56 protein-coding genes (1 of these 56 only partly in view) are annotated in these 56,811 nt (G+C 57.8%); 19 read left to right on the top strand and 37 right to left on the bottom strand.

The window, feature by feature from the left end:
* Positions 1 to 167: 167 nt before the first annotated feature.
* From ACAM27_RS06900 to ACAM27_RS06890, 3 genes are all read right to left on the bottom strand, one after another.
* Positions 168 to 470: a hypothetical protein gene (locus tag ACAM27_RS06900; protein WP_114435478.1), complete on the bottom strand. Its 303-nt coding sequence runs from the start codon at positions 468 to 470 to the stop codon at positions 168 to 170.
* 27 nt (positions 471 to 497) lie between these two features.
* The gene (gene trxC / locus ACAM27_RS06895) at positions 498 to 938 is read right to left on the bottom strand and encodes a thioredoxin TrxC (RefSeq protein ID WP_369612738.1); all 441 of its coding nucleotides are present in this window, start codon (positions 936 to 938) and stop codon (positions 498 to 500) included.
* Positions 939 to 1,192: 254 nt separating this feature from the next.
* Positions 1,193 to 2,245, bottom strand: coding sequence for an NAD(P)-dependent alcohol dehydrogenase (locus tag ACAM27_RS06890; protein WP_369612737.1), 1,053 nt, complete (start codon positions 2,243 to 2,245; stop codon positions 1,193 to 1,195).
* Positions 2,246 to 2,759: 514 nt separating this feature from the next.
* Between ACAM27_RS06890 and ACAM27_RS06885 the strand changes: the two genes are divergently transcribed.
* Positions 2,760 to 3,668 (top strand): bestrophin family protein, encoded by a 909-nt coding sequence (locus ACAM27_RS06885; RefSeq protein ID WP_369612736.1) that lies wholly within the window; start codon positions 2,760 to 2,762, stop codon positions 3,666 to 3,668.
* 11 nt (positions 3,669 to 3,679) lie between these two features.
* Here ACAM27_RS06885 and ACAM27_RS06880 read toward each other — a convergent pair whose 3' ends face one another.
* Positions 3,680 to 4,057, bottom strand: coding sequence for a thiol-disulfide oxidoreductase DCC family protein (locus ACAM27_RS06880; protein ID WP_369612735.1), 378 nt, complete (start codon positions 4,055 to 4,057; stop codon positions 3,680 to 3,682).
* A gap of 206 nt (positions 4,058 to 4,263) precedes the next feature.
* Positions 4,264 to 4,911, bottom strand: coding sequence for a hypothetical protein (locus ACAM27_RS06875; protein WP_369612734.1), 648 nt, complete (start codon positions 4,909 to 4,911; stop codon positions 4,264 to 4,266).
* Positions 4,912 to 5,076: 165 nt separating this feature from the next.
* On the opposite strand from ACAM27_RS06875, the gene ACAM27_RS06870 reads away from it, so the two are divergent.
* Both ACAM27_RS06870 and ACAM27_RS06865 read left to right on the top strand, forming a co-directional pair.
* Positions 5,077 to 5,337, top strand: a complete 261-nt coding sequence (locus tag ACAM27_RS06870; protein WP_369612733.1) for a hypothetical protein — start codon at positions 5,077 to 5,079, stop codon at positions 5,335 to 5,337.
* 83 nt (positions 5,338 to 5,420) lie between these two features.
* Entirely contained in the window at positions 5,421 to 6,167 is a 747-nt protein-coding gene (locus tag ACAM27_RS06865) for an NYN domain-containing protein (RefSeq protein WP_369612732.1), read from the top strand.
* Positions 6,168 to 6,241: 74 nt separating this feature from the next.
* Here ACAM27_RS06865 and ACAM27_RS06860 read toward each other — a convergent pair whose 3' ends face one another.
* The 17 genes from ACAM27_RS06860 to ACAM27_RS06780 form a co-directional block, all read right to left on the bottom strand.
* Complete coding sequence (locus tag ACAM27_RS06860) at positions 6,242 to 7,759, bottom strand: ATP-binding protein (protein ID WP_369612731.1); 1,518 nt, start codon at positions 7,757 to 7,759, stop codon at positions 6,242 to 6,244.
* 134 nt (positions 7,760 to 7,893) lie between these two features.
* Positions 7,894 to 10,617, bottom strand: a complete 2,724-nt coding sequence (locus ACAM27_RS06855) for a DEAD/DEAH box helicase (RefSeq protein ID WP_369612730.1) — start codon at positions 10,615 to 10,617, stop codon at positions 7,894 to 7,896.
* A gap of 197 nt (positions 10,618 to 10,814) precedes the next feature.
* Positions 10,815 to 11,612, bottom strand: coding sequence for an NERD domain-containing protein (locus ACAM27_RS06850; RefSeq protein WP_369612729.1), 798 nt, complete (start codon positions 11,610 to 11,612; stop codon positions 10,815 to 10,817).
* Positions 11,613 to 11,772: 160 nt separating this feature from the next.
* Entirely contained in the window at positions 11,773 to 12,348 is a 576-nt protein-coding gene (locus ACAM27_RS06845; RefSeq protein ID WP_011786431.1) for a HupE/UreJ family protein, read from the bottom strand.
* A 43-nt stretch (positions 12,349 to 12,391) separates the two neighbouring features.
* The gene (ureG, locus tag ACAM27_RS06840) at positions 12,392 to 13,030 is read right to left on the bottom strand and encodes an urease accessory protein UreG (protein ID WP_011786432.1); all 639 of its coding nucleotides are present in this window, start codon (positions 13,028 to 13,030) and stop codon (positions 12,392 to 12,394) included.
* Between the two features lie 25 nt (positions 13,031 to 13,055).
* Entirely contained in the window at positions 13,056 to 13,784 is a 729-nt protein-coding gene (locus ACAM27_RS06835) for an urease accessory protein UreF (protein WP_374730305.1), read from the bottom strand.
* Positions 13,756 to 14,319: an urease accessory protein UreE gene (ureE, locus tag ACAM27_RS06830; protein ID WP_369612728.1), complete on the bottom strand. Its 564-nt coding sequence runs from the start codon at positions 14,317 to 14,319 to the stop codon at positions 13,756 to 13,758. The genes ACAM27_RS06835 and ureE overlap by 29 nt, the downstream gene beginning before the upstream one ends.
* 62 nt (positions 14,320 to 14,381) lie before the next feature.
* Entirely contained in the window at positions 14,382 to 16,085 is a 1,704-nt protein-coding gene (gene ureC / locus ACAM27_RS06825) for an urease subunit alpha (protein ID WP_369612727.1), read from the bottom strand.
* Positions 16,082 to 16,399: an urease subunit beta gene (locus tag ACAM27_RS06820; RefSeq protein WP_014422375.1), complete on the bottom strand. Its 318-nt coding sequence runs from the start codon at positions 16,397 to 16,399 to the stop codon at positions 16,082 to 16,084. Before ACAM27_RS06820 ends, ureC begins: the two co-directional genes overlap by 4 nt.
* An 11-nt stretch (positions 16,400 to 16,410) precedes the next feature.
* Positions 16,411 to 16,713 (bottom strand): urease subunit gamma, encoded by a 303-nt coding sequence (ureA, locus tag ACAM27_RS06815; protein ID WP_369612726.1) that lies wholly within the window; start codon positions 16,711 to 16,713, stop codon positions 16,411 to 16,413.
* 25 nt (positions 16,714 to 16,738) lie between these two features.
* A complete protein-coding gene (locus ACAM27_RS06810; RefSeq protein WP_369612725.1) occupies positions 16,739 to 17,635 on the bottom strand; it encodes an urease accessory protein UreD in 897 nt (298 codons plus the stop codon).
* A complete protein-coding gene (gene urtE / locus ACAM27_RS06805; protein WP_011786439.1) occupies positions 17,632 to 18,330 on the bottom strand; it encodes an urea ABC transporter ATP-binding subunit UrtE in 699 nt (232 codons plus the stop codon). The genes ACAM27_RS06810 and urtE overlap by 4 nt, the downstream gene beginning before the upstream one ends.
* Positions 18,330 to 19,154, bottom strand: a complete 825-nt coding sequence (urtD, locus tag ACAM27_RS06800; protein WP_014422380.1) for an urea ABC transporter ATP-binding protein UrtD — start codon at positions 19,152 to 19,154, stop codon at positions 18,330 to 18,332. The genes urtE and urtD overlap by 1 nt, the downstream gene beginning before the upstream one ends.
* Positions 19,151 to 20,284 carry an urea ABC transporter permease subunit UrtC gene (urtC, locus tag ACAM27_RS06795; protein ID WP_369612724.1) on the bottom strand — a complete coding sequence of 378 codons (1,134 nt, stop codon included), beginning with the start codon at positions 20,282 to 20,284 and terminating at the stop codon, positions 19,151 to 19,153. Before urtC ends, urtD begins: the two co-directional genes overlap by 4 nt.
* A gap of 3 nt (positions 20,285 to 20,287) precedes the next feature.
* Complete coding sequence (gene urtB / locus ACAM27_RS06790; RefSeq protein ID WP_369612723.1) at positions 20,288 to 21,892, bottom strand: urea ABC transporter permease subunit UrtB; 1,605 nt, start codon at positions 21,890 to 21,892, stop codon at positions 20,288 to 20,290.
* Between the two features lie 78 nt (positions 21,893 to 21,970).
* Positions 21,971 to 23,284: an urea ABC transporter substrate-binding protein gene (urtA, locus tag ACAM27_RS06785; protein WP_023008526.1), complete on the bottom strand. Its 1,314-nt coding sequence runs from the start codon at positions 23,282 to 23,284 to the stop codon at positions 21,971 to 21,973.
* A gap of 158 nt (positions 23,285 to 23,442) precedes the next feature.
* Complete coding sequence (locus ACAM27_RS06780) at positions 23,443 to 23,709, bottom strand: hypothetical protein (protein WP_147232550.1); 267 nt, start codon at positions 23,707 to 23,709, stop codon at positions 23,443 to 23,445.
* 279 nt (positions 23,710 to 23,988) lie between these two features.
* On the opposite strand from ACAM27_RS06780, the gene ACAM27_RS06775 reads away from it, so the two are divergent.
* A complete protein-coding gene (locus tag ACAM27_RS06775; protein ID WP_022992774.1) occupies positions 23,989 to 24,264 on the top strand; it encodes a ComEA family DNA-binding protein in 276 nt (91 codons plus the stop codon).
* A 99-nt stretch (positions 24,265 to 24,363) separates the two neighbouring features.
* Entirely contained in the window at positions 24,364 to 25,308 is a 945-nt protein-coding gene (locus ACAM27_RS06770; RefSeq protein WP_011786446.1) for a DMT family transporter, read from the top strand.
* A 27-nt stretch (positions 25,309 to 25,335) separates the two neighbouring features.
* Here ACAM27_RS06770 and gloA read toward each other — a convergent pair whose 3' ends face one another.
* Both gloA and ACAM27_RS06760 read right to left on the bottom strand, forming a co-directional pair.
* Positions 25,336 to 25,884 (bottom strand): lactoylglutathione lyase, encoded by a 549-nt coding sequence (gloA, locus tag ACAM27_RS06765; RefSeq protein ID WP_011786447.1) that lies wholly within the window; start codon positions 25,882 to 25,884, stop codon positions 25,336 to 25,338.
* A gap of 198 nt (positions 25,885 to 26,082) precedes the next feature.
* Positions 26,083 to 27,222, bottom strand: coding sequence for an alkane 1-monooxygenase (locus tag ACAM27_RS06760; protein ID WP_022992772.1), 1,140 nt, complete (start codon positions 27,220 to 27,222; stop codon positions 26,083 to 26,085).
* Between the two features lie 253 nt (positions 27,223 to 27,475).
* Between ACAM27_RS06760 and ACAM27_RS06755 the strand changes: the two genes are divergently transcribed.
* From ACAM27_RS06755 to ACAM27_RS06735, 5 genes are all read left to right on the top strand, one after another.
* Complete coding sequence (locus tag ACAM27_RS06755; protein ID WP_022992771.1) at positions 27,476 to 28,132, top strand: GntR family transcriptional regulator; 657 nt, start codon at positions 27,476 to 27,478, stop codon at positions 28,130 to 28,132.
* Positions 28,133 to 28,319: 187 nt separating this feature from the next.
* Positions 28,320 to 29,336 carry a DUF6160 family protein gene (locus ACAM27_RS06750; protein ID WP_222196817.1) on the top strand — a complete coding sequence of 339 codons (1,017 nt, stop codon included), beginning with the start codon at positions 28,320 to 28,322 and terminating at the stop codon, positions 29,334 to 29,336.
* Positions 29,337 to 29,400: 64 nt separating this feature from the next.
* Positions 29,401 to 30,459, top strand: a complete 1,059-nt coding sequence (locus ACAM27_RS06745) for a lysylphosphatidylglycerol synthase transmembrane domain-containing protein (protein WP_022992415.1) — start codon at positions 29,401 to 29,403, stop codon at positions 30,457 to 30,459.
* Positions 30,456 to 32,687, top strand: a complete 2,232-nt coding sequence (locus ACAM27_RS06740) for a glycosyltransferase (RefSeq protein WP_014422390.1) — start codon at positions 30,456 to 30,458, stop codon at positions 32,685 to 32,687. Before ACAM27_RS06745 ends, ACAM27_RS06740 begins: the two co-directional genes overlap by 4 nt.
* Positions 32,688 to 32,774: 87 nt before the next feature.
* Positions 32,775 to 33,722 (top strand): DUF523 and DUF1722 domain-containing protein, encoded by a 948-nt coding sequence (locus ACAM27_RS06735; RefSeq protein WP_011786452.1) that lies wholly within the window; start codon positions 32,775 to 32,777, stop codon positions 33,720 to 33,722.
* Positions 33,723 to 33,788: 66 nt separating this feature from the next.
* Here the strand turns inward: ACAM27_RS06735 and ACAM27_RS06730 are convergent, their stop codons facing one another.
* The 3 genes from ACAM27_RS06730 to ACAM27_RS06720 all read right to left on the bottom strand — a co-directional run bounded on the left by ACAM27_RS06730 (position 33,789) and on the right by ACAM27_RS06720 (position 36,414).
* A complete protein-coding gene (locus ACAM27_RS06730) occupies positions 33,789 to 34,520 on the bottom strand; it encodes a YdiY family protein (RefSeq protein ID WP_022992418.1) in 732 nt (243 codons plus the stop codon).
* Between the two features lie 23 nt (positions 34,521 to 34,543).
* Positions 34,544 to 35,563: a rhodanese-related sulfurtransferase gene (locus ACAM27_RS06725; protein WP_011786454.1), complete on the bottom strand. Its 1,020-nt coding sequence runs from the start codon at positions 35,561 to 35,563 to the stop codon at positions 34,544 to 34,546.
* Between the two features lie 122 nt (positions 35,564 to 35,685).
* On the bottom strand, positions 35,686 to 36,414 hold the full coding sequence (locus tag ACAM27_RS06720) for a DsbA family protein (protein ID WP_222448830.1): 729 nt from the start codon (positions 36,412 to 36,414) through the stop codon (positions 35,686 to 35,688).
* Positions 36,415 to 36,537: 123 nt separating this feature from the next.
* Between ACAM27_RS06720 and ACAM27_RS06715 the strand changes: the two genes are divergently transcribed.
* Entirely contained in the window at positions 36,538 to 37,503 is a 966-nt protein-coding gene (locus tag ACAM27_RS06715) for a nitronate monooxygenase family protein (RefSeq protein ID WP_023012204.1), read from the top strand.
* On the opposite strand, the gene ACAM27_RS06710 is transcribed toward ACAM27_RS06715, so the two are convergent.
* The 6 genes from ACAM27_RS06710 to ACAM27_RS06685 form a co-directional block, all read right to left on the bottom strand.
* Positions 37,486 to 38,079, bottom strand: coding sequence for an ACP phosphodiesterase (locus ACAM27_RS06710; RefSeq protein ID WP_031211900.1), 594 nt, complete (start codon positions 38,077 to 38,079; stop codon positions 37,486 to 37,488). The two genes, ACAM27_RS06715 and ACAM27_RS06710, sit on opposite strands and share 18 nt — an antisense overlap.
* Positions 38,080 to 38,082: 3 nt before the next feature.
* Positions 38,083 to 39,588, bottom strand: a complete 1,506-nt coding sequence (locus ACAM27_RS06705) for a DUF5666 domain-containing protein (protein ID WP_222533876.1) — start codon at positions 39,586 to 39,588, stop codon at positions 38,083 to 38,085.
* A gap of 39 nt (positions 39,589 to 39,627) precedes the next feature.
* Entirely contained in the window at positions 39,628 to 40,029 is a 402-nt protein-coding gene (locus ACAM27_RS06700; RefSeq protein WP_022992423.1) for a hypothetical protein, read from the bottom strand.
* Positions 40,026 to 40,871: a DUF6502 family protein gene (locus ACAM27_RS06695; protein WP_022992424.1), complete on the bottom strand. Its 846-nt coding sequence runs from the start codon at positions 40,869 to 40,871 to the stop codon at positions 40,026 to 40,028. Before ACAM27_RS06695 ends, ACAM27_RS06700 begins: the two co-directional genes overlap by 4 nt.
* Before the next feature lie 79 nt (positions 40,872 to 40,950).
* Positions 40,951 to 42,381, bottom strand: a complete 1,431-nt coding sequence (locus tag ACAM27_RS06690) for a DUF5666 domain-containing protein (RefSeq protein WP_222448828.1) — start codon at positions 42,379 to 42,381, stop codon at positions 40,951 to 40,953.
* A 169-nt stretch (positions 42,382 to 42,550) separates the two neighbouring features.
* A complete protein-coding gene (locus tag ACAM27_RS06685) occupies positions 42,551 to 44,491 on the bottom strand; it encodes a methyl-accepting chemotaxis protein (protein WP_222448827.1) in 1,941 nt (646 codons plus the stop codon).
* A gap of 183 nt (positions 44,492 to 44,674) precedes the next feature.
* On the opposite strand from ACAM27_RS06685, the gene ACAM27_RS06680 reads away from it, so the two are divergent.
* Complete coding sequence (locus tag ACAM27_RS06680) at positions 44,675 to 44,851, top strand: DUF6435 family protein (RefSeq protein ID WP_011786463.1); 177 nt, start codon at positions 44,675 to 44,677, stop codon at positions 44,849 to 44,851.
* Between the two features lie 33 nt (positions 44,852 to 44,884).
* On the opposite strand, the gene ACAM27_RS06675 is transcribed toward ACAM27_RS06680, so the two are convergent.
* A complete protein-coding gene (locus ACAM27_RS06675) occupies positions 44,885 to 45,229 on the bottom strand; it encodes a chaperone modulator CbpM (RefSeq protein ID WP_222448826.1) in 345 nt (114 codons plus the stop codon).
* Between the two features lie 11 nt (positions 45,230 to 45,240).
* Positions 45,241 to 46,200 carry a DnaJ C-terminal domain-containing protein gene (locus ACAM27_RS06670; RefSeq protein WP_011786465.1) on the bottom strand — a complete coding sequence of 320 codons (960 nt, stop codon included), beginning with the start codon at positions 46,198 to 46,200 and terminating at the stop codon, positions 45,241 to 45,243.
* A gap of 255 nt (positions 46,201 to 46,455) precedes the next feature.
* Between ACAM27_RS06670 and ACAM27_RS06665 the strand changes: the two genes are divergently transcribed.
* The 7 genes from ACAM27_RS06665 to ACAM27_RS06635 all read left to right on the top strand — a co-directional run bounded on the left by ACAM27_RS06665 (position 46,456) and on the right by ACAM27_RS06635 (position 53,744).
* Positions 46,456 to 47,229, top strand: coding sequence for an SGNH/GDSL hydrolase family protein (locus ACAM27_RS06665; protein WP_011786466.1), 774 nt, complete (start codon positions 46,456 to 46,458; stop codon positions 47,227 to 47,229).
* A 68-nt stretch (positions 47,230 to 47,297) separates the two neighbouring features.
* On the top strand, positions 47,298 to 48,320 hold the full coding sequence (locus tag ACAM27_RS06660; protein WP_011786467.1) for a hypothetical protein: 1,023 nt from the start codon (positions 47,298 to 47,300) through the stop codon (positions 48,318 to 48,320).
* Between the two features lie 57 nt (positions 48,321 to 48,377).
* Entirely contained in the window at positions 48,378 to 49,613 is a 1,236-nt protein-coding gene (locus ACAM27_RS06655) for an MFS transporter (RefSeq protein WP_011786468.1), read from the top strand.
* 90 nt (positions 49,614 to 49,703) lie between these two features.
* Positions 49,704 to 50,405, top strand: coding sequence for a DUF3348 family protein (locus tag ACAM27_RS06650; protein WP_328798355.1), 702 nt, complete (start codon positions 49,704 to 49,706; stop codon positions 50,403 to 50,405).
* A complete protein-coding gene (locus ACAM27_RS06645; protein ID WP_222196797.1) occupies positions 50,402 to 52,474 on the top strand; it encodes a DUF802 domain-containing protein in 2,073 nt (690 codons plus the stop codon). The genes ACAM27_RS06650 and ACAM27_RS06645 overlap by 4 nt, the downstream gene beginning before the upstream one ends.
* The gene (locus tag ACAM27_RS06640) at positions 52,474 to 53,127 is read left to right on the top strand and encodes an OmpA family protein (RefSeq protein ID WP_011786471.1); all 654 of its coding nucleotides are present in this window, start codon (positions 52,474 to 52,476) and stop codon (positions 53,125 to 53,127) included. The genes ACAM27_RS06645 and ACAM27_RS06640 overlap by 1 nt, the downstream gene beginning before the upstream one ends.
* A 2-nt stretch (positions 53,128 to 53,129) precedes the next feature.
* Positions 53,130 to 53,744 (top strand): DUF2894 domain-containing protein, encoded by a 615-nt coding sequence (locus ACAM27_RS06635; protein WP_222448824.1) that lies wholly within the window; start codon positions 53,130 to 53,132, stop codon positions 53,742 to 53,744.
* Between the two features lie 43 nt (positions 53,745 to 53,787).
* Here the strand turns inward: ACAM27_RS06635 and ACAM27_RS06630 are convergent, their stop codons facing one another.
* Both ACAM27_RS06630 and ACAM27_RS06625 read right to left on the bottom strand, forming a co-directional pair.
* Complete coding sequence (locus ACAM27_RS06630; protein ID WP_011786473.1) at positions 53,788 to 54,741, bottom strand: transglutaminase family protein; 954 nt, start codon at positions 54,739 to 54,741, stop codon at positions 53,788 to 53,790.
* A gap of 10 nt (positions 54,742 to 54,751) precedes the next feature.
* Positions 54,752 to 56,811: the 3' portion of a circularly permuted type 2 ATP-grasp protein gene (locus ACAM27_RS06625; protein WP_369612722.1), read on the bottom strand. The gene runs 445 nt beyond the window's last position; only the last 2,060 of its 2,505 coding nucleotides appear in the window; its start codon lies off the right edge, out of view — the gene reads right to left on this strand; its stop codon occupies positions 54,752 to 54,754.

Raw genomic sequence — 56,811 nt, 5'->3', positions numbered from 1 at the left:
CACGAACTTTACTCACAAAACCTGTGGATAACTGTGTTGGAAACCTCGGATTAAGCGCCCGGAAGCCCCGCAGCAAAAGGGCTCGGGAAAATTGATGCTAAAACGGGCAATCTCGTGACGATCCACCTGCCATAGCGTTCTCCGATCATCAATTCAATTGATTCAGCCTAGGGCACAAGAGGGTAGGCCGCCCTCACCTGCCTCATCACAATCCTGGCATCCTCCGGCTTCAAACCCTGCTTTCGCAACTGCGGCATCACCATCGCGCCCACCTTCTGGCAACGGGAGCTATCAATTCCGTGCTTTTGAAACACATCGGCAATGGCCTGTGGTTGGACATCCGGATTGGCTTTCAGCAGGTTGCCGATGTCGATGGCACAGGCCTGCTCTTCAGGGGCAGTGTTCTGTTTACTACGCCAGATCAGGACAGCCACGATGGCGACGAAAACACCGATGATCAGAAACTTCATACTAAGGCACCTTTGTCCCGATTTTTCCTAGCGAATACCCTGCGCTTGCAGCCACTGACTGATCTGGGCCTGATTCATGGCGCCACTCTGGCGCGCCACCTCCCGGCCGTTCTGGAACAGAATCAGGGTCGGTATGCTACGAATCGCAAACTGACCGGCCGGCCCGGGGGCTTGTTCCGTATTCAGCTTGGCAAAGCGCACTTTTCCGCGCCAGGCCTTCGCGGCCTGCTCGAACTGGGGCGCCATCATTTTGCACGGGCCACACCAGCTGGCCCAGAAATCCAATAACACGGGCAGATCGCTACGCCCGGTATGGGTAGCAAAGGTCTGCTCCGTTAGCTCCAGAACCTGATCCGGCCAAAGCGGTTGTTTGCAGGCGCCACAATTGCCGCCGGAGGACAACTTGTCGGCCGGTACGCGATTCACTTTGTGGCAATGGGGACATACCAGGTGTCGAACGTCAGTCATGATGAACAGGCCTCTGATTGGCTGATGGTAGAAATAATCAGGGCAGGAGAAGAGAAATCAAGCGGCACGAAAAATCGCATCTCAAGAACACGCATCAACCGCTTTCCGCCACTATCAAAGTAAGTCGGTGTCAGAGGCTCAAGCGCCATGGGACTGTCGATAAAACAATCGGAATTTACAGCGGAAGAATTTGATCGCTTTTCGGGAGGGGTGGTGATGCGCTGAACGAGGCGTTCAGCGCATGCAGAGGAGAATCAGCCTTCGACGGACAGCGCCGACATATCCATCACATAACGGTGCGCAATATCACCCCTGCTCATCACCTCGAAGGCATCGTTGATCTGATCAGGGCGAATCACTTCACAGATAGGGTGGATGTTGTGCTCACCGCAGAAATCCAGCACTTCCTGGGTTTCCTTGATGCCACCAATCAGGGAGCCGGCAACCCGGCGACGCCCCATGATCATGGGCACCGACATGAACCCCTTCATGGGGCCCACCTGCCCCACGATCACCAGCGTGCCGTCGATATCCAGAAGCGGGGTATAGGGTGTTACATCGTGCTCCACCGGGACGGTATCGATGATCAGATCCATGGACGCCGCCGCAGCTTCCATGGCGGCTTCATCGGTTGAGGCCAGAATGCCGGTCGCGCCGATAGAGCGGGCTTCTTCCTCTTTTTTCTTCGAGCGGCTCAACACGGTAACTTCCGCACCCATAGCTACTGCCAGCTTGACCGCCATGTGGCCGAGACCACCCAGGCCGATCACACCAACCCGACTGCCTTCCCCGATGTTCCAGGTGCGCAACGGCGAGAAAGTGGTGATACCGGCGCACAGAATGGGTGCAGCGCGGGACAGATCCAGAGTTTCCGGAATACGCAGCACAAACTCCTCACGCACCACGATGTGCTTCGAGTAGCCGCCCTGGGTGATTTCACCGGAGATTCGATCCGGCGCGCCGTAGGTGGGCGTCATACCGTGACGGCAATACTGCTCTTCACTGTGAGCACATTGGTCACACTCCTGACAGCTATCCACCATGCAGCCAACGCCCACCTGGTCGCCCACTTTGTAATGGGTAACCTCCGGACCGACTTCCAGCACCCGACCGACAATTTCGTGGCCCGGCACCAACGGATAGGGCTGGGGGCCCCAGTCGCCGTTCACCGTGTGAAGATCCGAGTGACACACACCGCTATAAAGAATCTCGATCGCCACATCGTTTGCCCGCAAGGCACGGCGCTCAAAGTGGTAAGGCACCATTTCCGCATCAGAAGAATACGCCGCATAACCGACCGTTTTCATGGGATCTCCTTGCATAATTTCTGGAATGAACAGGAAAATGGGCAACGCGAAGTGCATTGTCCAAGGTATGGGAACATTTTACGGTTCTGGCACTGAAAGGTGCTGTCCGATCCTGTCTGATATTTGCCTGATTCTCTCCAGCCTCGGCGCCAGACGGTCTCAATGTGTTTCGGTTTTCCGAAGTTTTTTTATAGGAATGCGCCCCAACCTATTAGGTTGCCATTCAAATAAACCATCAGAGGGAATCTTGATGACACAGATTATCGAACAGTTTCTCGAAGTTTCGAGCACTTACCTGCTATCACCCTGCGACAGTGACTGCTGCCACAAATCCGCCGCCTGATCTGGTTGCCCCTGAAACCACAGGGTAATGCCAGGCAACGGCCAGAGTGCCGCCCCCTCGTTTAAAAAAGCTTACCCCCTTGTGTAACGAGTGGGTTCTCCGTAAAAAGGCATAGGAATCACAGCGGCCAACCCTCAGGCAAGGCCACCATCAACCCCAGGAGTGTTAACCGTGATTGTTCGCGAACGCCCCGGGCCGCTCCGGCTGATGCTGGCCTGGAAAGGGTCTGTTGTCCCCCACATTCTGCCGCACATTCTGCTTACGGGAATGTTTGCAGCCGCGGTTACCTGGGTTTCGCGCCACCACTACCTCGACGGCATGGTCGACTACACACTTCTGCCGTTCACGATCATGGGCATCGCCCTGTCCATCTTTTTAAGCGTGCGCAACACCGCCACCTACGACCGCTGGTGGGAAGCCAGAAAACACTGGGGGCATATGGTGTACGAATTTCGCAGCCTGGCGCGGACTGGCACCATTTACCTGAGCCCGGAGCGACGCCGGGAGCTTCTGACTCGATGCCTTGCTCACGCTCACCTGCTGCGCGGCCAGTTGCGGGGAGAAGATGTACGGTCTGATCTGCCCGGGTCACTGGCGCCCGAACTCATTGACCAGGCCCTGAGCACCCGCAACCCCGCCGCCTTCATGCTGCACCGGGCCGGAGACGTACTCGCCGAAGCCCACAAGGCGGGCGATCTGGATTCTGTAGCAACCGCGGCCTTAGACCAGCACCTTCATGGCCTCGCGGGCATTCAGGCGGCCTCGGAACGCATTGCCCTCACGCCGTTGCCCTTTGCCTACACCCTGCTGGCTCACCGCACGGCGTATGTGTTCTGCTACCTGCTCCCGTTCGGGCTGGTAGGCGTCGCAGGCTGGTTTACGCCGGTGTTCACCGCCATCGTGGCCTACACGTTTTTCGGGCTGGATCGCCTGTCTGAACAGCTTGAGTTTCCCTTTGGCCGACACACCAACGACCTGCCGCTGGATGCCATCTGCCGCATTCATGAAATCAGTGTTGCCGAAGCCCTGGGCGACCCGGCACCCGAACCGCTGCAGCCGGTCAAATACCAGTTGCAGTAAGGGCCCGGCGGTTACAACGGCATGCGCCCGGTTCGCTCCAGCCGCTCGCTCACCCATTTGTGATACAGCTTTGCCAGCGCTGGCCGAATTACCGGCAAGCCAATCAGCCAGGCAAGCGGTTTCAGCAGCCAGACCCGCGACATCAACAGGATATAGGCATCCAGTTCCCGGTGGATGTTGCCCTGGCCATCTTCCACATGGAGCTCCTGAAGCGCGGCTTTCGGGTCTATACCACGTTCCTCCAACTCCTCGTCACGGCCGGTGATATCCACCCACTCCACCGATTCGCCGGTCCTGCCCGAGAGTCGCTCATAAAGCCTGCGATCCTTGACACAGCTTGGGCAGGCGCCATCGTAGTACACGCGAAGCTGATCGCCTGGTGCCTTCATCGCTATCCCCCCTGTTTGCATCGCATTCATCTGACTACACGATAAAGCACTGCGTGGCTCCCGTTAACCCTTCGGATCTCAGACATAACCCGCCAGAGGCTGTACCATCGCCCTGAAATGCCAGGCGCGTTTCGATCATTGTTTGGCTCGCATGCTTTTAGTTCGTGAGTCTCAGAGACCTCATTGCTCATGGATGGCGCTGCTATTCAGCCAGCAAAAATCAGCACCACACCAAGCCCGTAGAGCACCAGGAATTCGGTCCAGAGACGGCTCAATGATGGCAAGCTGCTCTCGCTCTCCGGCTCGTCCTGCCGGGTATCGCTAGTAACGGAGGGGTACCACATAGGGTTGTCGCCGGCACCCTGTATGAGCCGGGTGCCATAGAAATAGAAGCCCAGCAGTATCGGGGTAACTGGATGGATGTTCCAGACGGTCACATCCGGCAAGGTCGGTGCCAGAAGGAGCAATGCTAGAAGCGCGATCAGCAGTCCGTTCTGCATCATGTTCGGCGCCGAGGCCGCCGCGTGTTCCAGGTTTGCGCGCCGGTAGACCATATCGGCAATAGCCAGGAAAAAGGTCTGTACCGCGATGCCCCCGAGAGCGTTACTCACAGCCAACTCCGGGTGCCCGCGGTAGGCCGCTGTTACCGAGAGCACCGAACCACTGAGGGAGGTCGCGGCCCCCAGAAGCACGGCTCCAGCGGTTGCCTCACCCAGCCCGGTCCGGTCGGCGAGCTGGTCGACCACCCGTGTGATGCGTGTGCCCGCAATTGCAATGACCAGTGCACAGACGCTGAAAACCACGATGCTCTGTAACAGCGTCCAGCTCTCCAGATCCATGATCGGCAATGTCATCCTCCTGTTGCCTTTGAAGCCTACCGCGCAGTCAACGCGAAACGCGCGACAGCAGCCCGTGCGCGTAGCGGGGCAGATAAGAGTCGCTATTGTGAAACATGCCCGCTTCGCGCCCATAGTGGCGACATCCGGTGCAAACGTACAACCCCATGGCTTGGGTATCCCATGCCCATTAGCACTGTCACGGTCGCGGATCCGGCTCTCTCGCCCCAGCAGAGATCACAAATCGCCGAGGCAACCACAGCGTTCCACAGCGCCCAAATGGTGGACATCACAGCTGATTATGTCCGGATCTATCTGCAGTGCATTCCGGCCACCCGGATGATCGAGTTTGGACGGTTTTTGCCAGCACCGGGCGATGAGGCTGAGTGGGAAGAGGTAATGTCTCCAGAAAAGCGGGGCAGCTTGCCCAAACAACAGCAATAATAGATCTGTCCCGGTTTTCCGCGGTTCCGGCTTTACTGCTAGTATTCAGGACCACCATCTGAGACAAGGACAGCTCAAGCACGATGAACAGCAACTACAAAATCGCTCTACTCATCGACTGTGACAACGTCAGTCACCAATCCATCGAAGGAGTACTCCAGGAGCTTGCCAAATACGGTGCCGTGAACGTTCGCCATGCCCACGGAAACTGGAACGGCCCTCAATTGGGGGGCTGGATCGAAAAACTACATGCTAACGCCATCCGGCCGGTTCAGCAGTTTGCCTATACCACCGGCAAGAACGCGACCGATGCATCAATGATCATTGACGCCATGGACCTGCTCTACAGCGGGAACGTCGATGCCTTCGCGCTCATGACCAGCGATTCCGACTTCACGCCTTTGGTAATGCGAATTCTTGAAGCCGGGCTGCGAGTCTTTGGCTTCGGCGAGCGCAAAACCCCCATGCCTTTCGTCAACGCCTGCTCGCAATTCATCTACACAGAGAACCTGCGCGAAGACACGGAGGAACCCGATAACGTCATCAGCGGTGGAACGCCAAAACCAACCGTGGAAACCAAATGGGGCCGTAATCAACTGAGGGGCGACACTGTCCTGGTACGAACTCTACGAACTGCGGTGGAACAGACTGCTGACGATGATGGCTGGGCCCACCTCGGCAAGGTCGGCCAGTACATTTCCAATAACAGCTCTTTTTCCCCCGTAAACTACGGGTACAAGAAACTAAGCGATCTTATCCGGGCCAGTGAGCTCTTCGACATGACGATACGAGATAAGAACGTTCTCTATATCAAAAGCCCGGAAAAATAGATCTGTCCCGGTTTTCTCCACCGGATATTTTTTCCGAGTGCAGTTCCCTGTTAGATGCTACCTCTCCCTGCGACTCAAACTTGGAGAAATAACCGCATAGCTTCGATCGACTCTGTGAGCTCTTCTGCGGTAAACGATACATTCTGGTCGTTCTCAGGATGATGAATTTGATGGCGAATGTACTCCGTAAGAACGATCTGCTGCGATACTGTAGAACCATCCTGGCGGAGACGAATGTACTGACGCTGCGGTTTGCCAGCCTTGTACTCCATCAACCGTCCTTCCGCCTCAATGAACCCATATAGTTCGTTGTGATATTCATAGGAAGCCTCTCCAAAAGCCGAAAAATTCACTTCATTAAGGCTTGGATAAGGTAACTCATGCTCCAGAACAGGTGAGACTCGCTCTTGAGTCTGATCTGAAATCAGGATGATGTTCTCAAACTTCAAACGTTTTACGATCTCGGGGCTGTGTGTTGTGAGCAACACCTGGGTGTTGGGCGATACCGACAGGGCGATCAGAGCATCAGTCAATGCGCGCTGATGTTCTGGGTGTTGAGATGTTTCCGGTTCTTCAATGGCATACACAATATCGGGCAAGTTAGCCTCATTTTGTCTCCTCTCTGCTTCTGCACGGAAGAAACTGATCAACACGAGGCGCTTTACTCCACTCCCTCTTTTATTGATGGGGATATCGTCATCGCCGGTAATAGATACGTTCTTGAAGACATCCGGCCACTTAAGGCTGGCAAAATCAGGAAGGCGAGGATCAAGGGAATTGGCTATGGCTGGGTTCATTTCACCAAGCTTCTGCAGGGTCCTCTGAGCCACCTCTTCCAAACGTGCCTTCACCGTGTCCGAGACCTGCGCCAAGTCTGCCTGAATTTGTGGATCACCGAGGATTTCTCTAACAGCGATTCGCATTGGATCCTGAACTTCATCGTCAGAATCGCTATTCTTTCGATCAGACTGGAACAGCGTGTACAGCGGCATATATGCCTTGAGCTGCTCCCATATGCTCTTGGCGTCAATCTTGGCAACTTCAATTTCGCATTCACTTAGCTGCAAGTTTGCCTGCCCACGCCAGATAGCCCTGCGTAGCTCAGAATTTTTTGTTTTATCCGGGCAATCAAAGCCGCCAGCTTCCAATATCTTCTTGAGGTCAGCGTTCCTCTTCAGAAGTAAGTCAGCACATTCTGGGTTTGCGGGGTGACTGGCCTTAATAAATACCTTTTCCTTCCCCGCATTTGGGTATCTCTTTATGACATGCAGGGTTCCCGCTGACGTTAGTAAGTATTCCTCCTGCATTGTCGTTTGGTTCGTGGCGTCAATAACGATATTTGGAGGAAGATCAGTGAATTCGACTCCAATTTCAATGCAATCCTGCCCTTGAGCAAGGCAATCTTTGTTTATATCGTCCTTGTCAATCTTGACGCATCCCTTACCTTCATTGAAAAAGATGTCCAATGCTTCGAGAATCGTTGATTTCCCAATGTCATTTCGGCCAACAAGAACGAGAAGGTCTTCAACCTGAACCGTCACCGGGCTTGAGTAGCTTCGAAACCGGTTCACGGTTACGGCTTTTATTTTCATCTTGTCCTCCGTTCCATGCAGCCAAGTGGCATCTAAAAGCCGCGCTCTGCGGCAAATTTGGAGCGCAGCGCTAAATCTGTCCGGCAGCAGCGCTTTGTTGCGTCACCTTTCATTATCACATGCCCAGAATGCGCTTATTCTTGATAGGTAGGCTTACCATCTAGTCGGCTCAAGTCACTAAGCCCAGGTTGCTGCAGCCATTCAATAAAATCCTCTGCAGAAACTGAACCCAGTAGCACACGCAAAACGCCCTCAATAAAAACGGTGTGCTCAATCAATGTAATATCATGCGCTCCAGCCACTTTCTTTTTACATGTTTCATCGAAGCGCGGCTTGCCAAGGGTTATACGCCTATAAGCTGGATCAAAGTCCGCGGACTTTTGAAGAACAGCCCACGCTTCTTCTTTTCCAATTAACGGATTTCTTTTCTGAGTCGTTTTGCATTCAATGAGGACCGTTTTGTCACCTAGCTCGAGCATTAAATCTGGGACGTTTTGGCGCTTACCATCATCAACTTCTGTGACTATCCAAGAAGCTTCTTCTTTTAACAGTTTTAATATGGCTTCTTCGTACTCTGTATCAAAGCTCGTACTACAATTTTCGACTAGCTGATCCACACCTACAGTCTGCGCCACTCGAGTGTGGGCATTGGCTAGCCTGTCTTCGGATACACCAGATACGGATTCAACGGCCTCAACCAGAGCCTCTGCACGTATTGGGTTGCGCAGAATGGATGCCAGCTTATCCACTCCACTTAACAGCACATCTTTTAGAGTGGTTATTCCCTGAGCTACTAGGGCCATAGCACGCTGTCGCCCTACACCTGGGACCTGATACCTCTGAGAGACTCGAAGCACATCTAAAGCTTCGGCCGGAGCTCCCCATCGAACCATACGAGTCAGCATCCCCAACTGGTTAGTTACATTTTGGGAGCAAGAAAATTCTGGTACACATGACAACTTTTGAAGTCCGTCCAACACCCAAGCTACATCATTTGAAAGACGATGAATCTGCCCCGACGATACTTTAGTCCTGAATGCTATTTTTCTTTCCTGCTCTCCTTGGGAAAAAAGAAATACTGCATGGGCACATTGAGCAGCGCGAAGATTAGAAGGGTTTAGAGCAGTCAGCAATTCTTGTCCGCGTAGAAAAGAGACAGATTCATATTCTGCAGGTTGAAACGTTAAATAGCGCGTTGGTTTTTCGCCACTAAACTCATCGCACATCACAATTGCATGAATCAACCCAGGTACAACTTGTTCAAATGACTCCTCAAGACGCTCTCGATGGGTGGTCAATAGATTAGAAAACTGCACTGCTGTAGATGGCAATAAACCTGTTGTCGCCGTGATCGCACCAAAATGTGTTACCGCTAACTCGGCCCCCTCAGACACCATCAAATTATGATTTAGTAACCATTCAATTGATTCTCTGGTCTTTGCCTTCAAAATCTGGAGTTTAACTGGATTTTTATCAAGGGTCTGATACCAATAAAATGTATTTTTAAAGAATTCAATAACAGAGTCATAGCTGGCGGCAAGTCCAGCAGAAATAATCGCAAGAACCGTCTTCCTTAAGCCCACTGAAAAATAGCGAGATTCAAGCTCATCATTCTCGGGGAGAACAAGCTGATTGGCATGTTGAAGCTCAACTTGATTCCTCGGAATTATGATAGAAAATCCCTCTGGATGCAGACCTAATCGACCAGCTCTGCCAGACATGTTCCTGTAATCCCATCTGGCGATCCGGCTACCAGCTCTATCTCCCCATTGATATGTTAGTTTCCAGAATACGATTGACCGAAATGGAAAATTTACACCTGCTGCGAGGGTTGAAGTAGCGAAGCAAACATCGATGTCACCTTCTCCAATTCCTCGTTCGATTACTTGCCTTTCTTGCGGGGAAAGGTCAGCAGTATGAAATGTCACATGCCTCTCTGCATGTTCTCTAAGACTATTAGAAGATTCTGTAGGCTCTGAAAAAAGCTCTAGCTGATTGGATAAAGCAATCCCACGGTTTTGCTTAGGGCGACTTCTCGAGAAGGATTCGGCTAGCTGCGTGGCCTCTCGACGCGATTCAGTGAATACAAGAACAGGCCCTCGGCCTAGTGATAATAATCTTGAAACAACTTCCTCCACGCTAGAGGGAGCCTTACTACCAATATCAACGATTTCACCTTGCTCTTGCCCAAATGTTGTTCTAAAGGCCTGCCCATTGAACCAAATTTCTTGATGCAGCGGAATGTCTCGGTGACTACTCGAAACTAACGTACACTCCATCCAGCCAGCCAAGTCTTCTGCATTCTCTACCGTCGCAGTAAGCGCAATAAATTGCCCCATCCCCCGCTGCCGTAATGCTGAACACAACGTTTCGATCTCTGGTCCTCTTCCGTCTTCACGAAGAATCTGAAGCTCATCTGCAATAACCAACGCATCGTGTGATCTGAGCTGACCAGCCAACAGCAACCCTAAGGCCTTTTCGTAAGTCGCAACTGTAAACTGCGCATCTATATCTCCCTCCTCTCTGTCACCAGTATTTAATCCAATTGAAGCTAATGGAATTGGGGCTTCTTCTCCAAAACGCTGACAGAAATCTAGATACTTTTGGTCGGCGAGAGCCTTATGGGAAACAAGATAAATAATCCTCCTGCCCCCACGAAGGCCAGCAAGAGCCGCAAGCTCAGCTACTAACGTCTTTCCTGAAGAAGTAGGTGCACTAACAACCATGCTCTGTCCAAGCATTACGCCTGCTTGTATCGCACGTTGTTGAATATCAGTAAGTTGATGAATTTTCCAACCAGATAATGCATCCTTGATAAAATCATCGAAACCTTCTGCAACTACATCTTGTATTTTCATACTCTTCCTTATCCTTAGTATGTGGCAGAGGCAAATCTGACATAACAGTGATTAGATAGCCCCCTTTATTATTGTAATCATTTGAGCGTCAATAAAAGCTCAGAATCAAAGCGGAGATTTCGTCAATTAAATTTCTTAAATCAATGCACTACGCCACATCAACACTCTGGTCGCGCCGTAATCATTTGACAGCTTCGTTACTGCAATATCGAAGCTCCAACCATCCCCCGGCACTTGGGAAATGCCTTGCACCCAAAAAATTCCTTCCCAATATTTTCTCCGCGCTTTACCGTGCGCTTTACCATCTCACCCTGGCACTTCGGGCACCGTGGCACACTTTCTTTCTTGGCCACGATCTCCTTCACATGCGCCACGTGCTGCCGGTGATTTCTGAACGTAGCCGCCAGCCGCCCGGATTCAATAGCGTCGATCACCTTCTGAACCTCAGCATCCGACAGCCGATGCTCGGTTTGGGCTTTGATAAAGCGAATGTATCCACCACCGTAAGTGACGTTGTCCGGCATCGGCGTTTTGAAAGTTGAATCCCCCACAAACACCACCAGCGAAATTACCTGCTCATCGCCGAGCCCCAGCAGGCTTTGCAAAGTCTTCACATGTTTGTAGTTTTGATGCAGCGGGTTCTGGAATTTCTGCGAGTGCTTGAAGATCTTCTGTGTCCAATAGCGCTGTTTTGCGTTACCGAAGATCCAGCCCTTCATGTTCTTGGTTTCCACCACGAACACCCCGTAGCGGGACACAACGATGTGGTCGATCTGGGTGGTGCCGTCTTCGGTGGGCAAGGTGACGTTTTTTATGAGGTGGTAGCGAGTTTTATCGAGAAACAGCTTTGCGGCGAGGTTTACTATGGCTTCGCCGGCTTTGCCTTTGAACCAGGGTGTTCTCAGAATGGGTAACAGGATGAACAGCGGTACGAAATACCAGACTTGATTCGGTAGAGAGTTCAGGAGGGTGTTGAATAGCTGGCCGAAGTCCATCGGTTTTCCTTAACAGCTGCCAATCCGTTTCTTATAACTACACACTAACCTACTCTTCAGTAAACTTCCCATACCGTCAAGGTCAAATTTTGTAAACCATATACTGAAAAAGCCGCGCGGTTTCCCGGGCGGCTTTTTCCTTTGTAAAGGAACTACGGAATCAAGCTGCGGCCAGGTACGCTCCCGCCACAGCCAGCACTCCCCCAATCCCCCGACTAAACCGGCTATCCGCCTTCAACATCAAGCTACCCAGCCCACGCCCAACCAGCGTAATGGCCAGGGTAGCGATGGAGAAGCCCGCCAGGTAAGCCGCCAGCGTAGCGCCTTCCGGCATTTCCGCGCCATGCGCAAAACCGTGGAACAGCATGAACGCACCAACCAGAGTGCCACCGACCGCGGTCGGAAGTTTGGCCAGGGTGGCGATGAGGATTCCCGCGACCAATACCGAGAAGGTGATGCCGGTTTCCACGCCCGGCAGGCTCAGCCCGCCCCAGGCCAGGGCGGCGCCGAATACCATGCCGCCGATGACGAAGGCGGGGGTGGCGTTTTTCATGAGTTTGCTCTGGCGCACGCTCCAGAAGCCGATGGCGGCCATGGCCAGCAGGTGATCCAGGCCGAGCATGGGGTGCAGCAGGCCGCTGGTGAAGCCGCCTTCGGTGTGGCCGGGGTGGGCCATGGCGGTGGCGGAGGCGGTCAGCAGCGCGGCGGTGGCGAGAAGTTTTGAAGTCAGTTTCATGGTGTTGCTCCTGGTGGTTCTGTAATCGTATTGGTTCGTTTGCTCAGGCCATTTCGGCCAGTTTTTCAGGACGCCTTTCCGGCAGCATGCCGCGCTCGAGAATGAAGCTGATGATGGTGTCCAGCCCTACCCCGTCGTACAGGTTGGTGAACACGAAGGGGCGTTCGCCGCGCATTTTTTTGCTGTCCCGTTCCATTACGTCCAGGGAGGCGTGTACCTGTTCGGCAATGTCGATCTTGTTGATGATCAGCAGGTCGGATTTGGTGATGCCTGGGCCGCCTTTGCGGGGGATCTTGTCGCCGGCGGACACGTCGATCACGTACAGGGTGAGGTCGCTCAGTTCCGGGCTGAAGGTGGCGGAGAGGTTGTCGCCGCCAGATTCCACCAGCACTAGTTCCAGGCCCGGGTGACGGCTTTGCAGATCGTCGATGGCGGCCAGGTTCATGGAGGCGTCTTCGCGGATGGCGGTGTGCGGGCAGCCGCCGGTTTCCACACCCAGGATGCGGTCTGCGGCCAGGGCTTCGTGGCGCAACAGGAAGTCGGCGTCTTCCCGGGTGTAGATGTCGTTGGTGACCACGGCGATGTCGTAGTGGTCCCGCAGGGCGGTGCATAGCTGGCGCAGCAATGCGGTTTTACCAGACCCGACCGGGCCGCCGACGCCTACTCTCAGACAATGTGTCATGGCTGTATCTCCTTGATGTTTTTATTCAGCTTCTGAAAAGCCGTGAATACTGGGTTTCATGCAGGGCACTGCCGAGCGCGAGGCCCGGCAGGATGGGCCCGAGTTCGTGGTCTTGCCGTGCCAGCGCCTGGTCGGTGGCAATCACCAGTGCCGGGCGCAGTTGTTCGATAATCCGTTGGGCGGCGGTGTGGCCCAGCGGCAAGGCTTTGCAGGCCACCGCCAGCTGGTTTTCCAGCCAGGCCCAGGCAAAGCCCAGCAGGGTTTGCCGCACCGGCACCCGGCGTACCTGGGCGGCCCAGGCAAACAGGGTGATGTAGCCGGGTTCGGCCGGAATCAGGGTTTGCTGCGGCAACAGGTTAAGGTTGCCCAGCAGGGTTTTCAGGGCACCGCCCAGGCGGGTGTCTTCGTCGCTCAGTTCGGCGGTTTCCCGGGTGGCGTGCAGCCACTGGTTCCAGTGCGCGATAGTGGCGCCGTCGTCGTTCGCCCAGGCGGTTTGCAGCCGGGCCAGTAAGGGCAGTTCACACCGGCTAAGGCCGTCTTCCAGCACGCCTTCAATCCATTGGGCCAGTTCCGCTTCGTTGTTCACCCAGCCCAGCTCAAAGGCGCTTTCCAGGCCCTGGGACCAGGCAAAAGCACCGATGGGCAACGCCGGGCTCACCAGCTGCATCAGCCCCAGCAGGGCCAGGTCGCCGCCGGGTTCACCTTCACCCGCCATGGCTACCGGCTCAGTGGGTGTGTTTGTGGCCGTGAGCATGGGTATGTCCAGCAACGTGAGTGTGGTCATGGCTTTCACCGTGCGAGTGCGCGTGGGAATGGCCATGGCTATGACCGTGCGAATGGCCCTGACCGGCCTGGTTATAGGCTCCGGGTTCCGGGTCGAAGGTGGCGGTGTGGTGCACCACGGTGGCGCCCAGGCGTTCGGCCAGTTCTTCCAGTACGTGATCCGGCGGGAAGCGCACGAAGGCGCCCTGCTCGTCTTCACCAATCGCCAGGGTGACGTGGCGGTTGCCCAGGTGGTAACACAAGCGGGCCAGCGGCAGGCCGGTTTCTACGCGGGCGGTGACCACCGGTTCTTCCGCGGCGCGAATGCGGATAATCTCGCCGGATTTCGCTTCCAGCAGGTCGCCGTCTCTCAGCACCGGGCCACGGTCCAGAAACAGGCCCACGTCCAGGTTGGTTTCGGTGGTGGCGCGCAGGCGGCCGCGAATGCGCAGTTCGTAGGGCAGCACCAGGTTGTCGTGGATTTCGCTGGCGTCTACGTGGGTGATGCGTTTAGTCAGTTCCAACATCCGTTCGTTCCTCTCAGAACAGCCTTAAGCTGTGTTGATTAAGCAGCCTTGAGCTGTATTGACTAAAAAAGGTGATAGCGCTGGGCCAGGGGCAGTTCTGTCGCCGGCTCGCAGGTGAGCAGTTCGCCATCGGCGTGCACTTCGTAGGTTTGCGGGTCTACGGTCAGGTGCGGGCAGGCGTCGTTCAGTTTCATGTGCTGCTTGCGCACCTCCCGCACGCCTTTGCAGGCGGAGAGCGGGCTGTCCAGGCCCAGTTCTTCACCAATATTGGCGTCCAGCGCGGCCTGGCTGACAAAGGTCAGGCGGGTGGCGCTGGCCGCCTTGCCGAAGGCGCCGAACATGGGGCGGTAGTGCACCGGCTGAGGCGTGGGGATGGAGGCATTCGGGTCGCCCATGGGTGCGGCGGCAATCATCCCGCCTTTGAGGATGCAGGCCGGCTTCACGCCGAAGAACGCCGGGCTCCATAGCACCAGATCCGCCAGTTTGCCCACTTCCACCGAGCCCACATCATGGGCGATGCCGTGGGTAATGGCGGAGTTGATGGTGTACTTGGCGATGTAGCGTTTGGCGCGGAAGTTATCGGCGCCGCGTTCCTGGTCTTCCGGTAGCAGGCCGCGCTGCACTTTCATCTTGTGGGCGGTTTGCCAGGTTCGGCAGATGACCTCGCCTACCCGACCCATGGCCTGGGAATCCGAGGAGATCATGGAGATCACGCCCATGTCGTGCAGGATGTCTTCCGCCGCGATGGTTTCCCGGCGAATGCGGGAATCGGCAAAGGCCACGTCTTCCGGAATGTTCGGGTCCAGGTGGTGGCACACCATCAGCATGTCCAGGTGTTCGTCGATGGTGTTCACGGTGTAGGGCCGGGTCGGGTTGGTGGACGATGGCAGTACATAGTCCTTTGAGCAGGCGGTAATGATGTCCGGGGCGTGGCCGCCGCCGGCGCCTTCGGTGTGGAAGGTGTGAATGCAGCGGCCTTTGAAGGCGGCCAGGGTATCTTCCACAAAGCCGGATTCGTTCAGGGTGTCGGTGTGAATGGCCACCTGAATGTCGTACTGGTCGGCGACGGTCAGGCAGTTGTCGATGCTGGCCGGGGTGGTGCCCCAGTCTTCGTGCAGTTTGAGGCCGATTACGCCAGCTTTTACCTGCAGCTCCAGCGCTTCCGGCAGGCTGGCGTTGCCTTTGCCCAGGAAGCCGATGTTCATGGGCAGGCTGTCCACGGCCTGCAGCATCTTGCCGATGTGCCAGGGGCCGGGCGTGCAGGTGGTGGCGTTGGTGCCGGTGGCCGGGCCGGTGCCGCCGCCGAGCATGGTGGTCACGCCGCTCATCAGGGCTTCTTCTACCTGCTGGGGGCAGATGAAGTGGATGTGGGGGTCGATGCCGCCGGCGGTGAGGATCTTGCCTTCGCCGGCGATGATTTCGGTGCCGGGGCCGATGACGATGGTCACGTCTGGCTGGGTGTCCGGGTTGCCGGCTTTGCCAATGGCGGCGATGCGGCCTTTCTGGATGCCTACATCGGCTTTGACGATGCCCCACCAGTCGAGGATGAGGGCGTTGGTGATCACGGTGTCCATCACCGCGTCGTCGCAGCGCTGGCTCTGGCCCATGCCGTCTCGGATGACTTTACCGCCGCCGAATTTTACTTCGTCGCCGTAGTGGGTGTGGTCTTCTTCTACTTCTATCCATAGCTCGGTGTCGCCCAGGCGGACGCGATCCCCGACGGTGGGGCCATACATGTCGGCGTAGGCTTGTCTGCTGATTTTCATTTTGTGTCCTCCAACGGCCCCATCACTTCCGCCCGGAAGCCATAAATTTCGCGCGTTCCGGCAAACGGAATCAGCGTCACGGATCGGGTCTGGCCGGGCTCAAAGCGAATGGCGGTGCCGGCGGCCACGTCCAGGCGATAGCCGCGGGCCTTGGCGCGGTCGAAGTCCAGGGCGGGGTTGGCTTCGGCGAAGTGGTAGTGGGAGCCGATCTGCACCGGGCGGTCGCCGGTGTTGCCGACGTCCAGCTGGATGCGTTCGCGGCCGGCGCAGAGTTCGATGTCGCCGTCTTTGAGTTGGTATTCACCGGGGATCATGTGTCTGCTCCTTAGACGATGGGGTTGTGAACCGTCACGAGTTTCGTTCCGTCCGGGAAGGTGGCTTCCACCTGAACTTCGTGGACCATGTCAGCCACGCCGTCCATCACGTCTTCGCGGGTGAGGATTTCGGTGCCGGAGCTCATCAGTTCGGCCACGGTGCGGCCTTCGCGGGCGCCTTCCATGATTTCGGCGCTGATCAGGGCCACCGCTTCGGGGTAGTTCAGTTTCAGGCCTTTGGCTTTGCGGCGTTCGGCCAGCAGGGCGGCGGTGAACAGCAGCAGCTTGTCTTTGTCTCTGGGGGTGAGTTCCATGGATGACTCCGTTGTCTCTTATGCGTCAGGTAAGCCAGATTCTGGGTGTATGGGCCGGTACGCTGGCGAGCATGGGGCGCAGCAGGTGCCAGGCCTGTTCGCACAGGGCCCAGGCTTCGTTGCGTTCGGTGCCCAGGTAGCGCAGGAGCAGCACGCCCCGGCGCCGGGTGACGGCCCAGCGATTGTGGTCTGGTAACTGTGCTCTCAGCACGTCGATGGCGGCAGCTTCGTCGTCCAGGCCGACGGCCCAGAGGGTGGCCTGTACAGTGGCGCCGCCCTGGCCCCAGGGGCCGTTGAACCGGCGGTGTTTCGGGTCCAGCAACTGGCGCTCCAGCCACAGCGGCTGGCCGTCCAGGCTTAAATGGAAACGCTGTTCCAGTTCGCCGGTGGCAAACGGCAGGTCGCTGGCCGGGCGGCCCAGCGCGAGCACTTCCCAGCCCAGGGTTCGGGCGCCGGCTGCCAGTTCAATGGTGGTGGTTTGCAAACCACGGGAGCCGTCGAAGGCGATGGTTTCCTGGGGCAGGTATTCCAGGATCGCGTCTTTGGCTACCTGCAACCGGGTGTGCTGGCCCCAGGCCACGCCATGGCTGTCGGCCTTGTACAGTTTCGCCGCGGCCGGGGTGGTCAGAAGCGCGTGGCCACCTTCGGCCACAGAGGCTTCGATGCGCAGTTCGTCGCCGCTCACCAGGCCACCCGGCGGATGCAGCAGGTACACATGGCAGCAGCCGGTTTTGCCCTCCGGGTAGAAGGGGCGCTGCACCCGCAGGGGGCCATGGTGGCGCCGGCGCACCAGCCGGGTTACCGGCGCAGGTTCGCTCTCGGCGCGGACTTCAAACCCCAGTTCCAGGGCCGCCGCCCAGCGCCGTTCGGTGTCGAAACGGTGGCCGGAGGCGTGGCGGTCGATGGCTTGGTAGGCGGTCATACGGTCAGGTGCTGTTTGATGAGTTCATCGGTCAGCCCGGCAATGTCGCCTTCGGCCACGCGCCGGCCCCGGTCGAGGATGGCAAAGCGGTCGGCGTATTTGCGGGCGAACGGCAGTTTCTGTTCCACCAGCAGCACGGTCAGGCCGTCTTCTTCAATCAACCGGCGAATCACCTCGCCAATCTGGGCCACGATGTTGGGCTGGATGCCCTCCCCCGGCTCGTCGAGGATCAGCAGGCGCGGCTCAATCACCAGCGCCCGGCCAATGGCCAGCTGTTGCTGCTGGCCGCCGGAAAGGTCGCCGCCCCGGCGGTGTTTCATTTCTTTCAGCACCGGGAACAGCTCGTAAATGCGCTCGGGGATTTGCTTGCTGCCATCGGCCCGCACCGCCAGACCGGTGCGCAGGTTTTCCTCCACGGTCAGCAGCGGGAAGATCTGCCGGCCCTGGGGCACGTAGCCGATGCCCAGGCGAGAGCGGTCTTCGATTTTCTTTTTTGTGAGTTCCACATCCCGGGCAAACTCGATGGAACCGCTTTTCACGGTTTCCTCGCCCATGATGCATTTCATCAGCGTGGTCTTGCCCACGCCGTTACGGCCCATCACGCAGGTACACTGGCCCTGGGGCACGTCCAGCTCCAGGTCCCAGAGGGTGTGGCTTTCGCCGTAGAACTGGTTGAGCTTTTCAATCTTGAGCATCAGGCCTCCTCCCCCAGATACACCTTGATCACGTCCGGGTCGTTGGAGACCTGGTCCATGGTGCCTTCAGCCAGCACGCTGCCCTGGTGCAGTACGGTGACTTTGCGGGCGATGGAGCGCACAAAGCCCATGTCGTGTTCCACCACCACCACGGACTGTTTGCCCGCGAGGCTGGTGAGTAGTTCAGCGGTTCGCTCCATTTCCTGTTCGGTCATGCCGGCCACGGGCTCGTCCACCAGCAGCAGCCGGGGTTTCTGCATCAGCAGCATGCCGATCTCCAGCCACTGTTTCTGGCCGTGGGAGAGGATGCCGGCGGGCTTGTCGCGCAGCGCCTGCAAACCGATCATTTCCAGGATTTCGTCAATCCGGTCCCGGTATTCCGCGGTCATGATGGCAGTCAGGGTGGGCAGGATGCGTTTGTCGGCGGCCATGGCCAGTTCGAGGTTTTCGAATACGGTCAGGGCCTCGAACACAGTGGGCTTCTGGAACTTGCGGCCAATGCCCAGGGTGGCAATGTCCGGCTCGTTCATGCGCAGCAGGTTGTGGCGGCTGCCGAACCACACCGAGCCGGTATCGGGCCGGGTTTTACCGGTGATGATGTCCATCATGGTGGTTTTACCCGCCCCGTTAGGGCCGATGATGCAGCGCAGTTCGCCGTCGTCGATGGTGAGGTTGAGGTTGTTGATGGCCTTGAAGCCATCGAAGCTCACGCTCACGTCTTCCATGTACAGGATCGGGCCGTGGCGCACGTCAACCGGCGAGGCCACGGGGGTGAGAAACTCAAATACCTGATCCCGGTTGGCAAGTTGTTCAAAGATGCTCATGCGGTGGCCTCCTGAGCGCCGGGTTGGTCCTCGTCCGTCTGGCGGCGTTTCTGCAACAGCCCGGCAATGCCCTTGGGCAGGAACACCGTCACCAGCACGAACAGCGCGCCCAGGGCGAACAGCCAGGCGTCCGGCATGATGCCGGTGAACACGGTCTTGGCGTAGTTCACCAGCAAGGCGCCGATAACCGCGCCATACAGGGTGGCGCGGCCACCGAGGGCAACCCACACCACGATTTCGATGGAGAACAGCGGCGAGAATTCGCTGGGGTTGATAATGCCCACCTGGGGTACGTACAACGCGCCGGCCACACCCGCCAGCATGGCGGAGACCACGAACACGAACAGCTGCACCCGCTCTACCCGGTAGCCAAGGAACCGGGTACGGGCTTCGGCATCGCGGCAGGCCACGCTGACCCGGCCCAGCTTGCTGGTCACAATGGCACGGCACACGACATAGCCCACTGCCAGCGCGATGCCGGTTGCCAGGAACAGGCCAAGCCGGGTGGCATCGCTGCGCAGGTCAAAGCCAAGGATGTCTTTGAAGTCGGTCAGGCCGTTGTTGCCACCGAAGCCCATCTCGTTACGGAAGAATGCCAGCATCAACGCAAAGGTCAGCGCCTGGGTGATGATGGACAGGTACACGCCGGTTACCCGGGAGCGGAAAGCCAGGAAGCCGAACACCAGCGCCAACAGGCCCGGGGCCAGCAGCACCATGACGAAGGCGAACCAGGCCATGTCGAAGCCCTGCCAGTACCAGGGCAGCTCCTGCCAGTTCAGGAACACCATGAAGTCTGGCAATACAGGATCGCCATACACGCCGCGATCCCCAATCTGGCGCATCAGGTACATGCCCATGGCGTAGCCGCCGAGGGCAAAGAAGGCGCCATGGCCCAGGCTGAGAATGCCCAGATATCCCCACACCAGGTCCACTGCCACCGCCAGCAGCGCGTAACAGAGGTATTTGCCCAGCAGGGTAACGGTGTAGGCGCTTACGTGCAGGGCACTGTCTTCCGGCATAAACAGGTGCAGGAAGGTAACCACCACCAGGGCGGCGAACAGCACACCGAGGAAAAGCTGGGTGGAACGCTCCTGAAAGGGCCGGAGCAGCCAGGTTTGTGATGTCGCCATAACTCAGCCCTCCGCCGCACGGCCTTTCTGCGGGAATAGCCCGCGTGGCCGCTTTTGAATGAACAGGATGATCAGCACCAGCACCATGATTTTGGCGAGGACCGCACCCGCCCAGGGTTCCAGCAGCTGGTTGATGGTACCCAGGGAAAGCCCGGCAATGAGGGTGCCCCAGAGATTGCCCACGCCACCGAACACCACCACCATGAACGAATCGATGATGTAGTTCTGGCCCAGGTTGGGGCCGACGTTGGTGATCTGCGACAGGGCCACGCCCGCCAGCCCGGCCACGCCGGAGCCCAGGGCGAAGGTCATGATGTCCACTTTGGTGGCTTTGATGCCCATGGAGCGGGCCATGGCCCGGTTCTGGGTAACAGCACGGACTTCCAGCCCCAGGCGGGTCTTGCGCATGATCAGCATCAGCCCGGCGAATACCACCAGGGCAAAGCCGATCACGTACAGGCGATTCAGGGTGAGCGACAACGCCTCGTTCACCATGATTGAGCCGCTCATCCACTCGGGCGTGACCACGGTGCGGTTGAGGGGGGAAATCACCGTACGCACCAGTTGCTGAAGAATCAGGCTGATGCCGAAGGTGGCCAGCAGGGTTTCCAGCGGGCGGCCCTTCAGGTACTGGATAACGCTGCGCTCAATGGCGATGCCCGCCAGCGCCGCCACCAGGAAACCGGCCGGGATGGACAGGATCAGGGCCAGGCCGGGCTGGCCCGGGAACAGCTGCTGCATGCCCCAGGTGGTGTAGGCCCCGAGCATGATCAGCTCGCCATGGGCCATGTTGATCACACCCATCACACCAAACGTGATGGCCAGGCCAATGGCGGCCAGCACCAGTACCGAGCCGAGGGACAGGCCAAAATACAGGGTCTCGGCAGCGCGGTTGAGTTTGAGTTTCTGTTCAATGCTGGCCAGGGCTTCCTCGGCCGCAGCCGCCAGCGCGGGGTCATCGCTGTTAACGGCATTATTCAGGGCGGCACGCACGGTCGGGTTCAGGCTGCCGGACAAAGTGGCAACCGCCTCAACATCGCCCTTCTCCACCTGGTAAATGGCCAGGGCATTGGTGAGCATGTCACGCACCTGGCCGTTGTCTTCCACCTGCAAACGGGCCTGGAGCTGGGTGGCCAGCGCTTCATTCACTTCGCCCAGCAGATTGCGCGCAGCATCGAGGCGTTGGCCTGGGTCGGCCACGGTCAGGTCGATCACCGAGAGGATACCCTCGATGTCGGCCCGCAGGGCGTTGTTCACCCGCAGGCTTTGCAGATCCCGGCGCGACATTTCACCCAGGTCTTCGCCGGTCAGGGCGTCGGCGATCTGCCAGTTGCGGCCCCGGTTGTTAACCACAATTACCAGGGCACCGGTGTCTTCAATCATCGCGAGTTTGCCGTCGCGAACGGCTTCCAGCCAGCCCCGGGCGCGTTCGTCGCCAGTTTCGGAGAGGGCTTTGAGTAAGTCGGTTTTTTCAGCTTGCCCGGCTTCTACGAGCCGTTTCAGCAGCGCTTCGGGCGCATTCGTCTGCGCCTGGGCATTCGCCAGTGTGGCCCCTAGGGCCAGACAGACAGCCAATACCATCCTGGCGAGCAATCGGTGAATGCTCATGATTCATTCCTGTTGGCTTGGGAATTCGGGAGCGGTGCCGGGCAGGCTCAGGCCTGCCCGGCTGTGCCCGGTTGGAGCTTAGTTGGAGGCCACGTCAGCCGAGCCACCACCGCACTTGCCAGTGACCACGTTGAAGTTGCCGCAGCGCAGAGGCGCTCGCCAGTCACTGATCAGGTCCTTGGAACCTGGCAGGAAGTCAGACCAGGCATCGCCAGCCACGGTAGACGGGGTTTCCCAGACCACGGAGAACTGGCCGTTGTCCTGGATCTCGCCAATCAGCACCGGCTTGGTGATGTGATGGTTCGGCATCATGGTGGCGTATCCGCCGGTGAGGTTCGGTACGCTCACACCGATGATGGCGTCTTTCACTTCATCCACGTCGGTGGTGCCGGCTTTCTTCACCGCTTCAACGTACATGTTGAAACCGATGTAGTGGGCTTCCATCGGGTCGTTGGTCACGGCGGCATCGTCGCCCTTGTAGGCAACCCAGGCGTCGATGAAGTCGTAGTTGGCGTCGTTATCCACGCTCATGAAGTAGTTCCAGGCAGCCAGGTGGCCAACCAGCGGAGCGGTGTCGATGCCGGAGAGTTCCTGTTCACCCACGGAGAACGCAACCACGGGAATGTCGGTGGCGGAAATGCCCTGGTTGCCCAGTTCACGGTAGAAGGGCACGTTGGCGTCGCCATTGATGGTGGAAACCACGGCGGTCTTCTTGCCGGCGCTGCCGAACTTCTTGATGTCAGACACGATGGTCTGCCAGTCAGAGTGGCCGAAAGGCGTGTAGTTGATCATGATGTCGCCGGCGGCCACGCCTTTGTCTTTCAGATAGGTTTCCAGAATCTTGTTGGTGGTGCGCGGATAAACGTAATCCGTGCCCGCCAGAACCCAGCGCTCAACACCCAGGTCGTTCATCAGGTAATCCACCGCAGGAATCGCCTGCTGGTTGGGGGCCGCACCGGTGTAGAACACGTTTTCAGACGATTCCTCGCCTTCGTACTGAACCGGGTAGAACAGCAGGCCGTTCAGTTCCTCTACCACCGGCAGAACGGATTTACGGGACACCGAGGTCCAGTTACCGAAGATAACGTCGACCTTTTCTTTCTCCAGCAGCTCACGGGCTTTCTCCGCGAACAGCGGCCAGTTGGAAGCCGGATCAACCACCACCGGCTCGAGCTGCCGGCCAAGTACGCCACCGGCTTCGTTCTGCTTTTCGATCAGCATCAGCATGGTGTCTTTCAGGGCGGTTTCACTGATGGCCATGGTGCCGGACAGGGAATGGAGAATACCGACTTTGATGGGGTCTTCGGCGGCAACCGCTGTATTGATAGAACCGAGGGAGACAGATAGCGCCAATGCAGAGAGGCCCAGTTTCACGTGTTTTTTGATGCTCATGTTGTGCGTCCTTTTCGTTGGTTTTGGGTCGTCAAACGCAAACAGCCAATTGCATTCGCCGTTCCAACAACCAAAAAAGCACTTACAAAACATGATGTTAAAAAACAAAAAACATGCCCGGACCGGCTCTGCAATGAATTGGTGCGCCGTTTCAGGCCTCAATCCGGTGCCTCGGCCAACCCGCCGCCCTCAATTGGTGCAGAGCAGGCAAACCCCACTGCACCATCTGGTAGCGCGCTGATTTTCAGGCAATAAATTGCCCGCAAAAACACCCTGAAAACAATGAATTCAGGTTCACCGTAAAGCTCACAGCTCTGTGGGATATCTCGCACAAACCGTCTGGCGGATGTCCGATTTTCCGAAATTTCATCTTCCGTAGAATGAGCATTGTCAGGGATGACAAGCCAGCACGGACGTTGGCTCACGGATGAGAACTCCACGGATTCGGAGTTGCCCGATGGATCAGGGCTACAGGGATGACTGCAAGGATGAAGTGCTCAGGATGATGCGCAGCCTGATGGATCAGGCAGGGGTCAGCCACGGAATTTGGGGACTACACGGACAGTAGTCCCTTTCCGTGCACTAAACCGCCCTCGCACCCACCTCCCCCTTTTTGTTCTGCACCGTTTCGAATCACCAATACTCTCAATGGGTTGTCGTGCCTGACTGTTCATAACAACGTTATTACAATCAGGAGATCACCGATGAAACCAACCTCATTTCTGGCCACCCTTGTTCTGTTTTTCAGCCTGATCACTGGCTCTGCAGCCTTCGCCAGCGAGCAGCCCGCCGTGAACATCAACACCGCAGATGTAGCCACTCTGGCGTCTCTGAGCGGTGTCGGTGAGAGCAAAGCCCAGGCCATTGTCGACTACCGCGAAGCCAACGGCCCCTTTGCCAGCATTGAAGCACTGGCTGATGTGAAGGGTATTGGTGCGCGTACGGTTGAAAAGAACGCCGACCGCCTCGCCGTGAAATAAGCCCCGGGGCAGCCTCGCTGCCCCTCTCCTTTCCCTTATAGCGCCACGCACTTACCGCTGATACCCTTGCCTGTTTGTTTCTCCAACCGGCAGTTTGTCATGATCCACGGAGCACTTCTTATTGCCCTGGCCTCTTTGCTCTGGGCCACTACAGGTATTGTCGCCAAGTTTCTGTTCAACGGTACGGAGCTGGAGGCCATCACCCTCGGTTTTTTACGCCTGGTGGTTGCGCTGCCATTCTTCTGGCTATTGATGCGGCGCGAGCAGCGGCAGCTGGTGGCCCGCAATCCCGGCCAGACGGTACCCGGCAGCTCTTTGCGTTCGCTCAGCGGCAAGGCCATGCTCACCCTCACCGCCCTGGGGCTGTTCCAGGCGTTCTATCAGGGCAGCTATCTGCTGGCGGTGGATCTGACCGGAGCTGGCATTGCCACCCTGATATCCCTGTGCCTGCCACCGGTACTGGTGGCTATTCTGGCTGCCCCATTGCTGGGCGAGAAACCAGGGCTGCTCACTATCCTGGCCGCGATTGCCGCGATTCTGGGCACGGGCATGCTGGTAGTCAGTGACATGGACACAGCCGGCACCCTGCGGCTGGCAGGCATTCTGATGGCGCTGCTGGCGGCGGCGGTATACACCGGCTTCACCCTGACCAGCCGCTACAACTCAACCGGCACACCGGTGTTTACCACCGCCTTTATCTGCTTTGGTACCGCCGCACTGCTGCTGTTGCCCGTGGTGGCCCTGAGTGGCGGCTTTGCGGGGCTGGAGACGATGGGGCTAAAGCACTGGCTGATGGTGCTGTACATTGGCGTGGTGCCCACCTGCATTGGCTATCTGCTGTTTTTTACCGGGATGAAAACCACGCCGGCGACGGTATCCAGCATTGTCGTCGTGCTCGAACCTTTGTTTATTGCCTTGCTGGCCTGGCTGATTCTGGGAGAGGAACTGGGGCAGATTGGCGTTGCGGGCGCGTTCATTCTGACGGTGGCGGTGATTGTCGCCTCGCGCTATGGCAAGGCGCCCGGCGCCAGTCAGGAAAGCTGAACGCCGGGGTCAGGAACAGCGTAGTGATCAGCTGTCCTTGCGCTGTTTCTCCAGCATGTCTGGCTGCAGGATTTCAATCCAGTAGCCATCCGGGTCTTTGATGAACGCCAGGCCTTTCATTTTGCCGTCGTCCGGCTTTTTCACGAATTCCACGCCCAGCTTTTCGAAGCGCTCACAGGCAGCGTAGACATCGGGCACGGCAATGCCGATGTGGCCGAAGCCCTGGGGCTCATCATTGCCGTTGTGGTAGGCAAAGTCGGCATCGTCTTCGGTGCCCCAGTTATGGGTAAGCTCCAGCATCGCTTCCCGGCCAAAGGTGTAGGTAGTCCGGTGGCCATCATCGTTTGGCACAAACTGGGCCTGCTTGTCGTCCAGGTAGCCCAGGAAGTAGAGCGTGAACTTCATTTCCGGGAAATCCAGCTTGCGAACCAGGCGCATGCCCAGTACCCGGGTGTAGAAGTCCATGGAACGCTCAGGCTCCTTGATGCGCATCATGGTCTGGTTAAAGACATAGCCTTCGGTTTCGGGAACGGGGTCATCGTACAGGCCCGGGGCCTGCTCAAAATGCTTGGGCATGTTGGTTTCCCTTTTTAGTTCAAGGATTCGAACCCTATACCTTTGTGCGACCCGCGGTAATTTCAAGAGCAAAAAAGACCCCACGGGCCAGAGACAGGTACCCGCAGGGCGTTAATGCCGACCTAAGCCGGCGTTCTTCAGAGACACTCTGAAGTCGGTCTGGCGCCCGGAGACGCCAGCTGGGAAAGCCTGAAAGACTCAGGATTGCAGCTGATGCTCCTCCCCTCGGTAGTAGGCTTCCACTCTCGGATTCATAACCTTGCGCCAGAGTGGCGGGAAGCAGGCCAGTACCACCATGGTGGCGTAACCGGCAGGAAGCTGGGGTGCAATTTCATGATGGCGCAGGACCTGGTAACGACGCTTGGCGTAGGCGTGATGGTCGCTGTGACGCTGTAACTGAAACAGGAACACATTGGTCAGAAAGTAATTGCTGTTCCAGCTATGCTCAGGTGTTGTTCGTTCATAGCGACCGTTTTCAAGCTTGCGACGATGCAGGCCGTAGTGCTCCAGATAATTGACGATCTCAAGAAGCGTGAACGCGATAAAGCTCTGGCCCAGGAAAAACAGCGCCCCCAGCCAGCCGAACGCGACACTGAACACAACCAGCAGCAGCGCGCTGATTCCGTACCACCAAATTAACTCATTGCGCCAGCTGACTGGAGCATGACCTTTGCGTTTGAGGCGCTCTGCTTCAAGCTTCCAGGCATTCAGAAAGTTGTGCACGTATGCGTGTGGTAAAAAGCTGTAGAGCGACTGATTGTAGCGGGAAGATGAGGCATCCTCTGGTGTAGAAACATGCACGTGATGGCCACGAATGTGCTCAACCTTGAACCCGGCATAACAAACCATGGAAAGCAAGAATCCGCCGGCCCAGGTTTCGAGTTTGTCGTCTTTATGAATCAGTTCATGGGCCACATTGATCCCGAGACCGCCGACGATACCGATGGATACAACCCAGCCAAGGGCGCCCACCAGGCTGAAAACGCCGGAGGCCAGTACCCAGACACCCCATCCCAATAACGCTGCATAGGCGACGACCCAGATCAGGGTCACGGCCCGGTAATACTTTTCCTGATTAAGCCGCGGCACATCGGATTGTTCATCAGGATTCAGAGCGTCTTTTCCGAGCATCAGATCAAGCAGAGGGATAATGCCAAACACAACCACGGGGACGCCCCAGGAGAAGGCGTTGACCAGACCGGTGCTTTCCCCCACAGCCAGTAATAACGGAGGCAACACCAGCGGAATCATCGCAATGAGGTAGCTGTATTTTTTAAGGGTTAACAACAGCCGGCGACGACCGGCTGCTGTACTGAAAGTGATGGACTCTGAGCTCATGGTTGCTCCTTGTTGTAGGAATCGGAACCGGGCGTTTGATGAGACCCCAGCCTCCATGCATTATTGTCTAACAATATTGCAGTCGTCAAACAAAATGTTATTCTGGAGATGACAAGGTTCACGAACCGGATATCTTCCGCCGGACCATCCCTGACCCGTTACAGGCTGTGATAGACTCATGCGCATTTCCTCGACTGCCGGTGCTTTGCCCTCCTTAGCCAACCGGCTTGTTAAACCTGTTCAGAGAGCTCTTATGGATTTTCAGGTGCCTAACACTTTGGCGGAGCAGATCGCCAACTATCTGGCAGAGCGAATCATGACCGGCCAGGTTCCCCCCGGAGAACGCATTCAGGAGGCCACCCTGGCCTCGGAACTCAAAGTGAGCCGGGCATCGGTGAAAGAGGCGCTTTACACCCTAGAGCGTTGGCACCTGGTGGAAATCACGCCGCGGAAAGGGGCTTCCGCAACCCAGCTGAATGCCGAGTACGCGGCAGAGCTTTACGACGTCTACATGCATTTGCTGATGATGCTGGCTTCGCGCCTGTGCGAACGTTGGAAGGAATCCGATAGAGACCGGGTACTGGCCGCGGTATCTCAGGTGGTCGAGCGCATACAAGAACCCCAACCCGACATCACCCGGGTGGTGGAAGCCAGCTTCAACGTGATGGAAGCCTGCTGTGAGGTTGTCGCCAACCCCTACCTGACCGAGGCCTTGTCCAACTTCAAGCCTGCCGTAAGCCGTGCCTATTATCTCGGAGCAGACCGCTATCGCCAGGGTCTCGCGACCACCAGTACGTTTTTCTCGGAGTTGCCGCAGGCGGTGTTGGCGAGAGATGCCCCCAAAGCCACTGAGCTGATCCGAGGCTTCGCCGAACATCAGAAAAACCTCATCCGCCAGGCACTGGATTGAAACACCGGTCACGACTGTTCAGGTTGTGACCAGCCTCACAGATCACCCCCGCCTTCAGGCTTAAAGTAACAATGTGTAACTTTTAACGACCGCAGCTCTGGTTGTGTTGTCCCTGCGGCTGATCAGCACACGTCAGGTGTTCTGAATCAATCAATAACAACAAATCGTCGAACGAACCGGGGCCAACATGTCTTTTCTCATTCCTGAGGCCAGAAAATCCCTCGCCTGCCTGAGCCTGATGGCCGGCGCCTCATTAGCCGTGCCTGCCATGGCCGAATTCCAGCCGCTGGATGACACAACCCTGGCGGGTGTGACTGGCCAGGCCGGTGTAACCATTGAACTGGAAACCAAACTCAATATTGATCACCTGATCTGGACCGATGAAGGCTCCCTGGGGGTCAACGGCCTGAGATTGTCCGGCCAGAACGATACCGTGCTGGACAACATGAAGCTGACGATTGATATCGCGGGCAGTGGCGAGGTTCTGGAGCACGGTTTCTCCGAGATAGCACGCCGCGCCAACGCTGGCCTGCTCGATACCAGTAATCCCGATGTCGCGGACGCGCTGGCGAAATATTCCGTCGGTGGCAGTTTCGGCAAACAGTTCGACAGCGGCGACCTGGTGATTCACCTGGGGGCCAGCGATTACGGCGACCCTACCAGCCTGACCGATTACCTGCAGGCGGTGGATTTTGAACTGGCTATCGACAGTATTACCACCACCGGCAGTGAAGGCAGCGCCAGTTTATTCTCAAACATCCTGCTGCAGGGCTACATCGGCCCCACCGATCTGGTTATCCGCAATAACGATGGCGCCACGCGCACCCTGGCCAATGGCAACGTGGTGTCCGGCTCCGAACTGCAGCTCGATACCCATTTCGAAATCAGCAACGGTAGCCTGAACTGGGACGCAGCCGACGTGATCCTGCTGTTCAACTTCGCCGCCGTTGGCATTGAAGGGCTACAGATCCATAACCGCCGTGGCGCGGATACCCTGGGGCACTTTGGTATGGCCCATGCCAAGGCTAACCTGTCCCGGGGCACCAGTGCCGCTTCTGGCAAAGAAGGCCTTTCTGTACACGATGTGGAATTCCGGGCTGATATCGACATGCCGGTATTCCGCATGGGTGACACCAGCATCGGCTCGGTTCAGTTCACAGACTTTGCCATCACCAACACCAATCTGATGGTTTACGGTCACTAAGCCAAACTGGACAAGCACTGCCCTGCACAGGGTACACTGCCCGCCACCAACAGACGGGCAGAGCATGACCAACAGCACTGACAGCAACTACCAGAAACGGACTTCCTGGCGACGGCTTACGGCCTTCGCCCTGTTGTTCCTAGTCATGACCGGCGCCGGCCTGTATGCGGTCTACGACCGCTTCGCCGGCCGCAGTTTCCAGTTCGACGATCGCCTGCTTTCTCCCACTCTGCTGTTGCCGGTCGCGGCCCTGCTGCTGATCTACTTCATGGCCGATGGTCTGCGCCTGCACTACACCCTCAAGGCGCTGGGGCACCGGCTGCCATTGCGCAAGATCTTCCGGCTGGTGTTCATTAATCTGTTTTTCTCCAACGTAACGCCCATGGCTACCGGGGGCGGGTTTGCCCAGATCTGGTATCTCACCCGCCATGGGGTGCCCGTGGCCCGCGCCACGGCGGCCACCACTATCCGCACGGTACTCGCGGTGGCGTTCATTTTCTCACTGACACCGGTCTTTCTATTGAGCCTGGAGGCCCTGGACGGCGGCATCTGGTCGTCCGGTATCGGCACTGCACTGGCGGTGTTTGTGTCGCTCTATCTGGGATTCTTCGCCGTGCTGCTGTTCCGGACACGCTGGATGATCCTGCCGTTGAGCGCTCTTGTCGCAGGCCTGCGCAAGGCACACCTGATCAACCACCGGCGGCACGACCGCTGGCAGTTCAAATTACGGCGGGAAATGCTGCGGTTTGCCCTGTGTTTCAGCGAATACCTCCGTGGCGCGCCACGGGACGTTCTGCTGTCGGTAGTGTTCACCGCCGTGTTCCTGCTCAGCCTGTTCAGTTTTCCCGCCCTTCTGATCCACGGCCTGGGCTATGAGGTGGATTACCTGACCACTCTGGGCTTGCTGGTGGTAACCACCTTCATCATGTATTTCTCCCCCACCCCCGGGGCCTCTGGCATATCAGAGGGCGTGTTCGGCAGTTTCTTCCGGGATATCCTGTCGGGCAATCATCTGGTGCTGGTCACCATTGCCTGGCGTTTTCTCACTATCTACCTGGGCATGTTCATCGGTTTGCTGGTGATGCAGAGGGAACTGATCAAAAGCCACCGGAGGCCGGAATGATCCGTCGTAACCCGCTTAAACTGCTGTTCTATCTGTGCCTGGCCATTGTGGTGGCGCTGGTGGGCTACAAGGTGTACCTGAATTTCTTCAAACAGGACTTTGAGGCCCTGCACAGCGAGCAGGTTGAACGCATCCACCAACGCACTCCGCCAGGCTCCGGTATCCGTTTTGCGGTGGTGGGCAACATCAACAATTCCGTGGGCATCTTCGAGCGCCGGTTTATCCCGACCCTGAATCAGGCCGGTGTGGACTTTCTGGTGTCGTCCGGCAATGCCGTGAGCGGCGGTGGCGAGGATAAATACCGGGCACTGTATGGCACCCTGAGCCACCTGGACATTCCCTATCTGCTCACCTTCGGCCCGCACGAATACGAGAATTTTGGCAGTTTCCGGTTTTATGATCATTTCGGGCCCCATTTCTACAGTGTGCGGGCCGGTAATACCCGGCTGATCTTCCTGGACAGCACCGGGAAAACGCCCTGGCGCTGGCAGATGCGCTGGCTCCGGGACCTTCTGGCCCACGACACCAGCAACGCCCACATCCTGTTTATTGGCCACCCGCTTCTGCAACCGGAAACCCCAGCCCTGTTCGACGATGAAGACGACTACCTGCAACCTCCCGCCTTCCGGGAGGAGCTGCTGCAGCTGATTCGGGAGCAAGGCATCGACCTGGTGTTTTCGGCCAACCTGTCGCTCTTTGACGAGCAAGTGGTGGATGGCACGCCCTACATCACCACCGGGGGTGCCGGCGGGCTGGTGCTGAATACGGAGGATAGCTTCTACCACTACGTGGACGTACGGGTCTCTCCAGACGGCGACGTCAGCTACCAGATGGAGCGTCTGGAAGTGGGCCAGCATCCGGTCTGGAAGCGCCTGGAGAGCTTCTGGTTCTTCGTGTATTCCCTGTTCTACACCGGCTATCTGAACTTCATCCTGATCGTCTCGGTGTTTTTGGCGCTCACCATCAAGCTTTACCAGGTTATCTTCATCGGCAAGGATTACTACCCGGATTACGACCTCGACCCCACCCCGTGGCTCGAAAAGCCGTTGCGGGTCACCATGTTCACCAACAACTATCTGCCTTTCATTGGCGGGGTTCCGATTTCCATTGAACGGCTGCGCCGTGGCCTGGAACATCTGGGAGATAGCACCCAGATTGTCGCGCCCCGGTATCGCGACCAGCCCAGTCATGAGGATGCGGTAGTTCGGGTACCATCACTGCTGGCCATGGGCGAGAAACGGGAATTCCGTCTGGCCAATATTTTCCTGGCCCGTATCCGCAAGCAGGTGCGGGCCTTCCGGCCGGATGTGATTCACCTGCATCATCCGTTCTGGCTGGGTAGTCTGGGGCTGTTTATGGCCCGTCAGCTGCGTATTCCGGCCATCTATACCTATCACACCCGTCTGGAGCACTACGCTCACTTTGTCCCCTTGCCCGGGATGCTGTTCCGGAACCTGATTTCCCACGCTCTGATCAAACGCTTCGCCAACCGCTGCGATGGCGTGATCGTACCGACTTACTCCACCGAGGAATACCTGCGGATGATCGGGGTGACCACCCCCACCTTCGTACAACCCACCGGTATCGAGTACGAGCGTTTCCAGGCTGTGAAGCCCGCAGATGTGGAGACACTCCGGAAAAAACTGGCGCTGAGCAACGAGAAGGTCTTTATCAGCGTGGCCCGGCTTTCCAACGAAAAGAACATCGACTTCATGATCGAAGCCATCGACCGGCTGCGGCAGGAAAGCGACGTGCCATTCCGGTTTCTGATGATTGGCGATGGCCACCAGAGGGACCGGCTACAGAAGAAAATTGACAGCCTGGAGCTGGGCTCTCACTTTACCCTGGTGGGCGCGGTTCAGCCGGAGGAGATGGCGCTCTGGTACAACCTTGGCGATGCCTTCCTGTTCGCCTCCAAATCCGAGACCCAGGGCATGGTCATTCTGGAAGCCATGTCTGCCGGGCTGCCGGTGGTGGCGGTTCGCTCCAGCGGCATTGAAGATGTGGTTCGGGACGGCCTGAACGGCTACAAGACTCCGGAGAACCAGGCCCGCTGGATTGAGAAAGCCCAACGGCTGCTTGAGGACGACAAACTGCGCACCGAGCTGTCGGACAAAGCCCGGGCCTTTGCCGAGGATTATTCCATCGAGCAATTTGCCCGGGATGTCCGGGGCATTTACGCGACCAGCCTGGCTGCCCGGGAGAAACGCAACAAAACGTCTTCATGAGTACCTTGGGTGCATTGCTCTGATCGGTTTACACTGAATGAACGTAAGCGGTATCAGTAACGTCACTTTTGTGTATTGGAGAAGCCTGTGAGCGGTATACCGGTTGGCATCAGCACCTGCCTGTTGGGCAAGGAAGTTCGGCACGACGGCGGCCACAAACACTCCCGCTACTGTACCCAGGTGCTGGCAAAGCACTTCGAGTTCCGCTCTATCTGCCCGGAACTTGAAGCCGGCCTTGGCGTTCCCCGCCCCGCCATTCATCTGCGGGAGCATGAAGACGGTCTTCATCTGGTGGAAAGCAAGGGCAGCAAAGACCACACCGAAGGCATGCAGAACTTCATTGCCGAGGTGCTACCCTCACTGGCCAACCTTCGCGGCTACATCCTGATGGCGAAGTCGCCCAGTTGCGGCATGGAACGCATCAAGATTCACAACGCCGAAGGCAGTTTCATGCACAGAGATGGCCGCGGTATGTTCGCCGAGGCGCTGATGAAAGCCTACCCGCTGATGCCGGTGGAAGAGGAAGGCCGCCTGCACGATGACATGCTGCGGGAAAACTTCATTGAACGGGTATTTGCCTACGACGACTGGATGCAGAACGTGGCAGGCGAAAACCTGACCAAGCAGGCGCTGATTGATTTCCACACCCGCCACAAGTTCACGCTGCTGGCCCATTCAGAAAAGATCTACCGGCAACTGGGCCCGATGCTGGGCGACCTCAAATCCGAACCTCTGGAACAGATTGCCGACCGCTACATCCATCAGTTCATGGAAGCCATGACCCAACGGGTAAGCCGTGGCTCGCATGTGAATGCCATGCAGCATCTGCTGGGTTTTCTGAAAGAAGGCATGTCGGCCGAGGAAAAAACCGTTCTGCTGGAGCAGATCGAAGCCTACCGGCGCGGTGAGATACCTCTGGTGGTGCCCATGACGCTGCTGCGCCTGGCCCAACGCAAGGAACCGGTAGACTACCTGCACTCCCAGAAATACCTGACGCCCTACCCGGACGAACTGGGCCTGAGAAACAACGTATAACCCCAAAAACAAACGGGGCAGAGGATTCTTCCCCTGCCCCGTTTTTGTTTGTGGCTACCGGGTGTGTCAGAACCCGTACAGCAACGACAATGACGTTTCTGTGTCGGTCTTGTCAGTACCGGCGGGCGCATCGGATACATGCTTTACCCGGAACGCCGCTTTCATCGACAGCGAACCCACGATACTGGTTTGCAGGGACGTTTCGGACTGGCTGATGGTGTTGTTCTCATCCAGTCCGATTTCGGTACTGAGCTTCTGCCGGAACAGGGCGGTGTCGGATAAGGCGTAGTCGAAATGGGCGGCTAATCTTGCGATCGCTTCCTTTTCGGCGTCGTCGCCATCGTCATTCACCTCCTCAAGCTTGTTATACCGATAACCCAAGCCTCCAGAAAGGTCGAGGAACGATCGCTCTCCCACCTGCCAGACTCGGTTTCCGTAACCAGTGCTCAAGGTAGACTCGAAGTCGTAACCGGAGAAACGATCGTCTTCCCAGGAACCTCTGACAAACCAGTATTGTTGCTCATCGAACTTGTAGTCGGATTCCAGCGCAGCCTGATATTCCTCTGCGGTGGTTTCGTCGTCAGCTTCGGTGTACCGGGAACTGAACTCGCCGGTATTCCGCCACATCGTTGTCTCATGTTTGAGAGCCAGCCGACCATTCACCTTGGTTTCTTCGGTGTTGCCAGAGGTCAGCAAAATGCCAAGCTCAGCCTCACCTTCGACGTTGCCGCTTTCCTGGGCCCAGGCCACGGGGGCCACCACCAGGCAGGCAACCGCCAGGGGTTTTCTGATCAACATACTGTCTCCTTACTCAGGGGCTGTTAATTCACAGCAGACTTACGCTGCTTTTCCCCCTCCAGACTCCTGCGCGCCTGTGCTTCCCGTTCGGCCTTCTTGCGGGCCTTTCGCTCAGCAATAATACGTGCGGCCTCGCCGCCGACGTGTTCTTCTCCCCGCTCACGGGCCAGGCGCATCTGGCGCTCACGCTCCTTGAAACGGGCTTTCTGTTCTTCGGTCAGGCTGTCGATGCACTGGTGGCAACTGACACCCTGTTCGTATTCCGGGCGCTGCTTGTCGGCCTCGGTAATCGGCCGGCGACAGGCGTGGCACTGGTCGTATTCGCCACGTTCCAGGTTGTGATTCACCGTTACCCGGTCGTCAAATACGAAACACTCACCCTGCCACAGACTCTGCTCCTGGGGAACCTCTTCCAGGTACTTCAGGATGCCGCCCTTGAGGTGATACACCTCTTCGAAGCCCTGCTCTTTCAGATAAGCCGTAGACTTCTCGCAGCGGATACCGCCGGTGCAGAACATGGCGACTTTCTTGTGCTTCTGCGGGTCGAGGTTCTGCTTCACATACTCAGGAAACTCGCGGAAGGTGTCAGTGGCCGGATTGACGGCGTTTTTGAAAGTGCCGATCTCGACTTCGTACTGGTTACGGGTGTCGACCAGGACAACGTCCGGATCAGAGATCAGGTCGTTCCATTGTTGCGGCTCCACGTAGGTGCCGACAATCCGCTTGGGATCGATGCCATCGACGCCCATGGTGACGATTTCTTTCTTGAGTTTGACCTTGGTGCGTTTGAACGGCTGGATATCGACGAAGGATTCTTTGTAGTCGATGCCGTTGAAGCGGTCGTCTTTGCCAATCCACGCTTTCACAGCGTCGATGCCTTCTCGGCTGCCGGCGATGGTTCCGTTGATGCCTTCGCGGGCCAGCAGCAGGGTGCCGTGCACGCCTTTTTCCAGCATCAGGTTCAGCAAGGGCTGGCGTAGATCTTTGTAATCATTGAGGACTGCGAACTTGTAGAGTGCGCAGACGACGATTTCGTTGCTCATGGTTTTCTCCTGCGGGCCGGATCGTAAATCCGGAGCATGATTTGATATTTGTCACGGCCGGTGGGCGCGAGGGGGCAAAGTTTAATCAACCAGGCCCCCGATGCAAGTTGCGGATGGCCGCATTACTCCGCTTTGGCCAACTCCCGTTCTACAACCGCCGACAACTGGCCCCAGCCGGGCCGTGTCAACTGGATGTTGTCGACCATGACCGTGGGTGTGCTGGCGACCCGGAGCTGGACAGCCACTTGCAGGCTCTGTTCGACAGCTTCCCGGTGCAATTCTGTTTCCATGCAACGACGGAAGCGGCGTTCTTCCAGGCCGAGGTCACTGGCGTAGCGGGTGAAGGTGGCCGTCGGATCGTTGGAACCACTCCAGTCTATCTGGGAACCGTAGAGTTTGTCGTGCATGGCCCAGTACTGGTCCTGATCACCCGCACAACGGGCGGCCAGGGCGGCGGGCATGGCGTTCTGATGCTGGCGCAGAGGCAGGTCGAAATAGACGAAACGGACTTTACCGGACTCCACATATTCTTTCTTGAGGCGCTGGCTGGCTTCGGCGAAGCGGGCGCAGGCCGGGCACTGGTAGTCGGCGAACTCGCGGACGACAACCGGCGCGTCTTCGTTGCCAACGGAGACGCCGTACTGGTCGACAATGGCCGGGAATTCGTCGGCGTTGGGGGCCGCCACGGGAAGTGCCTCGGAGCTGGGTGCCGGTGGTTTGGTGACGAAATACAGGCCGGCAATGACGGCCACCCCGATCACCAGTGACAGGACGATGATCAGTGATTTGCGGCCCTGCGTGTTGCGTGGCGAGGGGGCGCCGGTCTGTTTACGTCGTTTTGCTTCACCCATGACGGGCTCCTTGTCTGGAGGTTAATAACACACTATCTCAGAAAACCGGTTTCGCGGCTCTGCGGGAACAGGCTAAGATCCCCCATAGCTTGAGAAAGTTCCAATAAAAATCAAGGACTCAACATGCCAATTCCCGCACAGCTCCAAAATCAGCTTCGTCTTCCGTTAATTGCCGCCCCCATGTTTCTGATTTCCTCACCCCGCCTGGCCCTTGCCTGTTGCAAAGCCGGCATCGTGGGCAGTTTTCCAGCCCTGAACCAGCGCAGCAGTGAGGGTTTCGAGCAATGGCTGGTGCAGATGAATGACGAGCTGGCGCAATGGCAAGCGCAGCAACCAAGCGCGACAACCGCGCCCTATGCCGTGAATCTGGTGGTGCACCGCACCAACCCGCGCTGGCAAGCGGATCTTGAACTGTGCGTAAAGCATCAGGTGCCAATTGTCATTACCTCCCTGGGCGCGGCCAGCCAGGTGGTGGAAGCCGTGCACAGTTACGGCGGGCTGGTATTCCACGATGTCACCAATCAGAAACACGCCCGCAAGGCGGCAGAAGCCGGGGTGGATGGCATCATTGCGGTCAGCGCCGGCGCCGGTGGCCATGCCGGTACCACCAACCCGTTTGTACTGGTGCATGAAATCCGTGAGGTGTTCGATGGCACCATTTTGCTGGCCGGCGGTTTGTCCCACGGAGAGGATCTGTTGGCAGCCCAGGCGCTGGGGGCAGATCTGGCCTATATGGGCACACGGTTTATCAATACCGAGGAATCCGAGGCAGAGGATGCCTATCGGAACATGATCATCGAAGCCGTATCAGCGGATATCATCCATACCCCGGCGGTGTCCGGTGTACCGGCCAGCTTTATGCGCCAGAGCCTGGAGGCCGCTGGCTTTGATATGCAGAAGCTGAACCAGGCCGGCGATGTGAATTACGGCGAGAAGCTCAAGCCCATGGACGATGAGGCCAAGGCCTGGAAGACCGTCTGGTCCGCCGGTCAGGGTGTGAGCCAGATTCATGATGTGGTGTCGGTTGAGGCGTTGGTTCAGCGATTGGAAGAGGAATATCAGCAGGCCCGTTCACGCCTGATGGGATGATTCCGGATAGCGGTTGGCGAAGGCCTGAAGTTCCGGAAAGAAGGCCAGAAAATGTTCCTCCAGTTCCGATTCATTGGCCCGGATTTCGTCGATGATGCCGGTAAACCGGTTGGCAAAGCGGATTCGGCTGGCCACGCGATCGAGGGCATAGCCGATGTTGTCCAGATCCTGATAGGCGCCAAACCAGTCATGCTCGACCATGCGACGGGTCACCACCGCCATGTTGTCGGGCATCAGCGCCTGGTGGCTTTGCAGTTCCTGGTATACGGTCCGGATAAAGGTATTTTTGTCCCAGTCACTGAACTGTTCCCAGTGCCGGAGCAGAAAGTGGTCGTAGAGGATATCCAGAGCCACGCCGGCAAAGCGCCGGCGCTCCCTTGAGAACAGGCTTTTACTGGCCAGCACCTGCGGATGCTGATCGGTGAATACATCAACCGCCAGGTGGTGCCGCACGCCTGCAAGCACCGGCGACGGCACATGATCCCAGTCCAGTCCCCGGGTGAAATCCCCGAGGATACTGCCCACTCTCGCCTCCGGTGAGTCCGGTGCGAGGAAGGTGTGGGCGAGGTGGTTCATGGCTCAGTCTTCGCTTTCCAGTTCGATTTCATCGGCCACGAAGTTGCCCGGTGTTGGCTCACGATACTCTACTTCAAGTACCGGCCGCTGCCCGGCATCGAAGGCATCAATCAACTCGTCGCGGCTGGTGCCTTCAAACTGGGTATCTATCGTGGTTTGCACATCAATTCCCAGTACCGTGAACACAGTCCCCTGCACGTGCGTGAGCTGACCCTGGCTTTCATATTCACGATCCGCCGCTGGCCCATTGTCTTCCTCATTGCGCTCAACCTTTATCGCTTCAAGCACAACGCCAGAGCCGGACTGCCGCTCAATCCCTTCCACTTCCAACTGATAACTGCCGTTCAGGTCCGCCAGTTTCAGACGCAGATCGCTGTCATCGTCGGTGATGATCGTCCGTGGCGTGAGCTGCACCAACACACCACCAACCCGGAAGGTCTGGTCGTTGAAGTTGAGCGTGTTGACGTCGAGGACACCGTCTACTGACGCGTTGCCTTCACGAGCTTCAATTTCTTCAGCCAGTACGGAGCCATTGTCCTGGAAATCCCCCTCAACCTGTATCAGCATGCCGGCGGTCAGATCCGAGGCCGACAAACCATCATCAAACTCGGTGTTGTCGTCGACAAAGACAATCAGGCCGTTGATGTGGAAGGAGCGGGTCGATGCGTTGTAGTCGGTGCTCACGGGGCCTGAGAACTCAATGTCATCGCCGGAGCCCCGACGGTAGCGACGGGTTTCGCCTTCGTCGATTTCCCGGGCAATCAATACGCCACTGGAGATCGTACCTTCGGCCTCCACCAGCAGAAGATCTGCCAGATCGGCTTCCGTCAGCGACCCGGCGAACGCGCTGTCAGTGTACGAGACCAACTGCCCGTTAATGCTGAACTGATTCAGATTCAGCTGCAATGAACCCTCGTCGATGCGGCCTTCAATCTCTACGTTGGTTTCATCCTGCGTCATCAAACCAATGTGGCTTGCCCGGTACCGACCGTTGGGGTCCGGTTCACGCCAGCCACTGATGCGCACGAAATCGCCGTCTGCCAGGGTTTCAAGCGCAATGTCCTTGAACACCGTCTGCTGGTCGGCAACCACAGTCTGCTCATAGATGGTGAACCGCACCAATTCGACCATACCGTCGGCATCCAGGGTCTGAATCAGATTGTCCACACGCCCGCGGAAGGTATCGTCATACTCGACCGACTCCGCATTCCCCCGGCCATCAACCCGCCACTCGCCTTCGATCCTCAGGATCATGCCTTCCTGTAACTGGTCTTCACGCTCAATGCCGTCATCACTGCTGACGCGACCATCCGTCTCAAACTTCACGCCATTGACGAAGACGCTGCCGAAACCGGAAACCGGCCCAACACTGGAGCCAGTGCCTCGGATGCCGCCGTCGGCAACGTCGACTCCACCACCGCCACCGCCGCCGCAGGCACTCAACACGCCGAGTGCGATCGGTGCGGCGGCCAGTTTCAGCATTCTGTGAAGCGTTACTGCTCTGAACATTGTTCTCTCCTGCAGGCCATCCGGGCCCGCCACTGATTGTCAGCTGTCGTTGTGGCGTCGTCGTAGCTTGTCGATGTCAACAAAATCATCGTAATTGCCCAGGCTCAGTGAACCGGTAGCACCCCAGGGAGCATAAGCGCTTCTCTTTAACAGAACGTGACCGCTCTCCAGGGTTTCCACAATGCCCTTTCGAAGCAGTTCCGCAAGCACGACCGAAGGCACCAGGTTTGGGTTGGCGATTTGCACCAGGTCAACAAAGGAATGGGGTTCATGGGGCGTTGCAAGCACCACCTTCGGGTGTTTCTGCTCATCCAGGAAATGCTCGGAACTCAGCCAGTATCTCACCACCTGGCGGGCACCCGGCGAAAGCAGCATGCTGACCAGTTCGGTGGTTTGCCAGCGCGGGGGTTGTCCGGTCGGGACATTAAGAGCCATCATCATTCGTCTCCGCTCTTGTTCGTCTGAACCGGCTCTTCAAAATAGAAAATGCTGACGCCGGTCCGTACCGATTCGCCGCCCTCCTGGCCGGATACTCCCCGGTCGTGAGGCCCTAACCAGCTGTCCAGATCTTCCAGCAGGGCCTGGGACTGCCTTGCGGCTTGTTCACGCCACGCAGCGATCACCTCTGGTGGTATTTCATTATAGGTCAGGGTGCGCTGGAACAGCGGCTCACGCCCGACATCCCGACTCACCAGATTGTGATCAATAGTGGCTACAAGATCAGATACGTCCTCTCCGAAGATCTGGAGCATTTCTTCGCTGTCTCCGGCCGGCACATACGCCCGCTGTTTCAGGATCAGGAACCCAGTATCCGGCTCAACCGCGACTACCCCAACCCGCTGGAGCTCATCCAGTACCGCTCTGGGAGTCATATCGCCACTGTATTTTCGAACCAGCTCACTGAAGCTCCCGGCGCCCTCGAATGCCAGCACCGCGGGCTGTCCATTCGCTGCCTGATAGGTCTCATCGTGCACCCATCCGGACACCACACGCGACGCGCGATTTGCATGAGAGGTTCGTTCACTGACCGGGCTTTGCCCCGCCAATATCTCTCGTTGTTTTCGCACTTCTTTGCGGGTCAGGCCTGTCATCACTGCCGCTCTGGAATCGGTTGGTTTGCGGCGCCCGTCAGAGAAATCCTCCAACGCAGCCTCCACATACGCCCTTTTCACCAGCTCAGAGAACTCGCCGAACGGAACGCCATTGCGCAACAGCAGTCTGGCCATCGGGCGCAAAATGCGGAACAGCGCTTGGTGCAGGGGATTGGATTTGGCATCAGTCATGTTTGGGATTGTATTCCCATCTTGCCCCGGAAAACCAGACACAGGTTGCGGTATCCCCCGCAACCTGTGTCCTTCGACCTCAGTTTTCGGGGTTTGCGGTCAACACATACTCTCCGCCGATGGTCTGGTCGTACTCAACCTCGGCTTCATCACCAACCTGAAGACCCGCAACGCTGAAGCCATTCAGCAGGATTTCCAGATTCATCACCGTCACCGACGTATCGGAAATGGCATCGATTCTGGCCTCCAGCTCAAAGTTATCATCTTCGTCGCTGTCTTCCCGCTCAATGGTGAAGGCTTCAAGGTGATCAGTACGCTGACGACCTTCAACCTCAACATAGTCCCCAACGCTGAAGGCGTTGATGTCATCAACCCGATTACGCAGGTCGTTATCGCTGTCATCGTCGTCGATCAGGGTATTGGCGGTGAGTTGAACGCGAACGCCACTGACCACCAGCAACTCATTGTCCAGATCGATCTGCTGGATGATGCCGTCCAGTTCCGCATCGCCTTCCCGGCCTTCCACTTCTTCCGCCAGCAGAGTGTTGTTGCGGAAATCACCCTCGACTTTCACGAACACGCCATCCTGAAGGCTGCCCTCGCTGATGTCGTCAAACTCAGTCTCAGCATTCAGCTGAACCAGCACGCCATTAATCCGGAAGGTGCGGGCAGACGCATCGAAATCGTAGATATCACCGGAAATTTCAACGTCATCGTTGTCGTCAAACAGGTCGTCCTCATCATCAATTTCCTCGGCAAGCAGGACATCGCCGTCTGCGTTGAGCTGACCTTCCACCTCAACCGCAAGCCCGTTCTCCAGTTGGTCCAGACTGAAGTCGTCATCCGCGACTGCGCTGGTGTAATCCACTGTGAAACCGTTGATGGTGAAGGTCTGCAACTGCGCATCCAGGTTCTGGACCACGCCTTCAAGCTCAGCTTCATTCACATCGTCAAAATCCGAGCCCAGCAGACGCGCACCCACGAAGCTGGCCCGGAAACTGCCGTCATCCAGCCGCCAGCCGCTTACCCGAACCCGATAGTTGGCAGGCGCGGCCGCAAGCTCAACCGGTGTGGCTCCGCGGAATACCGTCTGGTTGTTAAGCACAACCACCTGCCCCAGCAACTCCAACTGACCGGTGCTGGCGGTGGCATCCCAGGTTGCCGCAACCAGTGGTCCCCTCAGGGTATCGTCATAGAACACAGCGTCGGCCTGGCCCTGGCCCCGCTCGTCCCAGTCACCTTTGATTTTCAGCACCATGCCTTTTTCAAGCTGGCCCTCACGTTCGATGCCGTCGTCACTGCTAACGCTGCCATCGGTCGCAAACCGGGTTCCGTTGACATACACGCTACCAAAACCGGTCACCGCACCAACGCTGGTGCCCTCGGCATTGCCACTCGCACCCACTGAACCGGAGGAGCCGGAGCCACCGCCACCACAGGCGGCCAGACCGCCGGCCAAGGTACCAACCAGAACCAAGTTGATCGCTTTTGAAAGTCCGTTGCGCTTCATCTTCCTTCTCCCGACTGATTTGACAGAATCCGGCGCATTTTTCAGCGCCACAATAATTGGGATATTTTTCCCAAACAATTAAATGGGAAAATAATCCCAAATTTTCAATTTGTCCAGTCAGGAAAGATGAAAATTTCGTGAATCGTTTCTGGAAACGTGTCCGGGTCTGCTAGACCCGGAACTGGGATGCCTTTGTTTGCAGGGCCGACAGGGTGCTTGCTATTTCACCGCTGGCCTCGTCCGATTGCGTTATGGAATCAACGGTTTCCCGGGAGGAATCGGCGATTTCACGCACGCTGACACTGACTTCGCTGGCGTGCCCACTCTGATCTTCCGCCACCCCGGAGATCTCAAGGGCCCGCTGCTGAAGGCTGGCCAGCAGTTGGTTAATGCGGTCGAAGTGCTCATCGGCCCGGTGGAACTCGGTTGAGGATTCCGCGACCTGACCGGACACATCGTTAATGGTGCAGACGGCCTGACGACTGCCCTGCTGCAACCTTTCGATAATGGCCTGAATCTCGGTGGTCGACTCCTGGGTTCGGCTGGCCAGAGTGCGTACTTCATCAGCCACCACCGCAAACCCTCGACCGGACTCGCCAGCCCGCGCCGCTTCGATGGCGGCGTTCAGTGCCAGCAGGTTGGTCTGCTCCGCGATAGCCCCGATCACGGACAATACCGAGCCAATCTCTTTGCTCTGGGTATCCAACTGATTGACCGCCGCGACCGCCTGCTCAACGTTCCGCACGACGCTGTCGAGACGATCACGCACTTCTCGGGAGATCTCCGCCGTGGCCGCACTTTCGGCGCTGACATTTCGGACTTCGCCGGCGATATCCTGCACATCACCGGCGACTTCGGAAATGCTGCGCGACATCATCTCCATGGTGCCGGAAACCTGGGCGACACCCTGCTCCTGACGATTCACCGCGGCCACGGCGCGGCGACTGATATCCCGCTGGGCCTGCGCCTGGCCGGCGGCGGACTCTGCCGACGCCTTGACGTCTGAGACCAGTTCCTGGATCCGAGCAATAAACCGGTTTACTCCGTGCCCCATTTCGGTCAGTTCGTCATTGCCTTTAAGGGAGACTCTCCGGGTGAGATCGGCTTCGCCATCGGCAATCCCCCAGATCGCCTGGCTAAGGCGGTAAACCCTGGGCAATACGCCGCCGCCCAGCACCAGGGCCACAAGCACAACCAGGGTTACGACCGACACCACCGCCAGAAGCGACAGCTTGGTGGACAGACTCTCGGCTTCTTCATTCAACGCCTGCACGGTGTTATTCATGCTCGTGCGGGTTTCTGTGTCCATGGCTGCGAGCTGCTGTTGTAACCGCTGGTTCACCTGCTCCGTTTCGGTGCCAAGTGTCTCCCTGAGTGCATCAATACTGCCCGCAATGGTTGCTCCGAATTCCGCCTCTAGCCGAGTCAGGTCACGATTGATGCCCTCAAGCGACAACCCAAGTTTCAGCTCTCCAATAGCCGAACCCTGTGGCGCAATATCCGCGCTGATGATCACCACATCGGGATCCCGGCTGGCAGCATCCAGGACCCGATTTGCAGCACCACGACCTTCCCCCTGCTCCATAAGAGTGCGAACACGATCGTCCGTGCGATCCACATAGCGGGTGAGACGTTCACCGTACTGATCGTAGTAAATCGCAAACAGAACAGACTCTCTGGCATCGGCCAGTTCCACCAGATCGGTCAGGCGGGGGATGTCACGATCCCAGATCAGAGGCGCAGCGACGGCAGCCAGCACCTCGGCAAGCCCCTGGGCTTCCGCCATAACGGCTGTACGAACATTACCGGCCACACGCTCCTGCTGCTCGGTCTGCTGGCGGGTGAGTTCCGCGGAAAGTTCGTCGGTGGTTTTCTGGCGCATGCGCTCAAGCCGGCCCCGGACATCTTCCCGGGTTTCACCAAACGAGGCGCTGACATTATTGCTGCTGGCCACCAGCGCGGTGCCTGCGGTTTCGACCAGCCGCTCAACCTGGTTCGATATCAACCATTGGCTGACAACGACCTGAATCAGGCCAGCGACCAGAAGCACAATGAACACCGGCCGTAACAGACGACTGGTCACGAGGTGTTTGAAAAAGCGTATGGACATAGGGACTCCGCTAGTGTTCGCGCGCAAAGCATCCTGCACACCGACAGCCGGCTCCCTGCCGAGTTTCTGTCTTTATGTATAGCAAAAGGCGGGCCTATGTGGGCAGCAATCCAGGCTCTGGAGTGAACTTCGCCGGCCCGACAGCGTATATGCTGGAACACTGAACAAGAGGAGAAGCCAGCCATGCTGGGATTTCTGAAGGGCGACCCGAAGAAAAAACTGCAGAAAGCCTATGAGGAAAAGCTCGCCAAGGCGCTGCATGCACAGCGCAATGGCGATTTGCGTAGTCACGGCACGCTGATGGAGGAGGCCGAGAAGATCTACGCCGAAATACAGGCACTGGAAAAGTCCGGGCGCTGATACAGGCGTTCAGCCCCCGGGACAATAATACGGCTACTCGCCCATCAGTTGGCGAATGCGCTGGTTCAGACGGTCCACCTCCCGCCGCATGTCCTGGACTTCGTCCAGCAGCTCCAGTGACATCGCCAGCCCGGGCAGGTTGAGTTTGAGATCCCGCTGCAGGCGCAGCGCTTTCCGCAGACGACTCAGAGCGGCCACGTCAAATTGCCACTGGCGCATTTCCGGCACCTCGTCCAGCGGCGAGATGACTCCATAATCCACCAGTTTGATCACAAACTCTGCATGGCAGTCCCCACGTTCGCAGATTTCCCGAAGCGAGAAGGTGCTGCCATCGGTGTTGGTGACTTCCACCGTCAGAATCCGGTCTTTGCTCGTCATGTTCGCCTCCCTCACACGTGCAGCTTGCTGCGCGGATTAAAGCCTTTCTCCAGCTCAGCCAGCTTCTCGTAGAGTGCTTCAGCTTCCGCCGTGTGCTGTTCCGGCATGGCCACTTGCAGTACCACAATCTGGTCGCCCGGATGTTTACCCGGGAAGCCTTTGCCCTTGAGCCGGAGTTTGCGCCCGCTGGTGGCCCCCTTCGGTACCTTCACATTCACCTTTCCGCTCACCGTTGGTACTGTGACCGTCGCACCCAGGGCGGCCTCCCACGGGGAGATTGGTACAGTCACGAGCACATCCCGGCCCTCAATGCTGAAGTGTGGATGTGGCGCCAGTTCCACTTCGATAAACAGATCGCCAGACTCACCACCACCAACGCCGGGCGCGCCCTGGCCTTTGAGCCGGATGTGCTGCCCTTCCCGCATACCCGCGGGGATCTTTACTTTCAGGGTTTTCTGGCGTGGTATCAGGCGGCCCTGGTCATCCGGTTCATGAACCGTAAACGACACCTGTTTCTCGCAACCGTTAAAGGCCTCTTCAAGAAACAGGGCCAGCCGGGCATGCACATCCTCACCCCGCATTCTCATGCTCTGGCGAAAACCGCCACCACCGAAGCCCCCACGCCGGCCGCCGCCGAAGATTTCCTCAAAAAAATCACTGAACTGACGAGCGTCGGCCTCTGTGTATCCTCCGCCGCCAAAGCCGGAGGCACTCTGCCAGCCCGGTGGCGGCTGGAATGAACCATCGTCTCGGGTGCCGTACTTGCGCAACTGGTCGTACTCGGCCCGTTTCTCGGGGTCCTTCAGTACTTCATACGCTTCGCCCACATCTTTAAAACGGTCGCTCGCATCGGCTTCTTTGCTGACATCCGGGTGATATTTCCGCGCCAGCTTACGGTAGGCCTTCTTGATTTCCTCGGGCGTGGCAGACTCACTCACACCGAGGACGGCGTAATAGTCTTTGAAATCCATGGTGCTCCTCGCATCTGAGCAAATAGGTTTCTCTGATTACCTATATTTGACGCTGATGGAAAAAATACAAGCCAGTGCTGATCGCCACTTGAGACAGGTCAAGCACTGAGAGGCGGTTCACAATGACCGACTGATGGCCGGATCTGACAACTCCGAAGCCTCTTCTACCATTCTGCAAACCAGCGCCCATGGACGATATTGAAAGGGCAGTACCCATAGACGGACCGTCTATCCCTTACACAAGGAGTTCAAACAATGACAATTAATGAACACCGTTCGTTCCTGCCCGATCTCCTGGGCAAAACCCTCAAACCAGCCATGGCACTTGGCGCAGCACTGCTGTTTACCGGCTGCAGTGAACTCGGCTATCTGCTCAGTAACGACAAGGTGACCGACGCCGATAACGACCAGGTCGTTTTCGTTGGCGATTCCATCTTTGCCCTCTCCGGTGAAATCCAGAATCAGCTGGAAGCAAAAGCCGGCGAAACCTTCCGGCGCTACACGGTCTCCGGTGCAGAGCTGTCCGGTGAGCTGATTGCCCCGTCTATTCCCAATCAGTTCCGGGAAGCCGTCACAGACAACCCGGATATCAAAACCATTGTCGGTGATGCCGGCGGGAACGATATTCTGATTCCGGCGATTGCCTTCAACTCCAACAACTGCAAGACACCCTGGTGGCGCTTCGGGCGCCTGAGCCAGCAATGCCGGGATTTCATCGATGATATCTATGTGGAAGGCGTGGATTTCCTGAACGAGATGGCGGAAGCCGGCGTTCAGAAGGGCATTCTTACCGGCTACTACTACACCAAAAACGGCCTGTTCCGGCTGGATGACATGAAAGAGGCGGTGGACTACGGCAATGCCACACTGGCCAAGGCCTGCGAGAACTCGGTACTGGACTGCACATTTGTGGATCCGCGCTGGGTAATCAACGACCGCGACATCATCTTTGATGGTATCCACCCGGCGGATAGCGGTTCGAAAAAGATCGCTGATCTGATCTGGCCGAAACTGCAACCGCTCCTCTGAGCCCCAGGTGTCCCGGCCGAACGGCGGCCGGGACCGCATACGGCAAAACCAATAGCAGGACCGCTGCAATGAAACCACTCAATTCCGTATTGGCGCTCGGTGCCCTGGCCTTAGTGATTGCGGGCGGTTTTCATTACTGGCCCGAGTCATCAAAGCCGGCGGCTATGCAAGCACCCAATGGTTCCACCCCCTCGCGTGCGGCAGCGACGCCCACCACCGAGCCAACCCAAAGCGGCGACCAACGCGTTGTTGAACTGGCCGTTAAGTACCTGGAACTGTACGGCGACACCATCACCGAGCCGGCCACCCAGGCACGTCTGTATAACGAACGCCGAAACCTGTTGGCGCGTTATCCGGATGCCGGTGACGAGCTTTTCCAGTCCGCCGTCACCACGGCCTTTCCGGAACTGGCCGACAGCATTTTCGCGTTAATGGCCAAGCTGGACCTGTATAACCGGTGGCTCGACAATCACGAGCTTCGTTTACAGGGGTTGCCGGACATGGAACGCTACGCCGAGCTCTGGCAGCAACGCGAAGCGATTTTCGGCCCCCTGGCAAGCCAGATCTGGGCCGAGGAGCAGAACCCGGTGGAAGCCAAATCGGACCAGTTCCAGCAGACTCTGGCGCGGCTGGACCAGGCCAACCAGATGCCACTGACCGAACTGGCTCACCAGCTACAGACCACCGCAGACGAACTCTATGGTGCCGATCTGGCCCGGCAACTGGCGGGTTCCGGTGCGACCGGCCACGCCCTGTTCTCCATGGACAGCGTTCAACAACAACTCGCCAGCCTGCCGGCAGACAAACGCCAGCAAACCATCAACGCTCTGCGCCGCCAGATAGGCTACTCCGAAGAAACCGTTCGCCAGTTGGCCGAGGAAGACCAGCGCCGGGAGGAAAAATGGCAGAAAGGCAAAGCTTATATGGCCGAAAGACGCGCCCTGGAGAACCGCCTGAACGGCGATCAACTGGAGGCCGCGTTAACGGATCTTCGCCAGGAACATTTCGGGTTTTCTGCCCCGACCATCGAACGGGAAGAGGAAGAGGGCTTTTTCCGGTTTGAGCGCGAACGCCGCTACGGCTTGAATTAGTAAGCTAACGTCCATCCTCATAATCGCTTATAGCTGCTAGCGCACCCAATCCTGACAATGGCGGGCTTTCTCTTCCCTGATGAAATCAAGGAGATCAGATTGAGCGCCGCCACCCACAATCCCGATTCGGGCCTTCCGACCTGGCTAATCGTTTTTGCGTTAGCGATGGGCGGCTTTGGTATCGGTACCGGTGAATTCGCCATTATGGGATTGATGCCCAATGTTGCTCAGGATCTCGGCGTTTCTGAACCACAGGTAGGTCATCTTATCTCCACTTATGCGCTGGGCGTGGTGGTCGGTGCACCCATTCTGGCCATTCTCGGTGCGCAACTTTTCCGGCGGCAGTTGCTCATACTACTGATGCCCTTCTACGCGCTGGGCAACCTGGCCAGTGCCCTGGCCAGCAATTACGAATCCCTACTGCTTTTCCGGTTTATCGCCGGACTGCCCCATGGCGCCTACTTCGGTGTTGCGGCCCTCGTGGCAGCCTCACTGGTGCCGGTACACAAGCGGGCCAAGGCGGTGAGCCAGATCATGATGGGGCTGACTCTTGCACTGCTGATCGGCAATCCCCTGGCCACGGTAATGGGGCAATCCATGGACTGGCGCTATGCCTTTGGTTTTGTTGGCCTGGTGTCTTTACTCACCGCGGTGCTGGTAACCCTGTTCCTGCCCAAAAATCCTCAGGAACAAAGGCACAGCCCGTTAAGCGAAATCCGCGCCTTTAACAAACCACAAATCTGGTTTGCACTGGCCATTGGCGCTATCGGTTTCGCAGGCATGTTCGCTGTGTTCAGTTACCTTGCCCCGACACTGCTGGAAGTCACTCGAGTGGATGCTGCCTGGATTCCCGTGGCCCTGGTGGTATTCGGATTGGGCGGTTTTGTGGGCAACCTGCTTGGTGGCTGGTTGTTTGACCGGCTGCAATTCCGGGCCGTTGGCGTGATCCTGGTATTCAGCGCCATGATTCTGAGCGTCTTTCCTTCTGCCACAGGCTCATTGCCCGTCTTGCTCGTGGTCTGTTTCCTGACCGCTTTAATGGTGGCTCTGGGCCCGGCGCTGCAAACCCACCTGATGGATGTGGCAACCGGCGCCCAGACTCTGGCGGCTGCCTCCCATCACGCCGCATTCAATCTTGCCAATGCCCTGGGCCCATGGCTGGGCGGGATGGCCATTACCGCCGGCTTCGGCTGGCAGTCCACTGGCTACGTAGGAGCTGCAACCGCCGTAGCCGGGCTGATGATTTTCCTGGTTGCCTGGCGCCGGCCTGAGCCGGTGCCTGAGGCCAGATAGGCGCTCATTTCTCACGCTACAGTCATTATCATTCACTCCGCTTAGCCAGTAGAATAGCGAGCTTTGAACGCTACCTGTGCGGAAACCGGAGTGAAACCCCAGCCAATGCCCTCGCAACCTCTGGCAAATACTGGTCCCAGAGCCAGGCTATTGCGCCAACTGGATGATTCAGCGACAACGCTGGATGGCAGCCAGTTGCCCTGCTTTGCAGAGCGACTCAGCCGGCTGTTCGGCCTGGGTGACACCATGACCCTGGATGCGGCCATTGGTTATCGGGCGAAACCGCCAGGCACGCCTCAGGGTGCCGTGGTAGACCGGTTAACCGATGAGCTGGCGACAATACGCCGAGCGCTGGTTCAGCGTATTCGCGGATTTGGCTCAGATCTGGAGTTTGATGGTGAACCCGAACCTGAAGTCGCTCTCAATGCCTGGCTGACATTACAGCGTAAGGTGGCGGCCAACAGCCGTCAGTTGCGGGACAAGGTTCGAAAATCGATGAAAGATCAGGGCCCGAAGCTGGCTCACCTGGCCGAATTGGACGCGGTGTTTGATCAAACGATGGCCGGGTATACCGCACAGTGTTTTTCCCATATTCCCAAGGTACTTGAACAACGATTCGAGCACCGATCGACCACCCCGGAGCAATGCCCTACCCCGGCCACAACGGCCGACTGGTTCCACCGTTACTGCGAGGAAGCGCAGTCTTTGTTACTCGCTGAACTGGATGTTCGGCTGGAACCGGTTCTGGGTTTGCTGGAGGCTTGCCACAAAGAGGTTAACAACACCCCATGAGTAAACTGTTCTTTACCCTGGCGTTTGCCATCGGCCTGGCCGTGGTAGCCTGGATTGGTGCCGGATTTGTCGGTTCCGACCTGCTGGCGCTGGCGTTTACCGGCCTGATTGGCGCCGTTTACTGCCTCGGCTTTGGCGAACTGGTGAATTTCCGCCGACAGACCCGCGAACTGAACGCACAGGTTCATCAGTTACCTGAAAGCCAGGAGCAGGTTAACCACTGGCTTGGCACACTGCCCGCCCCGATGCAGCTCCCGGTGCAACGGCGAATCGAGGGCCATGCCGCCGCATTACCCGGCCCGCAACTGACACCCTACCTGACCGGCCTGCTGGTGATGCTGGGCCTGCTGGGCACCTTTGCCGGCATGATTGTGACCCTTGGCGGCGCCGCCTCGGCCCTGGATAACAGCACCGAACTGAGCGCTATTCGCAGCGCACTGGCCGCTCCGATTGCCGGTTTGAGTCTCGCCTTTGGCACCTCCATTGCCGGTGTGGCCGCCTCCGCTATGCTGGGGCTGGCCTCCACCCTGAGCCGTCGGGATCGGTTGCAGGCTTCCCGCGCCCTGGATAGTGCGCTGCGAGACAAGCTGCATCATCTTTCTACAGACCATCAACGCCATCAGGCGTTTCAGGCTCTGGAGAGCCAGGCCAAAGCCTTGCCCGAAATGGCCTCGGCCATGGAACGCATGACGGCACGAATGGAGCAGCTCGGCCAGCAACTGGAACAGTCCCTGACCCGAAACCAGCAGGAATTCCACAGCACGGTCGGCAGCCACTACCAGACACTGGCCGATTCTGTGGCCCAATCCCTGAAATCGGCGCTGGATGACAGCGCAAAACAGGCTTCGCAACGGATTGAGCCCATTGTTATCCATGCCATGGAGCAGCTTCAGAAAGATGCTCACAGCCTTCAACAAAGCTGGGCTAATGATGCCCGCCAGCAGTTAGCGGAACTGACCGCCGCTTTCCAGAAAACCACTGCAGAAGCCGGCGAACGCTGGCAGCAGAATCTGATTGCACAGCAGGCCCAGAACCAGGAGACGTTGGCGACCCTCTCAAAGCAGAACGAACAAACTCAAAGCCAGTTGCAGGAACAACTCCACACCTGGCTTGGCGCCATCAACGATCAGCACCAAACCTGGCTCAAGGAACAGCAGCAACAACTGGTACAGAGCTGTGAACGCCTGAACAATGCCGGAGCTGAGGTGTCGCAACACTGGCAGGCCGGTCTGGCCCGACAGCAGGCTCAAAGTGACGACATGCTGGCAGCATTCAATGAGGCGCTGACTCAATACCAAAGCCATTTCCAGACCAGCAGCACCGGGTTGATTGAGCAGCAACAGGCCGGGCTGGCGGAACTGCTCAGCACCGTTGGCGCTCAGCTCGATCAACTCCGGGAACAGGAAAGCGAACGAGCCCGGGCTGCAAACGAGCGAATGGAACAACTGGAAGCCACAGCAGCACGCCACCTGAGTGAGCTGGGCACTGCACTGGAAGCGCCCATGACCCGCCTGATTGAGACGGCTTCGGAAACACCGAAGGCCGCCGCCGAGGTGATCCGACAGCTGCAGTCGGAAATCGCCCGCAACAGCGAGCGGGAAAACGAGCTGCTGGAGGAACGCCAGCGACTGGTTCAGGAGCTGGACACCCTGCTGGAGAACCAGCGCAGCACCGCTGACAGTCAGCGGGAGGCGGTGGATACGCTGATCCGCGGCGCCGGCGAAACCCTGACCGGCATCAGCGAGCGCTTCAACACCCTGATCCAGGAACAGAGCCAGCAACTGGGCAAACTGGGCAACGACATTACCGGCAGCAGCCAGGAAGTCGGCGCCCTGAGCGATGCGTTCATGCAGGCCATTGAGCTGTTCAGCCAGTCCAACCAGCAGGTCATCGCCGGCCTGGCGGACATCCAGGCAGCGCTGGACAAGGCCGGCAATCGGCACGATGAGCAACTGGCCTACTACGTCGCCCAGGCCCGCGAGGTGATTGATCTCAGCGTCAGTGCCCAGAAAGATGTGATTGATGCCGCTGCGGCGCTGCGCCGGGCAGAATCCAGCGAGGCCGGGTGATGGAACAGCTGGAAGGCGGCGAACAGCAATCGGCACCGGTCTGGGCTATTTTCTCGGACCTGATGGCGGCGCTTGTGGGTATTCTGGCGCTGATTCTTGTGTGGGTGATCGGCATTCAGCTGGAGCTCAGCCAGTCCCTGGCCGAGGAGATCGAGAAGCGGGAAGCCGAAGAACAGCGCCGGATGGCTCTGGAGCAAGCTCTCGAAGATCCGCTCACCAAAGGTCTGGTGACGTTCCGCGATGGCCGTATCGGCATCAGCGGTAACGTATTGTTCGAGCTGAATTCAGACCAGTTGCAGGCCGAAGGTGAAGAAGTACTGGAATCACTGATTCGCCCGCTACAGGCCTACCTGGAACAGCACGATGAACTGCTGATGGTGAGCGGATTCACCGACGACTTGCCGATGCATCCGGGCAACCGTTATCAGGACAACTGGGGCCTGTCGGCCCAGCGGGCCCTGACGGTTACCCGAACCCTCACAGAGCTGGGCTTGCCCAATGACCGGGTATTCGCTGCCGCCTTTGGTCCTCACCACCCGGCCGTACCCAATGTCGATGCCGAATCCCGGGCCCAGAACCGGCGGGTGGAAATCAGTACCGTGCCTCGGGCGCCTTCGTCGGCTGAGGATACTGAAACCGGGGAAGGTGATTGACCATGAGCGAAGCCCCCGGCCCCTCCTTGCTGGAAAGCTTGAGGCAAAACGGCGCCGATCAGAATGACCCGGTTCGATTCCGCTATCTGGAGTCTTTCGAGCAAAGACTGCGCGCAAAGGGGCTGCATAAGGGAACGACGCACTGGCGGAAGCTGGAACAGGCGATATCGGACTATCAGGCAAGGCTGGACAGTGCCGGGCAGCGCGATGAGCCCACCCCCGATGTCGGCGGCAATTCGCCTCTTTCCGGGTTGCTGAACCAGCTGAATGAAACCCCAGAGGCATCGGTTGAAGCGCCGCAGTCGGTTCTGGAACAACGGGTATTCGGGCAGTCGCCACAAGAGCCGCCAAAGGCACATCCAGCCTCAGCACCCAATAACCCGCGCCCCCTGAAAGCCATGATCAGAGCCCAGGCAAACCAGGGCCATCACGTTATTGCCGAGCGAATTCGACACGCCATTGAAAGCACACCGAAAGAAGCGGGGCCGATGAACGCGCATCGGTTGGTAAGCCGTGCTATTGCTGAGATGCAGACGTTGTCACCGGAGTATCTGGCACGATTTGCTCGTTACACCGATACGTTGTTGACGTTGGAGCGGCTGGCGAGAAAGGGCTAGACAATGCTTTGTTTTAGCCCTGGCAGTGAATGACGGCCTCAACTCAGGGAGAGAGTTCTTCCAGGTAGGTTTCTCCATCTCCGTATAGCGAGGCAAACTCCTCCTCCGGAACAACGGTCACGGCAATCTCCGGTTCATGGTCACCACCGCCCAGCAACACGCCCCGCATCGGCGTTATATCGGAGAAGTCTCGCCCCCAGCCGAGGGTAATGTGCTCCAGGTCGGGCCTCAGCGCGTTGGTGGGGTCCAACTCCAGCCAACCGAAATCCGGCACGAACACCGCTACCCAGGCATGGGTGGCATCGGCACCGACCAGCCGCTCCTTTCCTTCCGGCGGGTGAGTCAGGATATAACCACTCATGTAACGGGCCGCCAGTCCCACCGAACGCAGGCAGGCGATCATAATATGGGAGAAATCCTGGCAGACCCCACGACGGGCCTTGAACGCCTGCTCCACCGGGGTGAAGGTTTCGGTCGCCGTCGCATCGAAGCGGAAGTCGCGATGGATCATCCGCATCAGGGCATCCGCTGCTTCCACCAGGGGGCGTCCGGGGAGAAATGCCTCGCGTGCATAAGCGGCGTACTGGGAATCGATGGGTACGTTGGTGGACACAAACCGGAACGCCGTGGCTTCGAGATGTGCCGGCGAAAACGTCCTGTCCGCCCGATACCGCAGGCTGTCACGCACGCTTTCCCAGGGTACTTTTGCCGCAGTTGCCGACGGCTTCGGTCGATCGCGCAGCTCCACCCAGAACTCGCTGATGATCTCCAGATAGTCGTGATCACCAGTGAAATGAATCTTGGTAATCCGGTTGCCAAAGCAGTCCAGGAAGGAACGACGTGCCGATGGATCCGGTGAGATCGCCAGGTGATGCTCAAGATTCCTCTGCCAGGGCAGCGCCCGCGGAGTCAGCCTGAGCAGGTGATGAGACTCACCCACCACCTGGTCGTAGTGGTAGAGGGTCTCATGACGCACATGGTAACGGACAAATGTCATGACAGGCGCCTTAATCCGCTTTCACCGGCCGGTCGGAATACCGGGTGTGAATAAAACACTGCCGTTGGATTTCATCCGATACACGATAGGCTTCTGACCGGATATCACACAAGAGCTCTGCCAGAGCTCCGCAGGCCTGATCCGGATGCTTGCGCTCAAACGGGTGCAGATCCAACCCTTGTAAACGACGCAGGGAGTCGTTCAGATCCGGGGAAAACAGCTGTCCGGTTTTCTGACCCATTTCGGGTAAATCCTTCTGCAACTGGCGCAACTGGAACATCACAGAATGGGGGTTGCTCGCGTCGATCACAATGGTGTGAAGCACCCCCAGAAGCTCTGGTGTCCGGCGATATCGGGTCCGGTAGGTCACTTCCGAGTTTGCCACTTCCAGCAGCCACTCCAGCATGGCGTTACGACTGAAACGGTCACTGAACAGCGGCACACAAATCAGGGTGCACAGATTGGCCAACCGCTCCAGGCGCCGCCCGATCACCAGGAAAACCCAACTGGCGTCCCGCGTAATGTCATCCATGGCAAATCCAGCCAGCGATATGCAATCCAGCAACACCAGATTCAACGCCCGGATTGATTGTTCTGGCGTCGCCGGCGCCGGACTGAGAGGTTTCCCGACCCGGTTGAGTGTGTGCCAGTTGTCTGTGGATAACCGATCCCGGACCTGGCTGGCATTGAACAGCAAGGCCTGGATGATCGACGCAATCGACCCCGGGGATTCCTGGTCACTTACTGCTCTCAGCAAAGCCTCGGGGAGGGGCTCGGGTACGGCATCTTTTTCCGGCTCAGGAAGCGTACCGAACTGCTCGGCCGCCTGCTGGAGCCCAAGCAGTGCCTCCTCACTGGCCTGATCGTGCCCCGACAACCGGTTGAACGCCGCCCTCAGCAAGCGAGCCGTGCCTTCCGCCCGCTCAGAATGTCGGCCCATCCAGAACAGATTTTCGCCCACACGGGACGGAGTGTCCCGCTCGCCATCCAGCAGGTCGGAAACCTGCAACCGTTTCTTGATCAGCGATTTGGATGGCGCAGTGTAACGCGACTGTACCCAGGTATCCTTCGACAACCCGCCCCGCTGCATGGAGATGACCTCCACGCCCTCATCCATGGCGACACGGGTCAATCCACCGGGCATCACCCGCCAGCCGGAGGGCGTGGCCGCCGCGAACAGGCGCAGGCCAATAGACCGGGTTGCCAGCGGCTGGTTCTGATCACCCTTCCAGACCGGGGCCTGAGAAAGGTGAACCAACTCCTGCCCGACAAAAGCATGGGGGTGGGCATTCATCTTCTTGATGAGTGCGGTCCGTTCTGCCCCCTTCATCTGATAACCGAACACCGGCTCCATGCGCATACTCGCAAATGCCGGTTTGATGACCAGTTCATCGAGGTGCTCAATGACATAGTCCAACGCGGGTTTTTCACCACACCACCAGGAGGCCACGGATGGCATAGCCAGAGGTGAACCCAGCAGTTTTTTTGAAATCTCCGGCAGAAAACCGAACAGCGCCGCACTTTCAAGAACGCCGGAGCCCAGGGCGTTTGCCATCAGCACTTTGCCGGCTCGCACAGCACCCAGCAAGCCGGGGATACCCAACACGGAATCGGCACGGAGTTCCAGCGGATCACAAAAGCCATCATCGAGCCGGCGATAGATGGCATGCACACGACGCAGGCCCTGAAGTGTTTTCAGGTAGACCGTGTCATCGCGCACGGTGAGATCCTGACCTTCCACCAGAGGTAAACCGAGGTAGCGGGCAAGAAATACGTGTTCGAAATAGGTTTCGTTAAAACGGCCCGGTGTCAGAAGCACACACAACGCGGTCTCATTTCGCGCCGGAGACATGCTCGCAAGACTGTTCTGGAACCCCTGGAAGAATTCCACCAGGTTGGTCACTGGCAGGTTGTGGAAGGGCGCGGGGAACGCCCGGGAGATGACCAACCGGTTTTGCAGGGCGTAACCCGCCCCCGAAGGGGCCTGGGTCCTGTCCGCCATCACCCACCAGCCGCCATCCGGCGCCCGCGCCAAGTCCACTGCATAAAGGTGAAGGAAGCGGCCACTCA

It is taken from the genome of Marinobacter sp. RI1 (assembly GCF_041155085.1).
GTDB classification, from domain to species: Bacteria; Pseudomonadota; Gammaproteobacteria; order Pseudomonadales; family Oleiphilaceae; genus Marinobacter; species Marinobacter nauticus.
The sequence above is the reverse complement of the archived record's forward strand: the minus strand, read 5'-3'. Positions and strand labels throughout refer to the sequence as shown.

Coding starts and splice junctions, on each gene's coding strand:
- ACAM27_RS06710 (WP_031211900.1), bottom strand. CDS start 38,079: ATGAACCACCTCGCCCACACCTTCCTCGCACCGGACTCACCGGAGGCG.
- ACAM27_RS06745 (WP_022992415.1), top strand. CDS start 29,401: ATGACCAACAGCACTGACAGCAACTACCAGAAACGGACTTCCTGGCGA.
- ACAM27_RS06730 (WP_022992418.1), bottom strand. CDS start 34,520: ATGTTGATCAGAAAACCCCTGGCGGTTGCCTGCCTGGTGGTGGCCCCC.
- ACAM27_RS06770 (WP_011786446.1), top strand. CDS start 24,364: ATGATCCACGGAGCACTTCTTATTGCCCTGGCCTCTTTGCTCTGGGCC.
- ACAM27_RS06675 (WP_222448826.1), bottom strand. CDS start 45,229: ATGACGAGCAAAGACCGGATTCTGACGGTGGAAGTCACCAACACCGAT.
- ACAM27_RS06635 (WP_222448824.1), top strand. CDS start 53,130: ATGAGCGAAGCCCCCGGCCCCTCCTTGCTGGAAAGCTTGAGGCAAAAC.
- ACAM27_RS06820 (WP_014422375.1), bottom strand. CDS start 16,399: ATGATCCCCGGTGAATACCAACTCAAAGACGGCGACATCGAACTCTGC.
- ACAM27_RS06655 (WP_011786468.1), top strand. CDS start 48,378: ATGGCGGGCTTTCTCTTCCCTGATGAAATCAAGGAGATCAGATTGAGC.
- ACAM27_RS06665 (WP_011786466.1), top strand. CDS start 46,456: ATGACAATTAATGAACACCGTTCGTTCCTGCCCGATCTCCTGGGCAAA.
- ACAM27_RS06835 (WP_374730305.1), bottom strand. CDS start 13,784: ATGCTCACGGCCACAAACACACCCACTGAGCCGGTAGCCATGGCGGGT.
- ureC (WP_369612727.1), bottom strand. CDS start 16,085: ATGAAAATCAGCAGACAAGCCTACGCCGACATGTATGGCCCCACCGTC.
- ACAM27_RS06695 (WP_022992424.1), bottom strand. CDS start 40,871: ATGACTGATGCCAAATCCAATCCCCTGCACCAAGCGCTGTTCCGCATT.
- ACAM27_RS06880 (WP_369612735.1), bottom strand. CDS start 4,057: ATGAAGGCACCAGGCGATCAGCTTCGCGTGTACTACGATGGCGCCTGC.
- ACAM27_RS06640 (WP_011786471.1), top strand. CDS start 52,474: ATGGAACAGCTGGAAGGCGGCGAACAGCAATCGGCACCGGTCTGGGCT.
- ACAM27_RS06755 (WP_022992771.1), top strand. CDS start 27,476: ATGGATTTTCAGGTGCCTAACACTTTGGCGGAGCAGATCGCCAACTAT.
- urtC (WP_369612724.1), bottom strand. CDS start 20,284: ATGGCGACATCACAAACCTGGCTGCTCCGGCCCTTTCAGGAGCGTTCC.
- ACAM27_RS06810 (WP_369612725.1), bottom strand. CDS start 17,635: ATGACCGCCTACCAAGCCATCGACCGCCACGCCTCCGGCCACCGTTTC.
- trxC (WP_369612738.1), bottom strand. CDS start 938: ATGACTGACGTTCGACACCTGGTATGTCCCCATTGCCACAAAGTGAAT.
- ACAM27_RS06845 (WP_011786431.1), bottom strand. CDS start 12,348: ATGAAACTGACTTCAAAACTTCTCGCCACCGCCGCGCTGCTGACCGCC.
- ACAM27_RS06630 (WP_011786473.1), bottom strand. CDS start 54,741: ATGACATTTGTCCGTTACCATGTGCGTCATGAGACCCTCTACCACTAC.
- urtB (WP_369612723.1), bottom strand. CDS start 21,892: ATGAGCATTCACCGATTGCTCGCCAGGATGGTATTGGCTGTCTGTCTG.
- ACAM27_RS06715 (WP_023012204.1), top strand. CDS start 36,538: ATGCCAATTCCCGCACAGCTCCAAAATCAGCTTCGTCTTCCGTTAATT.
- ACAM27_RS06860 (WP_369612731.1), bottom strand. CDS start 7,759: ATGAAAATAAAAGCCGTAACCGTGAACCGGTTTCGAAGCTACTCAAGC.
- gloA (WP_011786447.1), bottom strand. CDS start 25,884: ATGCCCAAGCATTTTGAGCAGGCCCCGGGCCTGTACGATGACCCCGTT.
- ACAM27_RS06680 (WP_011786463.1), top strand. CDS start 44,675: ATGCTGGGATTTCTGAAGGGCGACCCGAAGAAAAAACTGCAGAAAGCC.
- ACAM27_RS06850 (WP_369612729.1), bottom strand. CDS start 11,612: ATGGACTTCGGCCAGCTATTCAACACCCTCCTGAACTCTCTACCGAAT.
- urtA (WP_023008526.1), bottom strand. CDS start 23,284: ATGAGCATCAAAAAACACGTGAAACTGGGCCTCTCTGCATTGGCGCTA.
- ureG (WP_011786432.1), bottom strand. CDS start 13,030: ATGACACATTGTCTGAGAGTAGGCGTCGGCGGCCCGGTCGGGTCTGGT.
- ureA (WP_369612726.1), bottom strand. CDS start 16,713: ATGGAACTCACCCCCAGAGACAAAGACAAGCTGCTGCTGTTCACCGCC.
- ACAM27_RS06660 (WP_011786467.1), top strand. CDS start 47,298: ATGAAACCACTCAATTCCGTATTGGCGCTCGGTGCCCTGGCCTTAGTG.
- ACAM27_RS06700 (WP_022992423.1), bottom strand. CDS start 40,029: ATGATGATGGCTCTTAATGTCCCGACCGGACAACCCCCGCGCTGGCAA.
- ACAM27_RS06875 (WP_369612734.1), bottom strand. CDS start 4,911: ATGACATTGCCGATCATGGATCTGGAGAGCTGGACGCTGTTACAGAGC.
- ACAM27_RS06645 (WP_222196797.1), top strand. CDS start 50,402: ATGAGTAAACTGTTCTTTACCCTGGCGTTTGCCATCGGCCTGGCCGTG.
- urtD (WP_014422380.1), bottom strand. CDS start 19,154: ATGAGCATCTTTGAACAACTTGCCAACCGGGATCAGGTATTTGAGTTT.
- ACAM27_RS06870 (WP_369612733.1), top strand. CDS start 5,077: ATGCCCATTAGCACTGTCACGGTCGCGGATCCGGCTCTCTCGCCCCAG.
- ACAM27_RS06890 (WP_369612737.1), bottom strand. CDS start 2,245: ATGAAAACGGTCGGTTATGCGGCGTATTCTTCTGATGCGGAAATGGTG.
- ACAM27_RS06775 (WP_022992774.1), top strand. CDS start 23,989: ATGAAACCAACCTCATTTCTGGCCACCCTTGTTCTGTTTTTCAGCCTG.
- ACAM27_RS06865 (WP_369612732.1), top strand. CDS start 5,421: ATGAACAGCAACTACAAAATCGCTCTACTCATCGACTGTGACAACGTC.
- ACAM27_RS06670 (WP_011786465.1), bottom strand. CDS start 46,200: ATGGATTTCAAAGACTATTACGCCGTCCTCGGTGTGAGTGAGTCTGCC.
- urtE (WP_011786439.1), bottom strand. CDS start 18,330: ATGCTCAAGATTGAAAAGCTCAACCAGTTCTACGGCGAAAGCCACACC.
- ACAM27_RS06725 (WP_011786454.1), bottom strand. CDS start 35,563: ATGAGCAACGAAATCGTCGTCTGCGCACTCTACAAGTTCGCAGTCCTC.
- ACAM27_RS06855 (WP_369612730.1), bottom strand. CDS start 10,617: ATGAAAATACAAGATGTAGTTGCAGAAGGTTTCGATGATTTTATCAAG.
- ACAM27_RS06740 (WP_014422390.1), top strand. CDS start 30,456: ATGATCCGTCGTAACCCGCTTAAACTGCTGTTCTATCTGTGCCTGGCC.
- ACAM27_RS06685 (WP_222448827.1), bottom strand. CDS start 44,491: ATGTCCATACGCTTTTTCAAACACCTCGTGACCAGTCGTCTGTTACGG.
- ACAM27_RS06750 (WP_222196817.1), top strand. CDS start 28,320: ATGTCTTTTCTCATTCCTGAGGCCAGAAAATCCCTCGCCTGCCTGAGC.
- ureE (WP_369612728.1), bottom strand. CDS start 14,319: ATGTTGGAACTGACTAAACGCATCACCCACGTAGACGCCAGCGAAATC.
- ACAM27_RS06900 (WP_114435478.1), bottom strand. CDS start 470: ATGAAGTTTCTGATCATCGGTGTTTTCGTCGCCATCGTGGCTGTCCTG.
- ACAM27_RS06705 (WP_222533876.1), bottom strand. CDS start 39,588: ATGTTCAGAGCAGTAACGCTTCACAGAATGCTGAAACTGGCCGCCGCA.
- ACAM27_RS06760 (WP_022992772.1), bottom strand. CDS start 27,222: ATGAGCTCAGAGTCCATCACTTTCAGTACAGCAGCCGGTCGTCGCCGG.
- ACAM27_RS06720 (WP_222448830.1), bottom strand. CDS start 36,414: ATGGGTGAAGCAAAACGACGTAAACAGACCGGCGCCCCCTCGCCACGC.
- ACAM27_RS06690 (WP_222448828.1), bottom strand. CDS start 42,381: ATGAAGCGCAACGGACTTTCAAAAGCGATCAACTTGGTTCTGGTTGGT.